The following is a 50,903-nucleotide window of genomic DNA, read 5'->3' on the forward strand; positions in this document are numbered from 1 at the left end:
GAGAGCGGCACCGGTCAGGGTCAACCCGGGGGCTGGTGCTGTCAGAGCGTGGCGAGCAGCCCGGCGGTCTGTTCCAAGGCGCCTGGCACGAGGGAGTAGTAGGCCCAGGTGCCGCGTTTCTCGCGGCGCAGCAGGCCTGCATCGACCAGGATTTTCAGGTGGTGGGACACGGTGGGCTGGCCCAGGTCAAGCGGGCCGGTCAGATCGCAGACGCAGGATTCCCCTGCGGCTTCGGCTCTGACCATCGAGAGCAGCCGCAGCCGGTTTGGATCTGCCAGCGCCTTGAACACCAGGGCCTTCTGCAGGGCATCCTCGGCGGTCAAGGCAGGCAGGGAACCCGGGACGCAGCAGGCCTCGTCCGTCTCCGGAGCCAGCACGGGCAAAGAGTTCATCTCTCCATTATGCCCTCATATTGACAGGCATCAATGTAAGGCTCTTACTTGCTGGCCGGCTCGGAGCTGTGCGGCAGGATGACATCGTCCGCGCTGCGCCCCGCCAGCGGGAAGAGGACCAGCAGGAGGCCCACACCCAAGGCTGCGCCGACCAGCTGCGCGCCGATAAATCCCGGAACCGAGCCGGGTGCGATGCCCGCGAAGGTGTCACTGAAGATCCGGCCCACAGTGACGGCCGGGTTCGCGAACGAGGTGGACGAAGTGAACCAGTACGCGGCTCCGATGTACGCGCCAACGGCCGGTGCGGCCAGCACGCCACGGGAGGTGGCGGCGAGGGCGAAGATCAGCAGAATGAGCCCTGCCGTTGCCACCACCTCGGCCAGCAGGTGGCCGGGCGTTGCGCGTTCCTTGGCGGAGATGGAGGTGCCCACGTCAAACATTGCGTTCGCGAGCACGCTGCCGCCCACGGCGCCCGCCGTCTGGGCAGCGACATAGACGCCAAGCTCGGGGAGGGTCAGCCCGGAGTTGCTACGACGGCCCAGGAACCAGTCGGCGAGGGAGACGGCCGGGTTGAAGTGTGCGCCGCTCACTGGCCCAAGCATCAGAATCAGTACGGTCAACCCCAGGACGGTGGCCGTGCTGTTCTGGAGCAGCTGCAGGCCGGTGTCCCCGGGGGAGAGCTGCTGGGCAGCGATCCCTGATCCGACCACGATGGTCACGAGGAGGGCTGTGCCGAGCAGCTCGGCGACGGCGCGGCGCCACAGTGGCGGCTGGGTTGAAGTCATGCCACAAGCTTGACGGAAAGAATTATCTCAGTCAAAATTGACTCAATGACTACTGAGGCAAATGACACGCTCCGTACGCGGGCCGCCAGGCATGCGGCGCTCGCCGATCCCACCCGGCTGCGCATCGTCGACCTATTGACCCTTGGGGATTTCTCTCCCACCGAGCTGCAGGCCGAGCTGGGAATGTCCTCGAATCTGCTGTCCCACCACCTCCGGGCACTGGAAGAAGCCGGGCTGGCAACCCGGCACCGTTCCGAGGCGGACAGGCGCCGCAGTTATCTTCGGTTGGCCGCCGGCGCCCTGGAGGGCCTGGTGCCGGGCGTGGAGCACCACGCGGCAAGGGTCCTGTTCGTCTGCACCCGCAACAGTGCCAGGTCGCAGCTCGCAGCCGCCCTCTGGCGTCAGGTCAGTAGCATTCCGACGGCGTCCGCCGGTACGCACCCTGCCGACCGCATTGCCCGCGGAGCCATTGAAACCGCCCGCCGCCACGGCCTGGATCTGCCCGACCGTCCGCCGAGCAGGCTGGATCTGCCCGACCTCGATGAGGGCTTCGTGGTGACCGTTTGTGACAACGCCCATGAAGAACTGGCCGGCCGCGGAGATGTCCACTGGTCGGTGCCGGACCCGTTGCGCCTGGGTACCGATGAAGCCTTTGATCAAGTCTTCGAGGACCTCGCGCTCCGCATAGGCGGCCTCGTGCCGCGGGTGTTGGCCCACTGATCGGATCGGGGTCAACGTGTTCGCTGCAAAGATTGACATTCATCAATATAAAGCCCAATACTTCCTGTATCGATAACTATCAATGTTCTCTGCCGGGAACTGAGAGAAGAGACCCGTGAGCCCCGAAACCACCAAGAAGCCCTCCGTACTGTTTGTTTGCGTCCACAACGCAGGGCGTTCGCAGATGGCTGCAGCATTCCTCACTACATTGGCAAACGGTGAAATCGAAGTCCGCTCCGCCGGTTCCCAGCCGGCCGAAAAGGTCAACCCGGCTGCCGTTGAGGCCATGGCTGAGCTCGGCATCGATATGTCCGCCGAGATCCCCAAGGTCCTCACCACCGAGGCCGTGAAGGAATCCGACGTCGTCATTACCATGGGCTGCGGCGATGAATGCCCCTACTTCCCGGGCAAGCGCTACGAGGACTGGGTGCTCGAAGACCCCGCCGGCCAGGGCGTGGCTGCCGTCCGCCCCATCCGGGACGAGATCAAGGGCCGCATCGAGGGCCTGATCGCATCCCTGACCCCCGCCGCCAAGTAGGAGCACAACCATGACCGAACAGCTCATCATCATCGGGTCCGGCCCCGCCGGCTACACGGCGGCCATCTATGCCGCCAGGGCCGGCCTGAAGCCGCTGGTGCTGGCGGGTTCCGTCACTGCCGGCGGCGCGCTGATGAACACCACCGAGGTGGAGAACTTCCCGGGTTTCCCCGGCGGGATCCAGGGCCCGGAACTGATGGACGGACTCCAGCAGCAGGCCGAAAAGTTCGGCGCGCAGGTAAAGTTCGACGACGTCACTGAAGTAACGCTGAAGGGGCACCTCAAGCGGGTGGTCACTGGCGCCGGCGAAACGTACGAGGCCCCGGCCGTCATCCTCGCCACCGGCTCGGCCTACAAGGAACTGGGACTTCCCGAAGAGAAGAAATTCAGCGGCCATGGAGTCTCCTGGTGCGCCACCTGCGATGGTTTCTTCTTCCGCGAGCAGGACATCATCGTGGTGGGCGGCGGCGACTCCGCCATGGAGGAAGCCACGTTCCTGACCCGCTTCGCCAAGTCCGTGACCGTCGTCGTCCGCAAGGGCGAACTCCGGGCCTCGCGCATCATGGCCCAGCGCGCCAAGGACAACCCCAAGATCAGCTTCGCCTGGAACTCAACTGTCACCGCCATCCACGGCGACAGCAAAGTGACCGGGGTGACTCTGAGTGACACACGGACCGGCGAGACCCGCGAACAGGCCGCCACGGGCATCTTCGTGGCGATCGGGCACGTCCCGCGCACCGAACTCCTGCACGGGCAGGTGGACCTGGACGACGAGGGCTACATCAAGGTTGATTCGCCCACCACGGTCACCAACCTCACCGGTGTGTTCGCCTGCGGCGATGCTGTGGACCACCGCTACCGCCAGGCAATCACCGCCGCCGGCACCGGCTGCGCCGCCGCGCTGGACGCAGAGCGGTACCTGGCCGCCCTGGACGACGCCGACAGCATCGCCACGGCCTTGGTGGAGGAACCTACCCACGCCTAGACCTCGGGACAGGGGAGGAGGTGAGCTGTATGGACACCGGCTGCTGCGGTGACTCCGGTTGCTGCGACGACTCTGGCTGCTGCGACGACGGGCAGGACTGCTGCTGACAACGTTCCACCTGCCGGCCCCGCGAGGGACCGGCAGGCACTTCCCGCCACAATAGCCACAACTGTGAACGAACAGAGGACATCATGGATTCAGCGAAGAACCTGCCGGTTGCCGTGATCGGTGCCGGACCCGTTGGTTTGGCCGCCGCCGCCCACCTGCTTGAGCGCGGCCTGGAACCGCTGGTCTTTGAGTCCGGTCCAACCGCTGCGTCCGCAGTGGCACAGTGGCGCCACATCCGCCTGTTCTCCCCATGGCGCTTCAACGTGGACGCTGCTGCCGTCCGCCTGCTCGAATCCACGGGCTGGAAGATGCCCCGGCCCACTGCCCTCCCCTACGGCGGCGAGCTTGTCGAGCGCTATCTCGCGCCACTGGCGGCAGTCCCGGCCATCAGTTCCCGCCTTGAGACGGGGGCCCGCGTCACTGCAGTGACCCGCTTGGGACTGGACAAAACCCACACCAGGAACCGCGATTCCACACCGTTTGTGGTCCGCGTCCGGCACGCCGGCGGCGAGACCCGCGACCACACTGTCGGGGCGGTCATCGACGCGTCCGGAACGTGGTCCCGCCGCAATCCTCTGGGCACCTCGGGCCTGCCCGCAATGGGGGAGGACGACGCCACGGCCCGGATTTCCCCGCCGCTCCCTGACGTTCTGGGCCGGGACCGTGCCTCCTTTGCCAACCGCCGGATCCTGGTGGTCGGCGCAGGGCATTCCGCTGCAAACACGCTCATCAGCCTGGCCGATCTCGCCAAGGACGAGCCGGACACCACAATCCTGTGGGCCGTCCGAGGCGACTCCGCCGAGAAGGTCTATGGCGGCGGCGAGGACGACGGGCTGCCGGCACGGGGCCAACTCGGCGCCCGGCTCCGCCGTTTGGTGGGGGCCGGCACAATCGAACTGCACACCGGCTTCGGCATCGCCGCCTTCAAGACATTGGACACGCACGTCAGCGTGGAAGCCGTCGACGGGCGCACCCTGGACGCCGACGTCGTGGTTCCCTGCACGGGGTTCCGCCCGGACCTGGACATCCTCCGCGAACTCCGGCTGAACCTCGACCCCGCGGTTGAGGCGCCCGTCGAACTGGGCCCGCTGATCGACCCCGAATTCCACTCCTGCGGGACCGTCCCGCCGCACGGGGCCAGGCTGCTCGCCCACCCGGAAAAGGACTTCTACATTGTGGGCATGAAGTCCTACGGACGGGCTCCCACCTTCCTGCTGGCCACCGGCTACGAACAGGTCCGCTCCGTCACCGCGGCCCTGGCCGGGGACACCGAAGCGGCCAGCACTGTCCAACTGGAACTTCCCGAGACGGGGGTCTGCTCAACCGACGGCGGCGCCAGCTGCGACGTCCCTGCCGCCAGCGCTACTACTGCTGCCGCCCCCGCGGCCGCCACTATCACCGCTGCCGGCGTCGCGGCGTCGGGAGCCAGCGGCTCCGAAGCCGGCTCGTGCTGCTCTGTCCCGCAAACGGTAAGTATCGGCTTCCCCACCGGCCTGTCCCACGGCCGCTCCGGCCTGTCCTGAACGTTCCCTGAACCTGTCCTTGGCCCGATCCGGACCAACCGCGCCCATGAGTTGGAGAAAGTCCCATGACTGAACACCACGACCTCAGCAGAGGCCTGCAGGACAACACCGAACTGCTGCACAGGATCAGCGGGCGGCTCGCGGAAAGGTACGCTGGCACGTTTGCGGCCGAAACCGTCGAACGCTATGTCTTCGAGTCCTATACCGCCTTGGCGCGGACCGCGAAGATCACCACGTACCTGCCCTCCACCACCGAACACTTCGCCAACGACCGGCTCAGGGCCCTGGCCAAGTCCAAGGACGCCGCCACTGCCGATATCCCCGAAGTCCTCTTCGTGTGTGTGCAGAACGCGGGCCGGTCCCAAATGGCCGCCGCCCTGCTGACCGTCGAGGCCAAGGGCAGGATCCATGTCCGCTCGGCGGGTTCCATGCCCGCCGCCGAGCTGGACCCGGCAGTGGTGGCTGTGATGGCGGAGCTGGGCCTTGACCTCTCCCGGGAGTATCCGAAGCCGCTCACCGACGACGTTGTGCGCGCCTCGGACGTGGTGATCACCATGGGCTGCGGCGACTCCTGCCCTATCTACCCGGGAAAGCGCTATGAGGACTGGGAATTGCCGGACCCGGCCGATCAGACCATCGAGACCGTGCGCGAAATCCGGGACCGGATCCATACGCGTGTCAAAACCCTTGCCGCCTCACTCACGAAGGAAACAACGTCCCCATGACCCAGGAAACCTCCGCAGCGAAGAAACCGTCCGTACTGTTTGTCTGCAGCAAGAACGGCGGCAAATCACAGCTCGCAGCCGGGCTGATGAACCAGTTGGCCGGCGGAGCCGTCACCGTCCACTCCGCCGGAACGAAACCCGCCCAATCCCTGAACTCCCAGGCTGTAGAGTCCCTGACCGAACTGGGCATTGACATCACCGGCGAACACCCCAAAGCAATCACCGATGAGGTCCTGGCAGAAGTGGACGCCGTCATCGTGCTCGGAACCGAAGCGAAGCTCAGCCCCATCGAGGGCACCCGCTTCGAGGTCTGGGAAACTGATGAGCCGTCCGAACGAGGCATCGAAGGCATGGAACGCATGCGCCTGGTCCGCGACGACATCAATGCAAGGGTCCGGAAGCTGTATACGGAGCTCACGGGGAGTTAGGCACTGCTGCTCCGGCACGGCCGTTCCAGTACAGCTACCTCACGTCAGCCACCCGTGCCAGCTACTCCGCGTCGCTTTGCCGCAGGCCGTTGGCGTCCAAGGTCACCGAAGCGGTGATGAACCGCCCGCACTGTTCCCCGAACGGGTAGGCGCCGCGGGGCCGGAACTCGAGGCTACGCTGCGGAAGGGCTGATCCATCCGGGGCAGTCCCGGTAGCCGTCAACGCGATCGGTTCCTCGGTGAGGTTGTCGAGCATCAGGTGACCGATCCTTGTCCCGTTCGGCGAAGCCGTGGCCGAACAGACGCCGTCCGGTGTGCAGCCCTGGTCTATTGAATCGCTGCCGGGAAACAGCTCGACGCCGGACTCCTTGCAGACTCCGCCCTGGCACGCCTTAAGGTTCAGTGTTCCCACCTGGGCCGCGTACTCCCGCGCCACCGTCACGGATATGGCCGGGGCCTGCGCGATGGCTGGGCATGGGGCCGGGACGGGGTAGTGATAACAGCCGGTGAGTACCGTCGTCGTCATCAATGCCAGAAGCACCCCTGACTTGCGCATACTTCAGCGTAGATCCGGCGGAATCAGCACTGAACTGCTACCAGGGAAGTGACGTAAACATTGTTATGCCCGGGCATGCGAAGAAAGGCGTCAGGCGGGCAGCCGGTAGCCACCCTGGTGCAGCTGGGCCAGCCCGTCGTTCAGAAGTCCGCCCAGTGCGCGTTCGAGCTGTTCCGGTGCGGAATTGAGCCGGTGAAGTGCGGCCAAAGGAACGCCGATGCCTTCCGGGGCGAATCCGAGGTCAGCGGGCTCCTGCTGGAACATCTCCGCAGGGACGGGAGTCTCGGCGAGCCGGAGCACGGCCAACACTGCGCCGCGGACCTGGCGGTCGGTGCCGTGCCAGGCCTGTCCTTTGGGGATATACGACGGCGGCGGCTCGCCTGCTGCGAGCCACGCGCAGGAGTCCCGGACCGGGCAGGCGGCGCACTTCGGGGCCCGGGCCGTGCAGACCAGCGCTCCAAGTTCCATCACCGCAGCGTTCCAGCGGACGGACTTGCCGGCGTCGTCCGGCAGCAGTTCCGAAGCGAGCCGCATTTCCGCGGCGGTCAGGGAGGGGGAGGGGAGCGCGACGCCGGAAACCAGGCGTGCGTGCACGCGCCGGATGTTCGTGTCCACAACGGTCTCCCGGCGTCCGAAAGCGAAGGCCGCGACGGCTGCCGCCGTGTAGCTTCCCACCCCGGGCAGGGCCAGCAGTTCGAGGTAGTTGCCGGGTACCTTGCCGCCGTGATCGCTGACAATGGCAGCGGCGGCGGCATGGAGGCGCAATGCCCGGCGGGGATAGCCAAGCCGGCCCCAGGCACGGACGGCTTCACCGGCTGGCTCACCCGCGAGGCCGGCAGGGGTGGGCCAGCGCTCGATCCACTCGCGCCAGACCGGCAGCACCCGCACCACCGGGGTCTGCTGCAGCATGATCTCGCTGACCAGGATGCCCCACGGCGAGCACTGCGGTTCCCGCCAGGGAAGATTACGCGCGGTCTGGGCAAACCAGCCGGTGATGCTGCCGTGTAAGGACGTGAGGTGGGCGCCGCTGTCCGTTGGCGGGGCTGGGGTGAGGGTTGAAGCATCGATTCCAACACTGTAATGGATGCGACAAACTGTGACCTTAGCGTTGGCTGGGCGCGCGGCGTGGTGGGACGGCAGAATCCGGCCTGTTCTCTAGCCTAGAAGAATGGGCAGGCAAGGCAATTCATCACCACGCAAGGCGGCATCCGCGTCCCGGACCGGTTCCGGCGGCAGCGGTAAGACCAGCGCGGCTGTCTACCGCCGCCGTCGGCTGTTTGTCGGCGTTGCCGTTCTCCTTGCGGTGGCCCTGGGTTTTGGCGGCTTCGCGGTTGCGGGCGCGTTCAACGGCGAGCCGGCCTCCTCCGCTGACGGCGCTACCGGCAGCGCCAGCGGGCAGGCGCCCGGTCCCAGCGCGTCGCCGTCGGAATTACCGGCGGGAACACCGTCCCCCACCCCCACCCCCACGCCCGCGTGCAACCAGAACCTCGTGACGGTCTCCGCTTCCACGGACAAGGCTGCCTACGGCCCTGACGAGAACCCGCTGCTCAGCCTGAAGGTGACCAACGGCGGCACCATGCCGTGTGAAGTGAACATCGGAACGTCGCAGATGGAGTACCTGATCACCAGCGGGGCAGACAGGATCTTCTCCTCCCGCGACTGCCAGGCCAAGAGCGAAGACCTGGTGAAGACCATCGCCCCGGGGGCCAGCGAGACGGCGAACCTGCCATGGCCACGCAACCGGACCCTTGAAGGCTGCAGCCCCATCGAGGCCAAGCCCGGCGCCGGCGGCGCCTACTACATTTTCACCGCCAAGCTCGGCTCCAAGGCCAGCCCCAAGGCCGTCTTCCAGCTCAACTGACCTGAGCTGGAGTGCATCTCCAACAGTGATGGTCATGCACTGCAGCCCTGCAGCCCTGGTCCGGGTCTTGGCGCTCAGGGAACCGCGGATCCGGCTTTGATGATGTTGGCGATCTCCGCGAATCCGAGCCGTTGTGCGTTCTCCAGGGCCGTGCGGCCTTGGGGGTCGCGAATGTTGGGGTCTGCGCCTGCCGCCAGGAGCTGCCGGACCACATCCTGCTGCCTGGGTCCGCCGTTGTTGAGGAGGATGGCTTCCTGTATGGCCGTCCAGCCGAGGTTGTTGACGTGGTTGACCGGCACCCCGGCTGCAATGAGGATCCGTACCGTTTCGGTGTGGCCGTGTTCGCAGGCGGGAATCAGTGCGGTCCCGCCGTACCGGTTGGTGCTGGACACGTCCGCACCGTTTGCGAGTGTCAGCTGCAGGACGTCGTTGAATCCTTCTGCGCCGGCATACAGGAACGCTGAATCCTGGATGTCATCCTTGGCGTTCACGTTGCCGCCGGCCCTGATCAGTTCGGATACCTGGCCGGCGTCGTTGGCTTTAGCTGCCTGGATGAGGCGCCGGTCCAGTGCGGCCTGCGCCTCCGGGGAGAGGGCGGGCGGACCAGGCGGTGCTGTAACCGACGGGACGGGCGCCGGGGTTGTGGGTGAGGCTGTTCTTCCTGGGGTCACAGCGGCCGTTGGTGAGCCCGGGGCGGGAGGCTCATCAGCTCCCGGGCTGCAGGCCGCCAGTCCCAGCAGCGCTGCGCTGATCAAGAAAAGGTTCCGGTACCCAACCATGGTGACAGCCTACTTCGCAGTGCCGGTTCGGAGGCCTCACTGACCTTCAGCGGGAAGCCCCGGATCCTAGAGGAACCGGTCCAGCAGGCTGGCTTCGGCCATCCGGCTCAGGCCCTCCCGGACGGTGCGGGCGCGCTGATCGCCGATCCCGTCCACGGTCATCAGATCGTCAATCGTGGCGGCCATCAGGAACTGCAGCCCGCCGAAATGGTCTACCAGGCGGTCGGCAACAGCCTTGGGGACCGCCTTGAGGCCGGAGAGCAGCCGGTAACCGCGGGGCTGCACCACGGCGTCGAGGTTTGCCTCGCCGCCCGCAAAGCCGACGATCCCGGAGATCTTGCCCAGATCGATCAGCTCGGTGGGGCCGAGGTTCACCAGGGCACTGACCGCTTTGTCGATGTCCTCTGCCGAGGCGTCCGGCCCAGCGTAGTCGCGGATGATGACATCGCTGCCGGGGCCGCGGCCCACGGTCAGCTCATCCAGCTGTAGGGACAGCAGCCGGCCGTCCTCGCCAAGTTCGAGCACATACTGCGAAATTTCCTCGGAGATGCGGCGGACCATCTCCTGGCGCTGCAGGGTCACGGCCACGTCCCGGACGGTCACCATGGCCTCGATCTCCAGGGCGGACAGCGAGCTGGTTACCTGGTCAAGCCGCGAGCGGTACCGTTCGAGGGTGGCCAAGGCCTGGTTTGCGCGGGCCAGGACCTTTTCCGAGCCCTCCAGGACATGCCGCAGACCGTTCACGTAGAGCGCGATGATCTGCATCGACTGGCTGACGGAGATCACGGGCACGCCGGTCTGGATGGCCACCCGCTCGGCGGTACGGTGCCGGGTGCCGGATTCCTGGGTTTCGATGCTGGAATCGGGGACCAGCTGGACCGCGGCGCGGAGGATGTTCCCGGCGTCCTTGTCGCAGATAATGGCACCGTCCATTTTGGCCAGCTCGCGAAGGCGTGTGGGCGAGAAGTCGATGCCGATATCGAACCCGCCCGAACAGATGGATTCAATGGTCCGGTCGATGCCCAGGACGATCAGTGCACCGGTACGCCCCCGGAGGATGCGTTCCAGTCCATCCCGCAACGGAGTGCCTGGAGCCACTCTTCCCAGAGTCGCCTTGAGCGATTCTTCGGGGCTCCGAGCCATACGTGTTCCCTTCAAAGGTGCAGGCCGCAGCCTGCAGGTACGCCGGATTCAGCCTCCGCCGGCAGGATCGAAAGTACACACTTTCCCGCAAGCTCAATACTAGAGGTAAGAATCGGCGATATCCGCACGGTTAAGCCCTAAAGTGGCCCATGCGGGGTGCCCCTGAAATGCGCATTTCAGGTTCGACGGCGGATGGCCGGGCGGGGTACTTTGGCGGGAATGCAACGGAACCGGACAGGTAACGTGGACACGGATGGATGAGCATAACCCGGGCGCGGCTGTGTGTGCCGTGTGCCACGTGGATACCGCACAGGTCGGCGGGCGCCGCAGCGGCCTATCTTGCAGCCCCTGAATGGCTGGCGGTCGCCGTCGCCTACGAGCGCTATCCGCAATCGGAACCTCATGTGAAGTGCCCCATGAGGGGTCCCTTCGGTGTGGGGCCGTTTGCTGCGATAAACTTGGAACTTGGCTGTCAGAGAGCCACGCTTCCCCGTCAACGCCCGCCGAGCGCCTGGGGTAACCCCAACGCAGCGAAAGTAGCACCGTGTCCCAAGATGTCCAAAGCCCCGCCCGAGTCCACGAGATTCACAAACAGGCGGCCCGGCGTCGGACCTTCGCTGTTATCTCCCACCCTGACGCCGGCAAATCCACGCTGACCGAGGCGCTGGCGCTGCACGCGAAGGTGATCGGCACGGCCGGTGCCTCCAGCGGCAAGGCCAACCGCAAGGAAACCGTCTCGGACTGGATGCAGATGGAAAAGGACCGCGGCATTTCCATCAGCTCCGCAGCCCTCCAGTTCTCCTACCGCGATACCGTCATCAACCTGCTGGACACCCCCGGCCACGCCGACTTCTCCGAGGACACCTACCGCGTCCTGGCCGCCGTCGACTGTGCAGTGATGCTCGTGGACGCCGCCAAGGGCCTGGAAACCCAGACCATGAAGCTGTTCGAGGTCTGCAAGCAGCGCAACCTGCCCATCATCACCGTGATCAACAAGTGGGACCGGCCGGGCCTTGACGCGCTGGCACTGATGGACGAGCTCACCGAACGCACCGGCCTGCAGCCCATGCCGCTGACCTGGGCCGTGGGCATCTCCGGTGATTTCCGCGGTGTCTGGGACCTCCGCAACGACAGGTTCGCCAGTTTCAAGCGCAACAACTCCGGCGCCAACATCGCACTGACCGAGTACTTCACCCCGGAGGAAGCCGCGGTAAGCCAGGGCAGCAACTGGTCCGACGCCGTCGACGAAGCCGGCCTGGTGATCGAATCCAACTCCGAGTTCGACATCGAGGCCTTCCACGCAGGCACCGCCACCCCCATCCTCTTCAGCTCCGCGGCCCTGAACTTCGGCGTGAAGGAACTGCTGGACGCCCTGGTGGATTTCGCCCCGCAGGCCGCTCCGCGCCCCGACGTTGATGGCAGCCCGCGCCCGGTCGAATCGCCCTTTTCGGGTTTCGTCTTCAAGGTCCAGGCCGGCATGAACAAGGCCCACCGCGATCACGTTGCGTTCATCCGCGTCTGTTCCGGCGTGTTCGAACGCGGCATGGTGGTCACCCAGACCCGGACCGGAAAATCGTTCGCCACCAAGTACGCCCAGCAGGTCTTCGGCCGCGAACGCGAGGTCATCGACGAGGCGTACCCCGGCGATGTTGTGGGCCTGGTCAACGCGTCCTCGCTGCGCGTCGGAGACAGCCTCTTCATCGAGGACACGGTGGAGTTCCCGGCCATCCCGCTGTTCGCCCCGGAGCACTTCCAGGTGGCACGCTCCAAGGACCCCAGCCGTTTCAAGCAGTTCCGCCGCGGCATCGAGCAGCTCGAACATGAGGGCGTCATCCAGGTGCTCCGCTCCGACGTCCGCGGGGACCAGGCGCCGGTACTCGCCGCCGTCGGCCCCATGCAGTTCGAAGTGGTGGAGGACCGCATGGCGCACGATTTCAGCGCCCCCATGCGGCTCGAACGCCTGCCGTACTCGATCGCCAGGATTTCGACGGCGGAGGCCATGCCTGCGCTGGCCAACGTCCCGGGCGCAGAGGTGCTTCTGCGCTCCGACGGCGAATACCTCGCCCTGTTCAACGACGTCTGGGCCCTGCGCCGGATCGAGAAGAACCACCCTGATCTGACCCTGGTGCCGATCGGCACGCACAACCCCGCGAAGTAGGGCACTATGACTGCAGTTCACCCCGGTCCGGTTCAACCACGCGCCCTGATCACCGGCGTCGGAACCGTCAATCCGCTCGGCTCCAATGCCGCGGAAACCTGGTCCAGGCTGGTGGCGGGGGAGTCCGGCATCGCCGCACTGGCACATGAATGGGCGGAGCGGCTCCCCGTGCGGATCGCCGGGCAGGTCACAGCCGATCTCGCCGAGCACCTCACCACCCGCGAACTGAAGCGGATGGACCGGTGCGGCCAGTTGGCGCTGGTGGCCGCCCGCGAAGCCTGGCAGCAGGCAGGTGCGCCGGACGTCGATCCTGAACGGTTTGCCGTGGTGATCGGCTCAGCCTACGGCGGACTCGGCTCCACCCTGGAACAGGACCGCACCCTGGCAGAATCGGGCCCGCGCAAGGTCTCACCGCACACTCTTACGCGCCTGATGGTCAACGGCCCCGCCGCTTGGGTGTCCATCGACCTCGGTGCCCGCGGCGGAGCCCGGACCCCCGTCAGCGCCTGTGCGTCCGGCGCCGAAGCGATTGTTCAGGGTGCCGAAATGATCAGGTCCGGAGCTGCCGACGTCGTCATCGCCGGCGGTGTGGACGCGTCAGTCAATGACCTGGTCATCACCGGTTTCTCCCAGATCCGTGCCCTCTCCACCCGCAACGCGGAACCGGAGCTTGCATCGCGCCCGTTCGACGGCGGCCGCGACGGTTTTGTCCTCGCTGAGGGCGCCGGCATCGTGGTGCTGGAGAGCGAAGAACACGCCCGCGCGCGCGGCGCCGCGGTGCTCGGCGCAGTGGCCGGCGGCTCGGTGACCTCCGACGCCAATGACATTGTGGCTGCCGATCCCGCCATGCAGCGCAGGGTGATGCAGAAGGCCCTGGCGTCGGCCGGGCTGGAAGCCACGGACATTGGTTTCGTCCACGCCCACGCCACCTCCACTCCTGTGGGTGACCGGCTCGAGGCGCAGGCCATCAGCGCTATCTTGGGTCCCGACGTGCCGGTGACCTCCACCAAGGGCCACACCGGCCACCTCCTGGGCGGCGCCGGCGCACTTGCCGCCGTGGTGGTGGTCCAGGCGCTGCAGACCGGGCAGCTCCCCGGAACCCTGAATGTTGAGTCGCTGGACCCGGAACTGAACCTGAACGTGGTCACGGAAACGGTCCGCGCCCTGGCGCCCGGCTCGGCGCCGGCCGGCCTGGTAAACGCGTTCGGCTTCGGCGGCCACAGCGTCGCCCTGGTGATCACCAAGGCTTAATTGCCGCCCGGAGTACGCTGGGACCGGACTCAACAACAAGGAGGCTGCCGTGACCCAGGAAGCACTCGGGGCCCCGTTCAACACCCACGAACTCCGGCAGGCATTCGGCTCGTTTGCCACCGGTGTCACGGTGGTGACGTGCAATGCCGATGACGGGGTGCCGCATGGCGCCACGGTGAATGCCTTCACCGCCGTATCCCTGGATCCGCCACTCGCGCAGGTGACATTGACCCGCACCTCGCGGGCCGCCCGTTATCTGGAGGGCGCGCCGTTTGCCGTCAACATCCTGTCCCTCGACCAGATGGACGTGGCCCTCCACTTCGCCGGCAGTGTCATGGACGAGGAACCGGAATGGACCCTGGACGGCGACGTGCCCATCCTGACAAGGAATGCGGCCACTATTGAATGCCGGCCGTGGAACATCTACGACGGCGGCGACCACATCATCGTGGTGGGCGAGGTGATCTCCCTCGAGGTCACCGGGCGCGAGCCGCTGCTCTACTTTGGTGGCCGCTTCCATGAAATCGGACCGCTCGTGGACGGCACGGCAGGGGACCGGGCGGCTGAGGTGGCTGAAGCGCCCGACGACGGCTGGTTTGCCGGTGCCAGGTCCTTCAAGCCACTGAGCCACGAAGCCTAGGCTTACCTGAAACCAGCCCTATCCGATCAGCAGGCTCAAAGCCTCCGTCAGGTGTTCCACTTCCCGGACCGAGAACCCGGCTGGAACGGGGCCCGGGCCGTTATGGCTGGCAGGAACCACCGCGTGGGTGAAGCCCAGCCGGTGCGCCTCCTGGATCCGCTGGTTGATGCCGGGCACCGGGCGCACTTCGCCGGCCAGGCCCACTTCCCCGAAAGCGATCAGCCTGATGGGCAGCGGTTTGCGGGCCTTGGCGGAGGCGACGGCAAGGGCAACTGCGAGGTCCGTAGCGGGTTCGCTGAGCTTGACCCCGCCCACTGTGGCCACGTAGGAATCGTCCTTGTGGAGCAGGCAGCCGGCCCGCTGCTGGAGTACCGCCAGGAGCATGGACACCCGTGAGCTGTCCAGGCCGCTGGTGGCGCGGCGGGGCTGTGAGTTGGCGCTTTCGGCCAGCAGTGACTGCACCTCGGCCAACAGCGGCCGCCGCCCTTCCATGGTCACGGTGATGCAGGTGCCGGAGACGGGCTCCTTGGTGCGGCTGACAAAAAGCCCGCTGGGGTCCGTAAGCCCTTCGATGCCGTTCTCGTTCAGGTCGAAACAGCCGACGTCGTCCGTGGGGCCGTAGCGGTTCTTGACGGCCCGCAGCATCCGAAGGCGGGAATGGCGTTCGCCCTCGAACTGGCAGACCACGTCCACCAGGTGTTCGAGCAGCCGCGGGCCGGCGATGGAGCCGTCCTTGGTCACGTGACCCACCAGGAGCGTGGTCATGTTGCGCCGTTTGGCCGCCGCGATGATGGAAGCGGCCACCTCCCGGACCTGGGAAACGCCGCCTGCGCTGCCATCCACGTCCGCGCTGCTGAGCGTCTGGACCGAGTCGACAATCAGCAGCCTCGGTTCGATCTTTTCCACCTGGCCCAGTGCCTGGCCGAGGTCCGTTTCCGCCGACAGGTAGAGGGAATCGGCGACGGCGTCGATCCGTTCGGCGCGCAGCTTCACCTGCGCTGCGGACTCTTCACCAGTGACATACAGGACGTCCTGCGCGGTGCGGGCGAACTTCGCGGCGACGTCCAGCAGCAGCGTTGACTTCCCCACGCCGGGTTCGCCGGCCAGCAGGATGACGGCGCCCGGAACCAGTCCACCGCCCAGCACCCGGTCCAGTTCGTCAACCCCGGTGGGCAGGAAAGCCGCCGTGGTGGCGTCCACCTCGGCAATGCGGCGGGCAGGCTCGAGAACCGTGGTGGCCGCCGTCGTCCGCGCCACCGCGGTGCCGGTTTCCTCAACGGTGCCCCAGGCTTGGCACTCGCCGCAGCGCCCCACCCACTTCACTGCCGTCCAGCCGCATTCGGCGCATTTATACGCGGGCGCCTTGGACGCGCGGGTTGTCTTTGTAGCCATGGGTTCCACCCTACTGGCGGGCACTGACATTGCCCGCAGCCGCACACAACCAGCCGCCCACCCCGGGCCTGATAGGCCGGAGCTACCGTGTGAGAGAGCGCTCTCTTGACAGTGATGCGCGCCACGCTTAGGGTTGGGGGACTTGCAAGAGAGCGCTCTCTCAGACCGAGCTATTTCCCCCACAAAGGAGTGACCGTGAAACTCTCACGACGAAATACCGCTGCCGCCATAGCGGGAGCAGCAGCCCTGGCCATGCTGGCCACCGGCTGCGGAAGCAGTCCAGACCAGGCAGCCAGCGCGGACAATCCCGTTGAACTGACGGTTACCACCTTCGGAACCTTCGGCTACAACGATCTCTACGGCGAGTACGAGCAGGCAAACCCCGGCGTCAAGATCAAAGCCACGAACATCGACCGTGGCTCGAACGCCCGCACCGACGCCTTCACCAAGCTGGCAGCCGGCTCAGGCCTCAGCGATGTAGTGGCCATCGAGGAAGGTTGGCTGGGCTCCATCATGGAAGTCTCCGACCAGTTCGTGGACCTTAACGAGCACGGCGCCGCGGACATCAAAGCCAACTGGGTTGACTGGAAATACCAGCAAGGCACCGACCCCGCCGGCCGCGTGATCGGCTACGGCACGGACATCGGTCCGCAGGGGCTTTGCTACAACGGGAAACTCTTCGAGGCAGCGGGCCTTCCCAGCGACCGTGAATCCGTGGCAAAGCTGTTCGGTGGGCAGGACGCCACCTGGGAGAAATACTTCGAACTCGGCAAGCAGTACAAGGCCGCCACCGGGAAGGCCTGGTATGACCAGTCCGGTTTCGTGTGGAATTCCATGGTGAACCAGATGGACGAGGGCTATTACACCAAGGGCGGCGAGCTCAACGTCGACGGCAACGCTGAAATGAAGGACAAGTTCGAGATGCTCGCTGCCGGAACTGCAGCCGGGCTGTCCGCCAACCAGACCCAGTGGGACTGGGGAAACGGCAAGGCATTCGTTGACGGCTCCTTTGCCACGTTTGTCTGCCCGGGCTGGATGCTGGGCACCATCAAGGGCCAGTTGGAGTCCGCCGGCGGCGGTGCCGGCAGCGGGTGGGACTTTGCGGATGTCTTCCCCGGCGGTGCGTCCAACTGGGGCGGGGCGTTCCTTTCCGTACCCAAGACCTCAGAGCACCCGGCAGAGGCTGCGAAGCTTGCAGCCTGGCTCACCGCTCCCGAGCAGCAGGTCAAGCAGTCCGCGGCAGCCAACAACTTCCCCAGCACCCTCAAGGCCCAGGAGAAGCTGGTCCAGGACGCCACGCCCAACGTGCTCTTCAACAACGCCCCCACCGGCGCCATCCTGGCCAACCGGGCCAAGGGTGTGGTTGCCCAGTTCAAGGGGCCGGATGATTCGGTCATCCAAGAGAACGTGTTCGGCCCGGCCCTGAAGACCCTCGACGCCGGGACCGCCAATGCGGACAAGGCCTGGTCTGAAGCCCTGCGCCTCCTCAACGACCTGGTGGTCAACAACTAGCAAGACCCGCTGTGGGGCCTCCCGTGAAGGGAGGCCCCCCGATGGAGTGCGAGAGCCTCATGACAACTACGCTGAACCGGTCCGCAAAGCCTGCGGCCAAACACCAACCCACCTTCAAGCAGCGCCTGGCCATCTTCGATGTCAAGGCATCCCCCTACTTCTACGTCGCGCCGTTCTTCATCCTTTTTGCCCTCGTGGGCCTTTTCCCCCTGGTCTACACATTCTTCGTGAGCCTCTTCGACTGGCACCTGCTCAAGGGCCAAGGACAGTTCGTGGGGCTGGAGAACTTCGCGGAGGTCCTGCAGGACCGTTTCTTCTGGAATTCCCTCTTCAACACCATGAGCATCTTCCTGCTCTCGGCCATCCCGCAGCTCGCCGTCGCGCTCTTCCTGGCGGCGGTGCTGGACCAGAACCTCCGGGCCAAGACCTTCTGGCGCATGAGTATCCTGCTGCCGTACATCGTGACCCTGGTTGCGGTGGCCATGATCTTCACCAACATGTTCGGCGAGCAGTACGGCCTGATCAACAACATCCTGGGCAACTTCGGCCTGGACCCGGTGATGTGGAAGAACGAGACACTGCCGAGCCACATTGCCATCGCCACCATGGTGAACTGGCGCTGGACCGGCTACAACGCCCTGATCCTGCTGGCGGCCATGCAGGCGGTGCCGCGCGACCTCTACGAATCCGCGGCCCTCGACGGCGCTGGAGCAGTCCGGCGGTTCTTCAGCATCACGCTGCCCAGCATCAGGCCCACCATGGTGTTCGTAGTCATCACGGCCACCATCGGCGGCCTCCAGATCTTCACCGAACCCAGGCTGTTCGATCCCGCCACAGCCGGCGGATCGCAACGACAGTTCCAGACCACCGTTCTTTACCTCTGGGAAATGGCCTTCCAACGCCAGAACTTCGGCAAGGCATCAACCATCGCGTGGCTGCTCTTCCTGATCATTGTGCTGTTCGGCCTCATCAACTACCTGATCTCCCGCAGAATCGCGACGGCGGACGCAGCCAAGCCCCGCACCCGTGCTGAAAGGACAAAGAGATGAGCATCATCGACCGCGCAGAACCAGTGCCGGACCGGGCACCTGCCATGGGATCACCCACAGGCACGGCGCGGCCAACAAGTCCGGCACCCTTCCGCAAGCGGTTCTTCGGCACGGGTCTGCGCCCTGGATTCCTCAGTTACGGGCTGCTGCTCGCCTTCCTGCTCTCCTCCGCCTACCCGCTGTGGTGGTCCGTGGTGATCGGCAGCAGGTCCAACGAGGCCCTGGGCGAAACATGGCCGCCGTTGCTGCCGGGCGGAAACTTCTGGACGAACGTGGGCGAGGTCTTCGATACCGTTCCGTTCTGGCTCGCCCTCGGAAACAGTGTCCTGATCTCCGGAATCATCACGGTCTCGGTAGTGGGCTTCTCCACGCTCGCCGGCTACGCCTTTGCCAAGCTGAGGTTCCGCGGCCGGAACGGCCTCATGCTGATGGTGGTTGCAACCATGGCCATCCCCACCCAGCTGGGCATCATCCCGCTGTTCATGGTCATGCGGACCCTCGGCTGGACAGGTGAGATCGGCGCCGTCGTGGTTCCAACGCTGGTGACCGCCTTCGGTGTCTTCTTCATGCGGCAATACCTCGTTGACGTCATTCCGGACGAACTTATCGAGTCCGCCCGCATGGACGGCGCCAACATGATCTCCACGTTCTGGCACGTAGCCATCCCTGCAGCCCGCCCGGCGATGGCCATTCTGGGGCTGTTCACGTTCATGACGGCCTGGACGGACTTCCTCTGGCCGCTCCTGGTGCTCGACGCCGGCAACCCCACCCTGCAGACGGCGCTCAGCCAGCTGCAGTCCGCCCGTTACGTGGACTATTCGGTGGTCCTGGCAGGCGCAGTGCTGGCCACCCTCCCGCTGCTGGTGCTTTTCGCGCTGGCAGGAAAACAACTCATCTCAGGAATCATGCAAGGAGCAGTGAAGGGTTAATGCCACATTCGACATACACGCGGCAGTGGCCGAAAGGCTTCCTCTGGGGATCCGCGACGGCGGCGGCCCAGATTGAGGGGGCCAGTCACCAGGGCGGCAAGGAGGATTCCGTGTGGGACCACTTTGCCCGGGTTCCCGGTGCCATCGCCAAGGGCGAGAACCTGGAGCACGCTGTGGACCACTACCACCGGATGCCCCAGGACGTTGCGCTGATGAAGGAACTGGGACTGGACTCCTACCGCTTCTCCACCAGCTGGGCACGTGTCCGCCCGGGGGACCGTGCGTCCAATGCGGAGGGCCTGGACTTCTACTCACGCCTGGTGGATGAACTCCTGGAAGCCGGGATCATGCCCTGGCTGACGCTTTACCACTGGGACCTGCCGCAGGCACTGGAGGAGAAGGGCGGCTGGGCGAACAGGGACACCGCCTACCGGTTCGAGGAATACGCGCATGACGTCTACACGGCGCTGGGGGACAGGGTCCGGCAATGGACCACCTTCAACGAGCCGTTCTGCTCCTCGTTGCTCGGCTATGGATCGGGCGTCCACGCCCCAGGCCGGCAGGAGCCCCGGGCGGCAATCGCTGCCGTCCACCACCAGCACCTCGCCCACGGCCTGGCGGTAAACGCCCTGCGGGAACGCGGTGCCCAGCACCTGGGAATCACGCTGAACCTCAGCAACTCCATCCCCCGCGACCCTCAGGACCCTACCGACCTGGATGCCGCGCGGCGCTTCGACTCCCTGCAAAACCGGATCTTCCTCGATCCCATCCTGCGCGGCAGCTACCCGGAGGACACGCTGCATGACCTCGCACCCTTTGGATTGCCGGAACTAATCCTCCCCGGCGACCTGGAGGCAATCAGTGCGCCGCTGGATTTCCTGGGCGTCAACCACTACCACGATGACCTCATCAGCGGACACGCGGATGACGCCGGGAGTGATGGGCACTCCGGGGGAGCGGAACGTGTTGCGGCCTCGCCGTGGATCGGGTCCGAGGACATTGCCTTTCCCAGCCGCGGCCTCCCGCGGACGGCGATGAACTGGGAGGTAAACCCTGATGGGCTACGGAAACTGCTGGTCCGGCTCGGCGCGGAGTACCCCACCCTCCCGCCGCTCTACATCACCGAAAACGGCGCCGCCTATGAGGACACAGCCAGTCCGGACGGCGCGGTCCATGACAGCGAACGCACCAGCTTTATCCTTGACCACGTGGCTGCGGTGGGAGAAGCCATCGACCAGGGCGCTGACGTGCGGGGCTACTTCGTGTGGTCCCTGCTGGACAACTTCGAGTGGTCCTGGGGATACGGGAAGCGTTTCGGGATTGTGCGCGTGGACTACACCACGTTCGAACGCACCATCAAGGACAGCGGCCACGCCTACGCCGGGCTGATCGCAGCGGCAAAACGAGCTGCGTCGCGGCTTCCGGCCTTCCTGCCTGCCTAAACTGAAGTACCGGGCGCAAGCCCGCTCAACATCACGGAGCGAAGAAAAAGTGAAGCAAGACACCAGTGGCAGCCGGCCGGCGCCCACCCTTGAAATGGTGGCCGCCCTGGCCGGCGTGTCGAGAGCCACCGTCTCACGCGTGGTGAACGATGTGCCCAGCGTGGACGAGGACATCGCCGCGAAGGTCCGCCAGGCCATCCTCGCCGTGAACTACACACCAAACCGCGCAGCCCGCTCCCTTGCCAGCCGCAGGCCCAATTCGGTGACCCTGATCGTTCCTGAATCCACCTCCAAGGTCTTTGCTGATCCGTTCTTCGCCTCCGTGGTCCAAGGGGTGGCGCTCTACCTGGCGGACACCGATTACACGCTGAACATGGTGATTGCCTCAGAGGCCAAGCCCGAGAAAACCAGGGCGTTCCTGCTCGGCGGCAACGTTGCGGGCGCACTGGTGGTGTCCCACCACGCAGGTGACAGATCGTGGGCACACGTCAGCGACCACATCCCCATGGTGTTCGCCGGCAGGCCCTTGGCCGAGGGCGGAAGCTACTACGTGGACGTGGACAACGAGGCTGCCGCGGAAGGCGCAACCCGGGTACTGGTGCAACGCGGACGCACCCACATTGCCACAATCGCCGGTCCCCAGGACATGCCGCCGGGGGTGGACAGGCTCGCCGGCTGGAGGAAGGCCCTCGACGCTGCCGGGCTGGATGATTCACTGGTGGAATATGGCGATTTCACCCTCTCATCCGGGGCCAGGGCAATGCGAAGGCTGCTGGAACGCGGCAAGCCGCTGGACGGGCTTTTTGTGGCCAACGACCAGATGGCTGCAGGAGCTTACACAGTCCTTCAGGAGCGTGGGCTGAAAATTCCCGGCGAGGTAGCGGTGGTGGGATTCGACGACGACTCCTTTGCCACCTCAGTGAATCCGCAGTTGACAACCGTCCACCACCCCGTCATTGAGCTGGGCAAGAAGATGGCAGAGGTCCTGGTGGATCTGATCGAGGGGAAGCCTGCCGAGCAGGTTACGCGGATCCCCACCTCGCTCGTCATCCGTGACTCGGCCTGACGTGACCGTGACGGACGAACGTCCCCTCAACTGGGGAGTGGTGGCCACCGGCCGGATCGCACAGCGCGTAACCCGTGACCTGGCCCGCTTGGAAGGCGCCGTCCTGCAGGCGGTAAGCTCACGCAGCGCCTCCGCCGCGAAGGACTTCGCCGGGCAGCATGGCTTCGCTGCCAGCTATCACGATCAGCCCGACGTGAAAGGCTACGAGCAGCTTTTTGACGATCCTTTGGTGAACGTGGTCTATATCGCCACGCCGCACGCCCAGCACTTCGAGGTTGCAAAGGCAGCCCTTGAGGCAGGGAAACACGTGCTGTGCGAGAAACCCCTCACCATCAACGCCCGGGAAGCCCGGGAACTCACGTCCCTGGCGGGGCGGCGGCAGCTGTTCCTGATGGAGGCCGTGTGGACCCGTTTCCTGCCCGCAACCCGGCGGGCACTGGACGTGATCAGGAGCGGTGGAATCGGAGAGGTCCGCTGGTTGCAGGCCGATCTTGGCTTCGCAGCGACGTACGATCCGAAAGACCGACTCTGGGACCCGGCGGCCGGCGGGGGAGCGCTCCTGGACCTCACGGTCTACCCGCTGACCTGGGCAGTCAGCACCTTGGGATTTCCGGCCCAAATCACCGCTGCCGGCCAGTTGAATCACGACGGCGTGGACGTCCAGAACACCGTGACCCTGCACTACCCAAACGGTGCTGCCGCGCAGCTCGTTTCATCCCTGCAGTCCAACAGCCCCGGTACCGTCACCGTCAGCGGCACGGAGGGCTGGCTCCGCACCGGTTCTCCGCTGTACAACCCGCGGAGCCTGCACTACAGCGGGCCTGGCGGCTTGGTGCGGACAGAGGAGTTCCCCGAGGAGACCGAGGGTTTCATCCACGAACTGAGGGAAACAGCCCGGTGCATCCGGGCCGGTCTGCTGGAAAGCCCGCTGATGCCGTGGGATGAAAGCGTGCGGATAATGCAGCTCCTGGACGAGCTCCGGCAACAGCTGGGCCTGCGCTACGCGAACGATCCCTAAAGCCCGGGCAGCACGTCCCGGGCCTCCTGCGCGTCCATGCCGGCGGCCTCCAGGAGGTCCACCATCAGGGGCCGGAACAGCATCACTACGGTCTCACCCTCCAGCCGCTCCACGTCCAGCAGCTTCGGATGGAGCCGCAGGGCAATCTCACTGAAGTCCTGACGGGCGGCGCGCATGTGGGCGCGGCGGACGCCGTCGTGCGTTTCGGCCAGACCGAGCGAGAGTTCATCAATGGCGGCAGCGGTTTCGCGGAGGACATCGGCGATGTTCTCCGTGGCCTCATCGGAGAGAGCCGCATGGTTGATGGCGCTGGTGAGCCGCCGGGCAAAGACCCTGCTGTTGCGGAGGGCAAGGTCGATGAAGTCGAGCGATTGCTTGAGCCGATCCAGTTCATCCCGGTGCCTGCGGTAAGCCGGCGAGAGCGTTGCCACTTCACCGGAAGCACGCAGGGAATGGCGCATCGCGTCCACCAGCGGCTGGCAATTCCGGCCCCGGACCAGCGCGTGCCAGGCCTTGGTGGAGTCACTTTCGACCAAAGCTGACGCGCATTCGCGCAGCACTTCTGCGAGCTCGTGGAGGAGTTTCCGGACGTCGCTGCGCGGTTCACGGCGCGGATCCTTGGGCACGAGGATGGTCACCAGCAGCGCGAACAGCCCACCGATGATTGCATCGATGCTGCGTGTGAACGGCCCGCCGGCCGGCGCCGGCAGCAGCACCACCAGCAGTGATTGCAGCCCCAACTGGGTGGTGAAGATGTTGCCGCTGTCCAGGAAGCGCGCCAGCAGGATGGAGACAAGGAGTACGACGGCGGCAACCCAGATTTCGCCGCCCAGCCAGTGGAGGAGCAGGTCACCCACAGCGATGCCGATGGTGCAGCCCAGCCCCACTTCCACCACGCGGCGCAAGCGCGGTTCCCGCGAGAAGCCCAAGGCAATCAGCGAGGAGGTTGCGGCGAAGAGCGGGCCCGAATGCCCCAGCACGTACTCGGCGAACGCGTACGCCCCTACGGCACAGGCCGTCATCTGAATGGCGGGGAACAGCGAGTTGCGGCTGCGGATCAGGCCGGTCCGGATGCGGCCGCGCAGGAAGCGCCTGCTTGCTGAGAATCCCGCTGCGATGGCCATGGGTTCCAGTCTATTTGCCGTGGCCCTCGAAATTTGCGGCCCTTGAGGATAGGCCTTATCCCACTACGTCCGAAAGTGTGACGTGCGCAATGGCAACGCTGCACATGTTGGCCAATATCCAACCTCCGTTCACCTTCCGTTCACTTTCGGCAGCCAATTCCTTTACCTGCTGCCCCTAAATTCGATGAAGGTACAAAACGTACGCATCGCGCTGCAGGGCGTCTCCAGTCCTGCCCGCTCCTGAATAACCCTGGAAGGGGTACATCTAGTGAAGGCACTCCGCTTCGGCCGCCACGCGGCTATCGCTGTTATCGCAGCCGGCGCTCTCGCGCTTACCGCCTGCGGTTCAGACCAGGTCACTGGCACAGCGCCTGCTGGCAGCCAGTCCGCCGGCCCCAAGGTCACCGGCACGCTCACCGGCATCGGTGCCTCCTCCACCGGCGCAGCCATGGACGCTTGGAAGGCCGGCTTCGCAGCCGCCAACTCCGGCGCCACCGTGCAGTACTCCCCGGACGGCTCGGGCGCAGGCCGCAAGGCCATCATCGACGGCTCGGCCCAGTTCGCCGGTTCCGACGCTTACCTCAAGGATGAAGAGCTCGCCAGCTCCAAGACCCAGTGCGGCCCCGAAGGCGCCATCAACATCCCGGTTTACATCTCCCCGATCGCTGTCGCGTTCAACCTCCCCGGTATCACCGAGCTGAAGCTCGACGCCGTCACCGTTGCCAAGATCTTCCGCGGCGAGATTGCCACCTGGAACGATCCCTCCATCGCTGCCCTGAACCCGGGCGTCACCCTCCCGGACACCAAGGTCACCCCGGTGAACCGCTCTGACGACTCCGGCACCACCACCAACTTCACCGAATATCTGGCCGCTGCCGCTGCCGAGGTCTGGACCGACAAGGCTTCCGGTGTCTGGCCCGCAACCCTGCAGGGCGAGAACGCCAAGGGAACCTCCGGTGTGGTCAAGACCGTCACCGACACCCCGGGTGCTGTGACCTACGCCGATGACTCCGCCGTTGGCGGCAAGCTCGGTACCGCTTCGATCAAGGTCGGCGAGGAGTTCGTCAAGATCTCTGCCGAGGCTGCAGCCAAGGCTGTCGAAGCCGGCAAGCCCGTCGAAGGCCGCTCCGCCACCGACGTCGCCATCAAACTGGACCGTAAGACCACCGCAGCGGGCGCCTACCCGATCGTCCTGGTCTCCTACCACGTTGTCTGCACCGCCTACGACAAGCAGGAAACCGTTGATCTGGTCAAGGCCTTCGAAAGCTATGTAGTCTCAGATGCAGGCCAGCAGGCAGCTGCTGACTCCGCGAAGTCCGCCCCGCTTTCCCCGGCCCTCGCCGAGAAGGCCGTCAAGGCGATTGAATCCATCAAGGTCAAGTCCTAGTACCTGTCCCTGAACCGAGTTCCCCGCCACGCCGCAAGGCGGGGCGGGGAACTTGGCATTGCAAGCTAGCTTTCTGGCACCACCACAACCGAAGGGTCTTCAATGACCGCCACCTCCCTGAGTTCTTCCCAGGGCGCAGGCCGCGCCGGGGACAAGATCTTTTCCGGCGCCGCCCTGGCCGCCGGATGCCTCATCCTCGCCGTCCTGTTCGGCGTGGCATTGTTCCTCGTTGTACAGGCCATTCCGGCATTGACGGCACCGGCCGCTGAAATCCAGGGCGGTGAAGGCTTCTTCGCCTACATCTGGCCGATCGTCATCGGTACCCTCATCGCCGCAGTCATCGCACTGGTGATCGCCACCCCTGTGGCTATTGGCGTGGCGCTGTTCATCTCGCACTTCGCTCCGCGCGGACTCGCTTCGGCCCTCGGTTATGTGGTTGACCTCCTGGCCGCCATCCCCTCCGTTATCTACGGTGCATGGGGTGCTGCGTTCCTCGCCAAGGAAATCTCCCCGGCCTACAACTGGCTCGCCCAGAACATGGGCTGGCTGCCCATCTTCCAGGGTCCGGCCTCCGCTACCGGCAAAACCATTCTGACCGCGGGCATTGTGCTCTCGGTGATGGTCCTGCCCATCATCACTTCCCTGAGCCGTGAAATCTTCCTGCAGACCCCCAAACTCCATGAAGAGGCCGCGCTGGCACTTGGCGCAACGCGCTGGGAAATGATCAAAATGGCCGTCCTCCCGTTCGCCCGTCCGGGCATCATCAGCGCCGTCATGCTTGGCCTGGGACGCGCTCTTGGCGAGACCATGGCCGTCGCTCTGGTGCTCTCCTCCGGAGCGCTCACCGCCAGCCTGATCACCTCCGGCAACCAGACCATCGCCGCCGAAATCGCCCTGAACTTCCCCGAAGCCAGCGGACTGAAGGTGAGCACCCTGATTGCGGCGGGCCTGGTCCTGTTCCTCATCACGCTTGCCGTGAACATGGTGGCCCGCTGGATCATCAGCCGGCACAAAGAATTCTCGGGAGCAAACTAAATGTCCTCCACTCTTACTCCGGTACGCAGCAAGCGCTCAGCCCTGACCAAGGGGCAGCTGCCCCCGTTCGCGCCCTACATTGTCCTGGCTCTGGCGCTCATCATCGGAGCCGCAATCCTGGCCCTGATCGGCTTCAATGCCTTTGGCTGGGGCATTGTCTCCGCCATCCTGTTCGCAGCGGGACTGGTGACCTGGAGCGCCGTCGTCGAAGGTTCCCGCAAGGCCAAGGACAAGCTGGCCACCTGCCTGGTTGTGGGCTCGTTCCTGATCGCGCTGCTTCCGCTGATTTCCGTGATCTGGACAGTGCTGGTCAACGGTGTCCCCGGACTCGTCGCCCCCGGCTTCCTCACGAGTTCCATGAACGGCGTCACGGGCGTCTACGACACCCGGGCGGTGGAAGAGGGCGCACCCGTAATCGGCGGCATCTACCACGCCCTCCTGGGCACCGTTCAGATCACCTTGGTGGCCACCTTGATCTCGGTCCCCGTGGGCCTGCTGACGGCCATTTACCTGGTTGAATACGGCAACGACGGCCGCCTGGCCCGCGCCATCACCTTTTTTGTCGACGTGATGACAGGCATCCCCTCCATCGTGGCCGGCCTCTTCGCCGCAGCCTTCTTCTTTGCTGTGGTGGGGCCGGGCACCAAGACCGGTGCCGTGGCCGCCGTCGCCCTCGCAGTCCTGATGATCCCGGTGGTGGTCCGCTCCAGCGAGGAAATGCTGAAGATCGTCCCCAATGAACTGCGTGAAGCGGCCTACGCGCTTGGCGTTCGCAAGTGGCGCACCATCCTCAAGGTGGTCATCCCGACGGCGATCTCCGGCATTGCGTCGGGCATCACCTTGGCGATCGCCCGTGTTATTGGCGAGACTGCTCCTATCCTGGTCACCGCCGGGTTTGCCACCAGTATCAACAGCAACGTCTTCGGTGGCTGGATGGCCTCTCTGCCGACGTTCATCTACACCCAGATCCTGAACCCCACCTCGCCGGCGAATCCGGATCCGTCATCGCAGCGTGCGTGGGGCGCCGCCCTGGTCCTGATCATCCTGGTGATGGTCCTGAACCTCGGTGCCCGCCTGATCGCCAAAGCATTCGCTCCGAAGACCGGCCGCTGACACTTCCCTCCGGAAGCCGGCCCTGCCAAGCTATTTCTATCCAAAGTAAGTGAAGGAACACCATGTCTAAGCGCATCGACGTCAAAGACCTGAACGTGTACTACGGCGATTTCCTGGCCGTGGAGGACGTCAGCATCTATATCGAGGCCAAGTCCGTGACGGCTTTCATCGGTCCTTCAGGCTGTGGAAAGTCCACTTTCCTGCGCACCCTGAACCGCATGCATGAGGTCCTGCCCGGCGCCCGCGTGGAAGGCGAGGTCCTGCTGGACGGCGACAACCTCTACGGCCCCGGCGTTGACCCGGTAACGGTCCGCGCCCAGATCGGCATGGTGTTCCAGCGGCCTAACCCGTTCCCCACCATGTCCATCCGGGACAACGTGCTGGCCGGCGTGAAGCTGAACAACAAGAAGATCTCCAAGGGCGAGGCTGACGTCCTGGTGGAGCGGTCCCTGCAGGGCGCGAACCTGTGGAACGAAGTCAAGGACCGGCTGGAAAAGCCCGGCTCCGGCCTGTCAGGCGGCCAGCAGCAGCGGCTCTGCATCGCCCGGGCCATTGCCGTTGAACCGCAGGTGATCCTCATGGATGAGCCGTGTTCGGCACTGGACCCGATCTCCACCCTGGCCATCGAGGACCTCATCAATGAGCTCAAGGACCAGTACACGGTAGTCATCGTGACCCACAACATGCAGCAGGCAGCCCGTGTTTCGGAGAAGACGGCCTTCTTCAACATCGCCGGCACCGGCAAGCCGGGCAAGCTGATCGAATACGGCAACACCCAGAACATCTTCAGCAACCCCACGGTGAAGGCCACGGAAGACTACGTCTCCGGCCGCTTCGGATAGTCCCCGCCGCGGCCCTAACCTCGCGGGCTCGGCCAGGGAACCCGGGCGGCGTGGGCCCATCACCACCGCGACACTGCGTCGACTGCTCCGTCAGCACCCCTTTGGAAGCTCAGAAGGGCGCTGACGGAGCAGTCGATGCGCGTTTAAGCTGCGGCTGGCTATCCAGCCAAGGGTGACAAGGCCAGGGCCACCACAAACGCGCCGGCGGCGGCTGCAACAGGAGTGAGGATCCAGAGCCCGAAGATCTGCATCACGAGCTTCCTGTTGGTGACGGCGAAGTGCTGGTTTTCGCCGGCGCCCAAAACGGACGACGTCACTGTATGGGTGGTAGAAAGCGGCAAATGGAGCGCAATCGCTCCGAGAAACAGCATCAGAGCGCTGTAAATCTGGGCCACGGAACCCCGCAGCGGGTCAACGCGGGTGATCTTGTACCCAATGGTGTGCGAAATGCGCCAACCGCCAAAAAGCGTACCGACTGTCAACATCACCGCAGAGAACAGGGCTACCCACAGGGGGATGCTGTCGCCGTCGGAATAGCCGCCCGCGAACAGGGCAAGGAGCAGCACAGCACCAATACGCTGTCCGTCCTGCAGGCCGTGGCCGAAAGCCACGGCACCGGCAGCGATGGCCTGGCTGCGGCGGAACCGCTGGTTCACCACGTTGGGCTGTGTGTAGCGGGCGGCCCACGTGGCGGGAAATACCAGCAGGTAGGCGCCAACGTAGGCGATCACGGGCGACAACAGGAGGGGAAGGCCCACCTGGAGCATCAGGGACCGGTCTACGCCGCCCACGCCCGCCCCGCCCACGGCCAGGCTGGCAAGCCCGGCCCCGGCCAGTCCGCCCACCAAGGCGTGGGTGGAGGACGCAGGGATGCCGCGCCACCACATCAGCAGGCCCCACGCTGAGGCACTGGCCAGACCCGCAAGCAGGATGCTGAGGCCGCTGTCGCCTTCGGGCAGGTGGATCCAGGTGTGGCTGACGGCCACCACCACGGTGGCGCTGAGCAAAGCACCGAGGAAGTTGAAGAGGGCTGCCAGCAGCACGGCCACGGACGGGGTGAGTGCCCGCGTCCGGACGGCAAGCGCCACCGACGTCGAGACGTCGCGGAAGCCGTTAAGGAAGGCAAACGTAGCGGTCAACAGGACCACGACGCCGAAAATCACGGCTGTCACGTCATGATTCCTTGACGATGATGCTGCCTACCTGGGTGGCGACGCGCCGCATGTCCTTGGTGACTTCGACGAGTTGGTTGGCGACGTCGCGGTTACGCGAATACTGCGCCCACTTCATGTCCCGGATCATGTCGGCCACCCAGATCCTGTGCGTCCGTTCCGCCCGTTTGGCCAGCCTGAGGATCTCGATCCAGTAGTCCTCGAGATCGTCGAGGTTGTTGAGCCTTCGCATGGCATCCACGGTCAGTTCGGCCTGCCGGCTAATGATTTCAAGCTGGTCCGCCGCGCGCTTGGGCAGCCGCTCCAGCTTGTAGAGGTACACGAGCTCGGCCGCGGAATCGAGGTTTTCGAGGGCCTCGTTGAGGTACCTGGACAGGGTGTACATGTCTTCGCGGGGGAGGGGATTGACGAAGCTCGTGCGCATGTGGGTCAGCAGGGCGAAGTGCAGTTCGTCGGATTTAGCCTCGTGGTTGTGCATGTCGTCGACGAGTTTGGCGTGCTCGGTCGCGGGGACGCCGAGGATCTCCGCCATGGTGGCGCTTGCCAGCACGATCTGCTGAGCCATGCTTGAGAGCAGTGTCAGCCCGGCGGGCTCTTGGGGGAAAAGGCGCAGCTTCACGTTGGGTACCGGTCTCCGGGCGATGTACTGGGGTGTCGGGGGCCGCCCACTTGTGAATCGACGCAGGCCAGCAGCTGTTGATGATTCTACCGGGCCGGACCCGTGGGTCCCTGTGTGAGCCTGAAAACACGCAGAAAAATGGTGCCGAACCGGATACGCCTCTCGGCGGTAGGCCGCTCTAGGCGGCTAATTGTTGAAGCCCGGGGGTTTCGCGGCTCGACACCAGTTTCAGTGTTCTACGTTGGTTGGCTCAAGTCAACATTGACAGATGAGCGGTAGTGGGTCAGTCGAGTTCCCCGAGCCGCCAGGCATTTGCCGCATGTTCCAGGTCCTCGGCCGTCTTGACCAGCTGGTGTGAGTTCCGCGTGAGCTTGCTCGCGTGCGCCTCATTGCCGTGTTCGGCGCCGTCGGCAAGGGTCGCCTGGCCGAGGGCCACCACACGGCAGAACGCGGCGGAACGCTCCAGCGCGACGTCGAACTCGCCGTCGAACGCGCCGGAGAGAATGGCGTCCGCCATGGCCCGCATTTCTTCGGCTCCCGGTGGTTCAGCGGCTCCGGCAACCACATTCGAGACCTGCGCGGTGTCCTTTCCCGCCCGGAAGTAGACGGAAATCCTTTCCGGATCCTGGACCGTTGCTGCGCGGATGGCGTAGAGCCGCCACAGTGCGCCCGGCAGGGACCGGGCGGGACTCTCTGCCCACATCTCGGCGATGGCTTCCAGGCCCTGCTCATCGGCCAGTTTGACCAGCCGTTCGGTGATCACGGGATCGTCACTGTCGCGGCCGTGGCGTACCAGGGCCTGGGCAGCAAGGTGCGCGGCTTCGGAGACCCGGGCCGGATCCGCCCCGCCGGCGAAGGGCTCAAAGTCAATGGGCGCGAACGGTTTCGGCTTGTGATGCCGGTTGGCGCCGCCGTAGTGAAAGGCTCCTGCTTGTTCGCTCATGCCCCCACGCTACTCCTGTGCCGCGCGGGAAATCGAGAGTCCCTGCAGTGGGGCGCCGGCCGGCGGCTGCGGCGGCGCTGTTCGGGGGTGTAAACGTGCGACGCCGGGCGCCGGGCCGCGTGCCAAAGCGGCCGCGTCCGTGCGGTAGAGTATTTAACGTTCAGAAATGGACTGGGCTGATGGGGCGTTTGACCGTTGGCTGGGGCCTTTAGCTCAGTTGGTAGAGCATCGGACTTTTAATCCGTGGGTCGTGGGTTCGAGCCCCACAGGGCCCACCCGCGGAGAAGACCAGAAGCAACTTTGCTTCTGGTCTTCTCTTTTTGATGCCACATTGGGTTCATTCCGGCGATGTGATTTGGATTATAAGCATGCTGTCTAATATCTTTGTTCCAGCAGCTTTTCATGTTCCCAAAATGTGGAGCTGAGAAGAAGGACCCCGTGTAACTTGACTCGTGCCGCGGGGTCTTTCGCTGAGAAGACCAGTGGCGTAGCGCCCTGGTCTTCTTTGGTTTAACGCGCCGAGGCCCCCGATGTGCGCGGCACTCCGAGGCGGTCAGTGCTGGAAATGTGTGCTGGGTGCTCCGCCGGGAAGGTTCTCCAGGATGCCCTCTGCGACTTTGCGCAGCTTGATGTTCCGGTGGCTGGAGGCCTTGGCGATGATGGCGATCGCATCGTTGTAGGAGCATCTGTTCTGCGCCATGATCACCCCGCAGGCGATGTCGATGGAAGTCCGGCTTTCAAGGGCGGACTTCAGGTCCGAGGCCCGGGTTCTGGCCGTGTCCAGTTCCAGAACCAGCCTGAGTCCGCGTGCTGCGGCGTCAGCGAAGGCCCTTGCCTCGGCAATCACCGGAAGCGGGAAGGCCTGGGCGTCCGTGGCGAAGTAGACGAGCGCCGCTTCGGCGCCTTCATCAAGGCGAAGCCGCAAAGCCAGGACGCTGTTGAATCCCGCGTCCTGCAGCTGCGGCCTGTAGCGTCGCCACCGGAAATCGGTGGCCGCGTGGTTCATGGCCACTGTGCCGCTTCCGGCAATTGCTTCAGCCAGGGGGCCTTCATGCACCTCCTGCTCCAGCCGGGCCAGGCGCGCGGCCTTGATGCCGGTGCCGGCAGTTGCGGTGCCACGTTTTATCCGGTTCAGGAAGAGGCCGCAGTCCACGGGGGTTCCAGTGGTCCTGCCCAATACGGCGGCGGCCATCTGAACCAGGATCTCCATGGATTCCGCCAGCGTTTCGGTCCCTGTGACAAGGTCGGGGACGTAGCCGTCGGAGAGTGGAATGTCCGGCCTGATATTGCTGAGGGATTCCTGACTGGGTGCCGGCACTGCGCGTTGGGCAGGGTACTGGGGTGTGCGCTGGGCCGTGTGGGCGGGCCCAGGGCGGCGGGCGGCCGCCGTGTGGCCGGTTTGCGCCTGGGAAGCTGAAAACTTCATTTCAGGACCACCGCGGATCCGCATGCATGATCTGCGGGAACCTTGATTGTGGCGGTCAGAGGGCCGGCGACGGCTGGGGGAGAGGCCTTGGTCTCGAAGACCTCCTCGTCGCCGGCCCCGCTCACTTCCTGGACCTCCAGGCCCAGGAAAATCTGCCGGTCCGGTAAAGCACGGCTGGTAAGTCCTGTATTCATTCCTTCTCACAACCCCCTAGTGAGAGATCAAACCCAGTGAGATTTGCGAGTCTTAGCTCTTAGTAGAACGTAGTTCCGCGGCCAGTCCGGGTGAACGCGTAATCGGTACTCGTTTATCAGATTAGGTAGTACTTGGTTTTGGGCGCCGAGTACTCGTCTTCCGCGCGGTTGCCCCCACCCGAGCGGTTCCGAGGATGGTTCCCTTGACGCGAGGCGGTAGATGACTAACATAGATTTCTATAACGTTGTAAATGATCGAATGAACAAGGACCAGGATGACCGCCCAGGACAATGCCACAGCCAAAATCACCATCGACCCTGCCTTCACGGTCGGCCCCGTCAGGCGCAGGACCTTCGGAGCCTTCGTGGAACACCTGGGCCGCTGTGTCTACACCGGGATCTTCGAGCCGGAGCACCCCAAGGCTGATGAGGACGGGTTCCGTACGGACGTCCTGGCTCTGACCCGCGAGCTCGGTGTCTCCACGGTCCGGTACCCGGGCGGCAACTTCGTCTCCGGCTACCGCTGGGAGGACGGTGTGGGCCCCGTGGACCAGCGCCCGGCGCGGCTCGATCTGGCCTGGCACTCCACCGACCCCAACCTGGTGGGCGTGGACGAGTTCACCAAATGGTCTGAAAAGGCCGGCGTGGAGACCATGATGGCCGTCAACCTGGGCACCCGTGGCACCCAGGAAGCCCTGGACCTGCTCGAGTACTGCAATATCGACGGCGGCACGGCCTTCTCGGACCAGCGGAAAGCCAACGGTGCCGAAAACGGTTACGGCATCAAGATGTGGTGCCTGGGCAACGAGATGGACGGGCCGTGGCAGATTGGCCACAAGAACGCCCTCGAATACGGCCGGCTCGCCGCGGACACCGCCCGGGGGATGCGAATGATCGATCCGAACCTTGAGCTGGTGGCCTGCGGCAGCTCGGCCCCCACCATGGACACCTTCGGCGAATGGGAACGGGTTGTCCTGACGGAGACCTACGATCTTGTGGACCTGATCTCCGCGCACCAGTACTTTGAGGACTTCGGCGACCTCCAGGAACACCTCTCGGCAGGACACCGGATGGAATCCTTCATCCGGGACATCGTGGCCCACATCGATCACGTGAAGTCAGTGAGGAAGTCCACCAAGCAGGTCAACATTTCCTTCGACGAATGGAACGTCTGGCACATGAGCCGCGGCGAGTCCAAAGCACCCACCGGCACGGACTGGCCGGTTGCCCCCGTCCTCCTGGAGGACCGCTACACCGTGGCGGACGCCGTCGTCGTCGGGGATCTCCTGATCACCCTGCTGCGCAACACCGACCGCGTGCACTCAGCGAGCCTGGCGCAGCTGGTCAACGTAATTGCGCCCATCATGACCGAGCCGGGCGGCCGCGCCTGGAAGCAGACCACCTTCCACCCCTTCGCCCTGACCTCCCGCCACGCCGCCGGAACGGTGCTGCAGCTCGCCGTCGAATCCCCGCTGGTCAGCGGCGGCAAGACGCCGGACTTCCCGGCACTGTCCGCCGTCGCAACCCTCGATGCCGAGGCCGGTGAGGCAGTGGTGTTCGCCGTCAACCGCTCCGCAACGGATGCCCTGGAGCTCGACGCTTCGATCTTGGGCCTGGGCAACGTCCGGGTCATTGAGGCGGTCACTTTCGCGAATAAGGACCCGTACTGGCAGGCAACCGCCGACGATTCGACGTCGGTCCTCCCCGCCGCAAACGTCAGTGTGAAGGCCGACGGCGGCCGCCTCACCGGCGATCTCCCGGCGGTGTCCTGGTCCATGATCCGGTTGGCGCTGGAGGCATAGGGGACAGAGGGCCGTCATGCCTGTGACGCGGGCAGCCGGTTGATGGAAAGATAAGGGCCATGGAACTGCATATCACCGGGGACCCGGCTGCCGACACACTGCTGAGCAACGATGCGTTTGCGCTGCTGACAGGCATGTTGCTGGACCAGCAGGTGACCATGGAATCGGCGTTTGCCGGGCCTGAAAAAATCCGGGCCCGCCTCGGTTCGATCGAGCCGGCTACCGTTGCAGCCCACGATCCGCAGGCCTTCATCGAGGTGTTCAAGGAACGGCCGGCCGTGCACCGGTTCCCGGGCTCCATGGCCGGCCGGGTGCAGGCGCTTGCCGAGACGGTCCAGCGGGACTGGGAGGGCGATGCCACCCTCATCTGGACCAGGGGTGAGCCGGACGGCAAAGAGGTGCTGCGCCGCCTGCAGGCACTGCCCGGGTTCGGGGAGCAGAAGGCAAAGATTTTCCTCGCTCTTCTGGGCAAACAGTGCGGGCTCAAGGCTCCGGGCTGGCGTGAAGCCGCCGGGCACTACGGCAAGGCTGACTCTTTCCTGTCCGTGGCCGATATCGTGGATCCGGAGTCCCTCGTCAAGGTGCGTGCCAGCAAGCAGGCGGCCAACGCCGCTGCCAAAGCGGCCAAGGCCTGACGGCGGGCCCGGAAGGAAGTAGCCGCAATGGCAGTGACCATGAACGACGTCGCGCGGGCAGCAGGCGTATCGCTGAAGACGGTTTCCAATGTCCTCAACGACTATGAGTTCATCCGCCCTGCCACGAAGCAGAAGGTCCAGGACGCCATCGCCGAGCTGGGCTACGAAGCGAACCTGACCGCGCGCAGCCTGCGTTCCGGCAAGACCCGGATGCTGGGGCTGGTCCTGTCGGACCTCTCGGCTCCCTACTACGCAGAGCTCGCTTCACGGCTGATGACCGCGGCGTCGTCGCGGGGTTACCGCGTCCTCGTGGAGCAGTCCGGTGCCGCGGCCGCCAACGAACTTGGTGCGCTTCAGGGCCCGCTCCGGCAACTGACAGACGGGCTGCTCTTTACGCCTTTGGCCCTGGACGCCGACGCCGTTGCCTCCCACCGGGGCAGCAAGCCTGTGGTGATGCTCGGGGAGCACATTGTGGATTCCAGGTTCGATCTGGTCACCATGAAAAACGAGGAAGCGGCGCAAGCCGTCACAGCCCACCTCCTGGCGGGAGGGCGCCGTCGTATTGCCGTGGTGGGTGCCCAGGCCGGGGAATCAGCCGGCACCGCTGGCCTCCGGCTCAATGGCTACCGCAAAGCACTGGACGAAGCCGGCATACCGTTCGATCCTGCCCTGGTGGCACCTTGCGAATGGCGGCGCGACGGCGGGGCTGCCGCCGTCTCAAGCCTGCTGGAAGGCGGCGTCGTGTTCGACGCCGTGTTCGGCCTGAACGACGCCCTTGCTTTGGGCGCCATGCACGAACTGCTCATCCGCGGGGTGGAAGTGCCCCGGGCCGTGGCGGTTGCGGGCTTCGATGACATCGACGAGGCAAAGTTCGCCGCGCCGTCGCTCACGACAGTCTCACCAGGCATGGACGAGATCGCCGAAAAGTCCATTGGTCTGCTCATCGACAGGATCGAGGGGCGGGAGCCGGCCGGGGACGGCGTCCACGTTGAAGCAGGATTTGTCCTGAGGGTCCGCGACTCCGCACCCTGAGGAACGCTGAAGAACGGCGGGCCGAATCTGCAGGAGCCATTCACATCCTGACGAGGCGGGTCGCCTGGGCACGGTCCTAGGATGGGTGAGATAAACGTGCACCAGCACCACCGTCGGTAGGAGATTTCCATGTCTGCACCAGCCCTCAGTGTCGAGGCCGCCATCAGAATGTACACGGGGGAAGATGCCTGCGCCGCCGAGCTGTTGTGCGACGGGCACAACCCTGACGCCGTAGCGTTTACGCTCATCGAAGCGGACCTCTCCAGCGCGGACATCACGTACGGCCAGCTGCGTGAGTGTTCCGAGCGCGGCGCTGCCGCCCTTGCCGGACTTGGCGTTGGCCCGGGCGACGCCGTGGCCACGCTGATGGGTAAATCGGCTGACCTGGTGGTGATGCTCCTGGCGATCTGGCGGCGCGGGGCCGTCCACGTTCCCCTGTTCACGGCTTTTGCCTGGCCAGCCATCGAACTGCGCCTGAACGCCTCCGGCGCCAAGGTGGTCATCACCGATGAGGACCAGCGCGGCAAGGTCCAGGAAACGGCAGCTGTGGTGGTGGTCGCCGGGAACCATGCTGCCGGGGATGACTTTGCCCTGCACCAGCTGCTGGCCAGCCACGAGCCGGGAATCCGGGCCGAAGCTGTGGGGGGAGACGGCACGCTGGTACTGATCTTCACCTCCGGGACCACCGGGGCGCCCAAGGGCGTGCCCGTACCGCTGCGGGCCCTGGCCGCATTCCGCCAGTACATCGAATATGGCCTGGATGTCCGCGAGGATGACGTGTTCTGGAACGCCGCCGACCCCGGCTGGGCTTACGGGCTGTACTACGGGATCCTAGGGCCGCTTGCGGCCGGCCGCCGCAGCCTGCTGCTGCATGCCGGGTTCTCCCCGGAACTCAGCTTTGCCGTCCTGGAACACTTCATGGTGACCAACTTCGCCGCCGCACCCACTGTGTACCGCACCCTCCGTTCCAGGCCCGCAGCGGCAAAAAACATCAGCCTCCGCCGGGCGTCCTCCGCGGGGGAGCCGCTCACGCCCGAGGTGATCTCCTGGGCCGAGGACACGTTCGGCGTCCCTGTCCGGGACCATTACGGGCAGACCGAGCACGGAATGATGATCATCAACGCCTGGCATGACGGCCTGCGCAGGGAGATCCGTCCCGGCTCGATGGGCCACCCCCTGCCGGGCTGGACCTGCGCCGTGCTCAAGGACTCCGCGAACGAACCCGCCTCCCCGGGGGAAATGGGACGCGTGGCGGTGGACACGGCCAACAGCCCCATGATGTGGTTCTCCGGTTACCGGGACGCACCGGAGAAGACTGCTGAGCGCTTCAGCGAGGACGGCCGCTGGTACATCACCGGGGATGCGGGAATGGTGGATGAGGACGGCTTCTACTACTTCTCCGCCCGGGACGATGACGTGATCATCATGGCCGGCTACCGGATCGGACCGTTCGACGTCGAAAGCGTCCTGTCCCAGCACCCCGCCGTGCTCGAATCAGCCGTCATCGGAGCGCCGGACGAACTCCGCGGTGAAGTCCTGGAAGCTTACGTGGTCCTCACCGCGGACGCCTCAGGTAGCGACGCCCTGGTCACCGAACTGCAGACCCTCGTCAAAACCCAATACGCTGCCCACGCCTTCCCCCGGCGCATCCACTTCGTGGACGAACTTCCCAAAACGCCGTCCGGCAAGGTCCAGCGCTTCATCCTGCGGCAGCAAACCCGGCCCTGAAACTCCCGCGAAACGTGGACGGCCTATTCTGATGACAGATCGGCGAAGCTTCTGGAGGGCCACCTCCTGAGACGGCACGGGTGAGGGCACGTACCCCTGGCCCGAGGAGGTACACATGACTGCACTGAGCTACTTTGGCGTGCTCTACCGGGACCGGGAGACCCTCCCGCTGCGGACCCGGCTGCTGTCCACTTTCGGTGCCGTTGCCGCGCTGCATGCGGCCGCCGTCCTGCTTCTGCTCAGCGGCACCGCGCCCGGCAGCCAGCCGCTCGCCCTCGGCCTGGTGCTGACCGCCTACCTCGCCGGAATCAAGCACAGTTACGACTGGGACCACCTGGCCGCCATCGACAACTCCACCCGCAAGTTCGTGGCCCAAAGGCAGGATCCCGTCAGCGTGGGCTTCGCGTTCAGTCTGGGGCACAGTTCCGTGGTGATCCTGGCGGGCTTCTTGGTCATTGCCGGCGCCGGGGTGATGGGGGAGCTGGTGAGGGAAGGGTCAGCAGGAAGCCTGGTGCTTGGCCTGATCGGCAGCGGTGTGTCCGGGCTCTTCCTCCTGGCGATGGGGCTGTTCAATGGCTCTGCCTTTGTCCGCGCCGCCCGCGTCCTCCGGAGGTCACGCTCCGGCGGCGAGCCCATTGCTCCCAAGGACCTTGAAGCGCAGGGGTTCGTCGCCAGGCTCCTTGCCAGGCCGCTGTCACGGGTCAGCCGGCCGCGCCACATTTACGTCATCGGCTTCCTGTTCGGATTGGGCTTCGACACCGCCACCACCATCGGCCTGCTGATGATGACGACGGCGGCCTCGCTGGCTGGCGTCTCGCTCCTCGCCCTGATCGCGCTTCCGCTCGCCTTCACGGCTGCCATGACGCTCTGCGATTCGCTCAACGGCGTGGCCATGATGCGGCTGTACCGTTCCGCTCTGGACGAGCCCCGCCGTAAGTTGGGTTTCAATGCCGCGGTCACGGGGATCTCGGCGCTCTCGGCTCTGTTCATTGCGGTGATCACCCTCGGTGGCCTCCTCAATGCCGCCTTTGGTTTGGGCGATCCGCTCACCAGCTGGCTGGGATCCGTTGACCTCGGTGAAGCCGGGTTGCTGCTCGTCGCACTGCTCTTGGCGGTGTGGGCTGCGGCATCGCTGCCCGGACGGGGCGGGAGAAAGGCAGGACATTCCTGAGCCTGAAGGGGTGTGCTTGGGGTCCCGGGTTCCTACACTGGGTGGATGATCAAAGTCGACGGCTCCATCGAAACAAAACTGTCCCCGGAAAAGGCCTTCGCCTTTCTGTCGGAGTTTGAAAACACCAGTGAGTGGGACCCCAGCACCCCCGTCATGGACAAGCTCACTCCCGGCCCCGTTGCGGTGGGGCACCGGTACCACGCGGAGTCCGAGTTCCGTGGCAAACGCCAGTCGCTGGAGTACGAAGTGATCGAACTGACCGAACGCCACATCAAACTACGCGGCGAGAACAAGTCCGTCACGGCCTTCGATTCCATTGATGTGGGCCCCTCCCGGCAGGGATCGCTGGTCACCTACACCGCCGAATTTGAAATCAAGGGCCCGGCAAAGATCCTCCAGCCCCTTCTGAAGCCGGCTTTTATGTCACTGCGGGATCCGGCCCTGAATGGAATCCGGGACACCTTGAACTCCCTCGCGGCCCGCTGAGCCCAGCCAGAATTCCCGGAGGGAACCGCGCGGATCGGCTTCCACCCCCGGCTTGCCGTCAAGGATCATGGTGTGCCGTTGCGGAACTGAGTAGCGTGGCCATTCCGGCAGTCCCGGAGCCTCGGGAGTCCCGGCGCGGGCGAAGGCTGCCCAGGCCCGGCTCATCATTCCGCTCAGATCCGCCGGTGCTGTGCCACCGGTCAGGAAGCGTGCTTCGCGGTTGCCTGTCTGCCGGAACACAAACGGGATCTCGAGGGCATGGCAGGCGCCCAATTTTCCACCGAGCGCCGGACTCGCCCAGGTGAACAGGTAACTGAAGGTGGAGCCGGCCGATCCCTGCCGGGCGTCCAGCAGCCGGTTGCTGGGCTGGCGGTACTGCAGATCGGCCAGGCAGGCCTCCAGCTGCTCCCGCCCGTCAGGATCCTTGCCCAGGCTGTCAGCCAGGGCGTCCGCGAAGCCCGGGCGGGCACGGGCAGGATCCGGAAAGTCTCCGCCCAAAACCAGCTCCACCCGGTCTTCAAAACGCGGCGGGTCACTCGGGTAGCCCGGGCGCATTTCGACTGCAAACGAGCCCTCATTGAGATTGGTGCCCACCAGCAGGTCCACCGCGGAACTCCGGCCGTTCCGGACCGCGGCCAGCGGCGGTTCGGGCAGCGCCGGCGTCTCAACCGTGGGCTGGAACGGCAAGGGAACGCCGAAGCTGTGCGGCGCGGCGGTGTCGATGAGCGCTTTCTGTGCCGCCAGCAGCCGCGGGGCCGGCAGGGTGAGCAGTTCGGCCGCACGCGACTCGTCCAGCCCGCACAGCCGGAGGAAATCCCGGGTCACTTCCGCGGATCCGGCGGGGGTCCTGAACCGTTCGGCCGTTCCGCTCTGCATGATGGCGCGGCGGAACAGCCCTTCCGACGCCGGCATGCCCAGCAGGGTTCCAATGGCAGCCGCCCCGGCGGACTCGCCGAAAACAGTGACGTTGGCAGGGTCACCGCCGAACGCGGCGATGTTCCGCGCAACCCAGCCCAACGCCGCCAACTGGTCGAGGAGCCCGGCGTTGGAGGAGTCTTCGTAGCCCGGACCCAGCAGTTGGGGCAAGTGTAAGAACCCGAAGGCGCCCAGCCGGTAGTTGATGGCCACTATTACAACGTCTGTCGCCGCAGCCAGTGGCCCGCCGTCGTGCATGCTGCCGTTGTTTGAGCCGGTGACGTAGGCACCGCCGTGAATCCACACCATCACCGGGCGCCTGGCATTGTCCGGGGCCGGGGTCCAGATATTGAGGTGAAGGCAGGAAGCCTCGTCCCACAGGGTGGCAAAACCGGCCGACGGCGGCGTGAAGTCGTCCGGATTCTGCGGCGCCATGGCGCCCGGTGCGGTGCAGTCGCGGACACCTTCCCAGGGAAGCACCGGAACCGGCGGCAGGAAACGGCGCTCGCCGGCGGGTGATTCCGCGTACGGAACCCCCCTGAAGCTGTGCACGGGGAGCCCGTTGAGGACCTGACGGGTGCCGCGGACGCTGCCCAGCGGTGTGGAAACGAGGCTCATAAAAGATCAGCTTAGATGAGTGCCATGTGCGCGGGGTCCGGGGTGTTCGTGCGGACCGTGCCGGTCCCGATCGGCTCCCGATGGAGTGTCTACGTCCCAAATCCGTCCCGCTCGAATATGCTCTCTGGCGTGGAATCTGCGGAAATGGAAATCAGCGGCCTGGCGGCTGAAATACCTGTGCTGGCCGGTCAATCCACCATTGAAGACCTGCTTCCGGGCCTCCCCGGCATACGGGCAGCATGGGCATCACCGATTACCGATGACTCTGTCCCCGAACGGGCCGAAGGCAACCAGGCCACCCTCTTTTGATGGATTTGCTGACGCCTTGCCGCTGAGACCCTGACTTACCCCCTGCCTATGGGCAGGGGGACTTATGCGGCCATCCGGCCTTTGGACTTACGTGCCGGGCGCTGCTCTGCCGGAGTCCGCGCTGCGGGCGTCTTCTTCACCGCGGGCGTCCGCACGGCCGCCGTTTTCGCAGCCACCGACTTCCCAGCCGTTGTCCGCGCAGCCGTTGTCCGCGCAGCCGGCACCCGCACAGCGCGGCGCGATCCCGCCAGGACCTCGCCGCCGTCGGGCACTGTGCTGTCCGCATGAAGGTGGATACCGTGCTCCACCAGGACACCGGAGCCGATCCGCGAGTGGCTCCCGATGTGTGCCCGGCTGCCAATCACTGTGCCGCGGCCGATCCGTACGCCATCGCCGATCACCGTCCTATCGCCGATCTTCGCCTCCCGGTCGATCCAGCTGCCGTGTCCTACGCGGCAGCCGGAACCGATGGAAGCACCATGCTCCACATAGGTCATCTGGCCGATGCGGGCACTCTCGGCAACCTCGGCCCCCGGTGCCACGAACCCGCCGCCATTGGCATGGCGGACGTACCGGGTGACCTTTCCGGTGTCGTCCTCAACTGATACAAACTTCGCGTTCATTCCATTCCTTGATCGAAGCGCAACGGTTTTGCTCGCATCTGGGTTAACGCCCTGCAACCCAACCGGATTCCCGCAAGGCAGCATCCGGTTACCCAGACGAACCCGTAACAGTTATTCGTAGCCGGGACCTGGCCGGATGGTCCGTCATTCAAGGTGAGGATGGGCAAGCCCTTTTCGCGGGCTTCCGCTGCCCTGCAATAATCGGAACCAGCGGTTTGCCGGGGCCTGTAACCCCGGATTCAACACCAGCATGACGCAAGCACACAGGCAGCACTGTAAGTTCAGGCCCATCCCACCAGACGAGGCGGACATCCATGAAGGCTCCAGACCAGTTCACCCAACTCGCCGGCACGCCAGGATCATCTGGACCGGCCGACGCGGCAGGTCATGAGCCGGTGGACCAGCATTTGCTGCAGCGTCTTGCGGACGCGCACGGCGTAGGCACCACCTTCCAGGGTTGGGATGGTCTGCCGCACAGCGTCGCCCCGGATACCCTGATCAAGGTCCTGGCGTCGCTGGGCGTCCAAGCCGGGACCAACGCGCTTATTGAAGCGGCGCTGGCCGAGGCGGAACTGGCGCCCTGGCGGCGGATGCTGCCGCCCGCCGTCGTCGTCCAACAGGGCGAAACCGCGCAGGTTCCCGTCCACGTCCCGGACGGTGCCACAGCACAGCTGAACATCGTCCTCGAGGACGGTGCGGGAGTGGTGGAAGCTGCCCAACTGGACATCTGGGTCCAGCCGCAGGACGTTGACGGCGTCCCCACCGGCCGTGCCACGTTCGCCCTCCCGGACAATTTGCCGATGGGTTGGCATACCCTCCACGCAGAGTCCGACGGCGTCACTGCCGAGGGTGCGCTGGTGGTGGTTCCCCAGCGGCTCACCACTGCCGGGCCGCTGCTGGAGCGGCGCGGCTGGGGGCTCGCCACCCAGCTCTATTCAGTGCGGTCAAAGCGTTCCTGGGGTATCGGCGACTTCGCGGACCTCGCGGACCTGGCCACGTTGAGCGGCGAGCGCGGCGCCGATTATGTGCTGGTCAATCCGTTGCACGCCGCAGAGCCGGTGCCGCCGGTCCAGCCCTCCCCCTACTCCCCATCCACGCGGCGCTTCTTCAATCCGATCTACATCCGGGTGGAGGCCGTCCCGGAACTGGCCTACCTCAAACCCCGGAAGCGTGCCGCCGTGGACCGGCTGCAGGAGCAGGTCCATAGCCTGAATAGGGACGGGGACCGCCTGGACCGGAACGCCGTCTACGCTGCCAAACTTCAGGCACTGGAGCTGCTGTACCACGCGCGGCGCTCGCCGGCGCGGCAGGCAGCGTTCGATGAGTTCTGCAGGATTTCCGGGTCCGGCCTGGACGACTTTGCCCTCTGGTCCGCCATCCGCGAGGACGTTGCGCCGGAAAGCCCGCTCTGGACTGACCCGGATTGCGCGCTCGGCTCACCCGAGGCTGAGTCCCTGCGGGCAAAGCTCGGGGACCGGATCGGCTTCCACCGCTGGCTGCAGTGGATCTGCGACGAACAGCTGGAGAGCGCGCAGCTGGCGGCCCGCCGGGCCGGAATGCGCCTGGGGGTTGTGCACGATCTGGCCGTGGGCGTGGACCTCAGCAGCGCCGACGCTTGGACGCTGCGCGGCGTCCTTGCCCCCGGAGTGAGTGTGGGCGCACCGCCGGACATGTACAACCAGCTCGGCCAGGACTGGAACCAGCCGCCGTGGCATCCGGGCCGGCTGGCCGAGGCGGGCTACGCACCGTTCCGCAACATGCTCTCCACCGTCCTCCGGCACGCCGGCGGCATCCGCGTGGACCACGTCCTGGGCCTCTTCCGCTTGTGGTGGGTCCCAGCCGGTAACTCCCCGCGCGAAGGTGCCTATGTGCGGTACGACCACGAGGCGCTGATCGGGATCCTGGCGCTTGAGGCGCAGCGGGCCGGCGCAGTGGTGATCGGCGAGGACCTCGGTACGTTCGAGCCTTGGGTGCGGGACTATCTTGCCGCCCGCGGCATCCTGGGGACCTCTATTCTCTGGTTCGAGAACGACGGCGACTCTCCACTTCCGCCCGAACGGTACCGGACCCAGGCCCTCGCCAGCGTGAACACCCACGATCTGCCGCCCACCGCGGGCTACCTTGCGGGTGACCACGTGGGCCTGCGCAGCCGCTTGGGCCTGCTGGAACGGTCCGAGGCTGAGGAACGGGTTGAGCATGTGGCCACGCTGGAAAAGATGATGGGGCTGCTCCGCGAACGCGGGCTGCTGCCGGAGGGCGTGGACCAGGGAGCAGATCCCGGATCCGGTCCGTCGGTGACCGAAGAACACACCATCGAGGCGCTGCACCGCCTGCTGGCCCAGTCGCCGTCGGTCTTGTTGGGGGTGGCGTTGGTGGATGCCGTGGGAGAGCGGCGCGTGCAGAACCAGCCGGGAACCACCGAGGCGCTGTATCCGAACTGGCAGGTCCCGCTGGGCGATCCGGACGGCCGGGCTGTCCTCATCGACGACCTCCCCGTCAACGCCCGGTTCAACTCGCTGCTGGCAGCGGTGGAGGACGCGCTGCGGTCCTAGTTGGTGGTCCTGACTGGTGGTCGACTGCGGGCCCTAACTGCGGTCAGAAGGGACTGGCGGGTCCGAATGTGTGGGACGACAATGTGAAAGGGCAGCGCCGGTGATGCCTGGCGGCGCGGTCGGAGAAGCACTGGCAAGCCCAGAAGCACTGGCACGCCCAGAAGCACTGGCACGCGTTCAGTGGAGGAAAACCTCATGGCCGACCGACCTGTACTCGTAGTAGGCGGCACCGGCATGCTGGGCAGCCAGGTTGTCACTGAGCTGCTCAAGCGCGGTAAGCACGTCCGGGCGCTGGTGCGTCCCGGCTCGGATGCCTCACGGCTGGCGGCCGCCGGTGTGGATATCGCCCGGGGCGACATGCTGGACCCTTGGTCCCTGCTGCGGGCCATGGAGGGCATTGATGCCGTGGTTACCTCGGCGGCGGGCTACACCAGGCACCGCAAAGGCGACACCCCCAAAACCGACACCGTGGGCAACGCCAACCTGGCTGAAGCAGCGAGCCGCTCAGGCATCCGCAGGTTCGTCTTCACCAGCATCCTCACCTGTGACCGGACGCCTCAGGTGCCCCATTTCTGGCACAAGAAACTGGCTGAAGACAAGCTGCAGGAACTCGGTGTTCCGTTTGTGGCGCTGCGGCCAGGGGCGTTCCTTGACCAGGTCACGCGGTTCGGCGGCGACCCCATCAGCAAGGGGCGGCTGACCTGGCTGGGATCCCCGCAGATCCCGTTGACCTTTGTGCTGACCTCCGATGTCGCCGCCTACCTGGCAGAGGCCGTCGACCTTCCGGGGCTGGAAGGGCAGCGTATCGACATCGGCTGGGACCGGGCGTTGGGGATGCAGGACATTGCGGACATCGTGGGCCGCCTCGCCGGACGGCCCATCCGCGTGCGGTCCATTCCCCTGGGCGTCCTGCGGGCAGTGGGGACGGTCCTCGGGCCGGTCAACGCGACGGCCAAGGATAGTGCCGCCATGTTGGAGTGGTTCCAGTCGGGCCGCTATGTTGCGGACACAGCCCTGCAGCGGCAGTTCTTCGGCGAGCCTCCCACGGCCGAGATCGCCATCAGACGGTTCGTCGTGGGCCTGGGGCACACCTCGCACCCAGGCCCGCGACGCCGTTAGTTTCCTCGGATTAACCCGCCGTGAGCAGGTGGGTGAAGTGGTCGTACCGGAAGGTGACCGGGCCGCCGTCGTGCATGTAGGTGATATCGCCGCCGTTGGCCACACCGTCGGCGCCGTAGTTCTCGTCCCAGCCACGGTTCAGCGCCGCCTTGAACTTGTAGGTGCCTGCCGGCAGCTTCTCGACGGCCAGCTTCCACACCATGGTTGCCGGGTCCAGCGTTAGCTGGGCTTGGCTGCAGGCGGGAGCCCAGTCCTCCGGGCACCCGAGTTCGGTGTTGAGGCTCCCTGCGATGGCAACCGCCCCGGGCTGCTGTGAGGCGTAGACGGCGCTGAGGATGTGTGTGCTGTTGTCGTAGCGGAACGTCACGGCTCCGCCCGGGTGGTCCAGCACAATGTCCGCGCCTTGGAAGACTCCGCCGGCGCCAAAGTTCGCATCCGGGTCGCCGTTCAGCGCAGCCTTGTACCTGTACTGTCCCGCGGGCAGGTCAACGGTGAGCCGCCAGATTTTGTCCGCCGGATCCAGGATCATCAGGGCCTGCGGGCAGTCTAGATCCCCTTCGTCGCAGCCCATCGCCAGGTTCAGGTCCCCGGCAACCGCCACGGAATCGGGCTGCGGAGCCTCGCCCACAAACACGGTCCGCGTCTCGCTTGCCACAGTGAACCCGGGGCCGGTCATGGTGGCGCGGTACTGGACCTTAGTGCCGTCAGCAAGTCCCAAGGCCGCCAGTTCATCCATCACCGAGTACACCGGCGAGGAATCATCCGAGCCCACGGCTGTCCACGCCCCACCGGCCACACTGCGCTCGAAGGACACAACATGGCTTGCCTTCTCGGGGTCCGCGGTGGCGCTGAGCTCCACGGGACTCTTCACGCCGCTGCCTTCGGCAGGCTTCTGCAGGGTCAGGATCGGTGCGGGAACTGCTGCTGCGCGGGACTGGCTGGTGGCTGTGTGGCCCCCATTGTCCAGCACGGTTGCCCGGTATTCGAGGGCCGTTCCGGCATCCAGCGCTGCCACGTCATGGAACACCTGGTACGGCGCAGTGTCATCCGTGCCGATCGGTTCCCAGCCACCGCCTGCCGTTTTCGCCTCGAAGGTAACCTCATAGAACGACGTACCGCCGACGTCGGCCGTTACGTTGATCCGCCCGTTGTCCGCGGGTGCCGCGGCAGGTTCCCGGAGCGCGACGGCGGGGGCCGCCTTGGAGTGCGGGATGCGCCCCGATGCCTGGTAGACCACGGCGGACAGCGGCGGGACCGTCACTGTCAGCTTGCCCGCCGCGGAGGTCTTCACCTCGGCGGCGCCATCACCGTAGATCTTCGTGTAGCTGCGCTTGCCGGTGTAGGTGGGAACCTCTGCGGTCTGCGGCTGCTCACTGTTGTTCAGGGCAACAACGTATTCGCGCTGGTCCTCGGCATCGGTCCGGGAGAAGGCGTAGATCCCGGGTCCTTCGGAGGCGAACCGGTGCTGGTGGGCGCCGTCGCGCAGGGCCGGGTGCTCCTTGGTCAGGGCAGCGAGCTGGCTGATCTTGGCGTACAGCGGGTGCGCTGCGTCGAAGTTGTCCGTTGCGTGCGTGGCGTCGGTACCGAGGAGATCGTCATCGAGGTATTCCGGCACCTGGCTGGCGAAGAGCGTCTGCCGGGCGTCCTGGTCCCCGCCTGGACCGGTGAAGCCCTGCTCGTCGCCGTAGTAGATCACCGGATTGCCACGCGAGAAGTACATGAGCTCGTGGGCCAGCTGATCACGGGCCACCTGTTCGGTGTCGGTTGCTCCGGGGTTGTCCGCGGCGATGAAGCTGCCGATCCGGCCCATGTCATGGTTGCCCAGGAATGTGGGCAGCTGGTAGACGTTGGAATCGGCGTCTGTGTACCAGTCGTCAGTAGCGAAGAACGTCTCCAAGGAGCGGGTGTCCTGGCCCTTGGAGGCAAAGTTGCGGGCGGCATCCTGGAACGGGAAGTCCAAGACGGCCTGCATTTCGTTCCGGGTGGTGAACTGCGATGTGAAGCTCTTGGTGGTGTCGAATACCTCGCCGAACATAAAGAACTCATCCTTGCCCTGTTCATGGGCATAGTTGAGGACGTCCGGTCCGAACTCCTGCCAGAACTCGTTGTTCACGTGCTTCATGGTGTCGATCCGGAAGCCGTCCACGCCGAAGTCGCCGATCCAGGTCTCGTAGATGTCCTCCATGCCCTCCACCACGGTGGGGTGCTCAGTGAAGAGATCGTCAAGGCCAAAGAAGTCCCCGTAGTAGGAGTCCTCGCCCACAAAAGTGGTGTCGCCGCGGTTGTGGTACAGCTCCTTGTCGTTCAGCCAACCTGGAACCTTCAGGTTTTCCTCGCCTGGTTGCAGCACGGGTTCGTAGGGGAAGGACGTCGTGGGGTCGAGCTCCGGGAAGCTGTCCAAGCCTGCGAAGTCACGGTCGTCGAACTCCACCCCGGCCGCCGTCTTGTAGGGATCAGAGTCCTTTGACTTGTAGGGCTGGCGGGCCCCTCCTCCGTCGCTTTTTTCGTAGCCGATCACGTCCGCCGTGTGGTTGGTGATGATGTCGAAGTACACCTTCATTCCCCGGGCGTGGGCCTCGTCAATGAGGGCCTGCAGTTCGGCGTTGGCACCGAGGTGGGGATCGATCTGCGTGAAGTCGGTGACCCAATAGCCGTGGTAGCCGGCGGACTTGTCCTCCGTTTGCACTGCTTTGTTCTTGAAGCTGGGGGTCAGCCAGATGGACGTGGTGCCCAGGCCTTGGATGTAGTCGATTTTGTCCAGCAAACCTGCCAGGTCGCCGCCGTTGTAGAAGCCCTTCTTGGTGGGATCGAAGCCGGACACCATCGGGTCTGCCGGCAGCCCGCCGAGATCGTTAGAGGTATCCCCGTTGCTGAATCGGTCCGCCATGACGAAGTAGAAGTTCTCGTCTGTCACCGGGGCGCGGAGCGAGTGGCTGGCAGCCGACGACGGCGTTCCCGGCTTGTCGGGGCCGGGCTTTGCCGGGTCGGGGACAGCATGCGCAGGGAGCACAGCGGTTGTGGCGGCAAAGGCCGCCGCGAGGATGCCAGCGCCGGCGCGAAGAAGAGGGGTGCGTTTGGAAGTTGTCTTGCGGGTGGCTGGTTGAAGGCTTGGGGTGGAGCCCTTGAGAGTGCGGTTTTTCACGTCAGGAGAGACCTTCCTGGTAGCTGCGTTGCTGAACAGGCTGCGTTTGTTTCGAAAGGCCGCGCAGATGGCTTCCAGGCCACCTGGCGGGTTGAGACTCGGTGCACCGGGCGATCAATGACCGCCGTACTGTGAACCACGTCAGACTGTAAGCGCTTGCATTGAATAAATCCAGTCTTTTGGCTTCTGCTGTGAAGGGCTAGTCTGCAGCTGCCAAGGGTCCGCGCAGCCCGGGCGGAGACGGCAGGGGTGTACCAAAGTGCGCCGACTCAGCGAGGGCGTTCGCATGCCAGCCAGTGAAGCGCGGTTAGCTTCTTTTGATGACATTTAAGACCGGCTTCGGTCCGCCGGGTGTGTCTTTGCGGAGGAGGAAGCTCAGCTGCTCCTCTCGGCAGCGTCAAGCGCTGCCGAACTCGCTTCGTCGGCCGAGCTACGTGTCGCCGGCTTCCCGCTGGAGCAAGTCCTGGGCCGGGCAAGCTTTTGCGGGCTCCGGATTGAGTTTGGTGCGGGCGTTTTTGTTCCCCGCAGCCGCACCGAACTTCTGGTGAAGGAGGCCGTCGCACTGTAGGGGGCTGACCAGTCGCAGACCCGCCATGGAGATACGCCCGCCGTCGTGGTGGATCTTTGCTGTAGGTCCGGCGCCGTCGGTGTTGCTATCGCCGCCCGCGTTTCAGGAATCGAATTACAGGTTGTTGGTAGTGCCGGTCTGCCGGCGCAGCGTTGAGCCGGCCTTGGGTTATTCGCGTTGTGGTGGTGGGGGTGGTTTGAAGTAGTGGTTTTGTTGGGGTTTTTGGGTGGGGTCGATGTGGCGTGGGGGTGTGAACCAGGGGGTGCCGTGGCCGGTGGTGATGGTCCATTGTTCTTTGTGGATGAGGTGGTGGTGGTGTGAGCAGAGGAGTGCGCCGTTGTTGGTGTTGGTGGGGCCGTTTTGTGACCAGTAGGTGATGTGGTGGGCTTCGCACCAGGGTGCTGGGATGGTGCAGTTGGGGAAGGTGCAGCCTTGGTCGCGGGCGGTGAGGGCGAGGCGTTGGGCGGGGGTGAAGAGGCGGGTTTTGCGGCCGAGGTCCAGGATTTCGCTGTTGGTGCCGAGGAGGACGGGGATGATGTCGGCGTCGCAGGCGAGTTTGCGCAGGGTGGCGGCGGCGACGGGGCCGGTGAAGGTGTAGGTGCCTGTGCCCCTCACGTTGTCTGTGCCTGTGCCTGTGCCTGTGCCGGTGCCCGTGCCTGTGCCCGTGCTTGGATCGGTGGTGGTGGGGGTCTCTGTCGTGGTGCCGCCCATGGGGTGGGGGAGGAGGTCCTGGTAGTGGATGGTGGCGAGGATTTGGGGGCGGTTTCCGCCGGTGATGGGCAGGGCATCGCTGCAGAGGGCTGCTTTGACGGCGCCGATGAGGCCGTCGAGTTGTTTTTGGGAGCGGGTGCGCCGGTCCAGTTCCACGTCGGGGTCCGGGTCTGCCCAGCCGTCCTGGCCGCTGCCGCCGGCTTCGCTGCCTGTGCCGCCGTCGGTGCAGCCGCTGTTGTCCGTGTCAATGCTGTCTGTGCCAATACTGCTGCCGGTGCCGGTTTTGCTGGTGGCCGGTGTGGTGGTGCGGGGGTTGGTGGCGGTGTTCATGACGGTGAGGAGGTGTTCGTATTGGTCGGTGGTGGCGAAGATTTCGAGGTGGTGGAGGCCGTGGCGGGGTTTGCGGATGAAGGCGCCCTGGGTGTGGCGGAGGGCTTCTTCGCTGGGTTCGGTGCCGTCGGCGTCGAGGGTGTCGGACCAGCGGCGGGCCACGCGGGCGAGGAAGTCCGGGTCTGCGGTGGCGGCGGTGCGGGTGAGGTCGGTTTCGATCCGGGTGAGGGTTTCGGGGGTGGTGCGGTGTTGGAGCCGGTCCAGGGTGAGGCTGATGATGGTCCCGGCCCGGGAGGACAGCGCGGGG

47 protein-coding genes and 1 tRNA gene (1 of these 48 running past the window's edge) are annotated in these 50,903 nt (G+C 65.4%); 31 read left to right on the top strand and 17 right to left on the bottom strand.

The window, feature by feature from the left end:
- Positions 1–2 carry a 2-nt sliver of a YnfA family protein gene (locus tag ACP7AX_RS14100; RefSeq protein WP_426227145.1) on the top strand. The gene continues 334 nt to the left of window position 1, outside the view, so only 2 of the gene's 336 nt are visible here; its start codon lies beyond the left edge, outside the window; the stop codon is cut by the window's left edge — 2 of its three bases fall inside, at positions 1–2.
- A 39-nt stretch (positions 3–41) separates the two neighbouring features.
- Here the strand turns inward: ACP7AX_RS14100 and ACP7AX_RS14105 are convergent, their stop codons facing one another.
- Together ACP7AX_RS14105 and ACP7AX_RS14110 are read right to left on the bottom strand one after the other, a co-directional pair.
- Positions 42–392: an ArsR/SmtB family transcription factor gene (locus tag ACP7AX_RS14105; protein ID WP_426227147.1), complete on the bottom strand. Its 351-nt coding sequence runs from the start codon at positions 390–392 to the stop codon at positions 42–44.
- Between the two features lie 44 nt (positions 393–436).
- On the bottom strand, positions 437–1,177 hold the full coding sequence (locus ACP7AX_RS14110; RefSeq protein ID WP_426227149.1) for an aquaporin: 741 nt from the start codon (positions 1,175–1,177) through the stop codon (positions 437–439).
- A gap of 45 nt (positions 1,178–1,222) precedes the next feature.
- Here ACP7AX_RS14110 and ACP7AX_RS14115 point away from each other — a divergent pair, with 45 nt between their 5' ends.
- The 6 genes from ACP7AX_RS14115 to ACP7AX_RS14140 all read left to right on the top strand — a co-directional run bounded on the left by ACP7AX_RS14115 (position 1,223) and on the right by ACP7AX_RS14140 (position 6,204).
- On the top strand, positions 1,223–1,897 hold the full coding sequence (locus tag ACP7AX_RS14115) for a metalloregulator ArsR/SmtB family transcription factor (protein ID WP_426227151.1): 675 nt from the start codon (positions 1,223–1,225) through the stop codon (positions 1,895–1,897).
- Positions 1,898–2,012: 115 nt separating this feature from the next.
- The gene (locus ACP7AX_RS14120) at positions 2,013–2,435 is read left to right on the top strand and encodes an arsenate reductase ArsC (protein ID WP_131684781.1); all 423 of its coding nucleotides are present in this window, start codon (positions 2,013–2,015) and stop codon (positions 2,433–2,435) included.
- Positions 2,436–2,445: 10 nt separating this feature from the next.
- Positions 2,446–3,420 (top strand): thioredoxin-disulfide reductase, encoded by a 975-nt coding sequence (gene trxB / locus ACP7AX_RS14125; protein ID WP_426227154.1) that lies wholly within the window; start codon positions 2,446–2,448, stop codon positions 3,418–3,420.
- 191 nt (positions 3,421–3,611) lie between these two features.
- Positions 3,612–5,051: an FAD-dependent oxidoreductase gene (locus ACP7AX_RS14130; protein ID WP_426227156.1), complete on the top strand. Its 1,440-nt coding sequence runs from the start codon at positions 3,612–3,614 to the stop codon at positions 5,049–5,051.
- Between the two features lie 65 nt (positions 5,052–5,116).
- Complete coding sequence (locus ACP7AX_RS14135) at positions 5,117–5,776, top strand: arsenate reductase ArsC (RefSeq protein ID WP_426227158.1); 660 nt, start codon at positions 5,117–5,119, stop codon at positions 5,774–5,776.
- Positions 5,773–6,204, top strand: coding sequence for a low molecular weight phosphatase family protein (locus ACP7AX_RS14140; protein WP_426227160.1), 432 nt, complete (start codon positions 5,773–5,775; stop codon positions 6,202–6,204). The genes ACP7AX_RS14135 and ACP7AX_RS14140 overlap by 4 nt, the downstream gene beginning before the upstream one ends.
- A gap of 61 nt (positions 6,205–6,265) precedes the next feature.
- Here the strand turns inward: ACP7AX_RS14140 and ACP7AX_RS14145 are convergent, their stop codons facing one another.
- Both ACP7AX_RS14145 and ACP7AX_RS14150 read right to left on the bottom strand, forming a co-directional pair.
- A complete protein-coding gene (locus ACP7AX_RS14145) occupies positions 6,266–6,760 on the bottom strand; it encodes a hypothetical protein (RefSeq protein WP_426227162.1) in 495 nt (164 codons plus the stop codon).
- A gap of 90 nt (positions 6,761–6,850) precedes the next feature.
- Positions 6,851–7,669, bottom strand: coding sequence for an A/G-specific adenine glycosylase (locus tag ACP7AX_RS14150; RefSeq protein ID WP_426227164.1), 819 nt, complete (start codon positions 7,667–7,669; stop codon positions 6,851–6,853).
- Positions 7,670–7,928: 259 nt separating this feature from the next.
- Between ACP7AX_RS14150 and ACP7AX_RS14155 the strand changes: the two genes are divergently transcribed.
- Entirely contained in the window at positions 7,929–8,621 is a 693-nt protein-coding gene (locus ACP7AX_RS14155) for a hypothetical protein (RefSeq protein ID WP_426227166.1), read from the top strand.
- Positions 8,622–8,695: 74 nt separating this feature from the next.
- Here ACP7AX_RS14155 and ACP7AX_RS14160 read toward each other — a convergent pair whose 3' ends face one another.
- Positions 8,696–9,400: an ankyrin repeat domain-containing protein gene (locus tag ACP7AX_RS14160; RefSeq protein WP_426227168.1), complete on the bottom strand. Its 705-nt coding sequence runs from the start codon at positions 9,398–9,400 to the stop codon at positions 8,696–8,698.
- Positions 9,401–9,466: 66 nt separating this feature from the next.
- Positions 9,467–10,543, bottom strand: a complete 1,077-nt coding sequence (gene disA, locus ACP7AX_RS14165; protein WP_131684772.1) for a DNA integrity scanning diadenylate cyclase DisA — start codon at positions 10,541–10,543, stop codon at positions 9,467–9,469.
- Positions 10,544–11,087: 544 nt separating this feature from the next.
- Between disA and ACP7AX_RS14170 the strand changes: the two genes are divergently transcribed.
- Genes ACP7AX_RS14170 through ACP7AX_RS14180 form a run of 3 tightly spaced genes read left to right on the top strand, consistent with a single transcriptional unit; the run spans position 11,088 to position 14,592 of the window.
- A complete protein-coding gene (locus ACP7AX_RS14170; protein ID WP_131684771.1) occupies positions 11,088–12,701 on the top strand; it encodes a peptide chain release factor 3 in 1,614 nt (537 codons plus the stop codon).
- 6 nt (positions 12,702–12,707) lie between these two features.
- The gene (locus ACP7AX_RS14175) at positions 12,708–13,952 is read left to right on the top strand and encodes a beta-ketoacyl-ACP synthase II (RefSeq protein ID WP_131684770.1); all 1,245 of its coding nucleotides are present in this window, start codon (positions 12,708–12,710) and stop codon (positions 13,950–13,952) included.
- Between the two features lie 49 nt (positions 13,953–14,001).
- Positions 14,002–14,592, top strand: coding sequence for a flavin reductase family protein (locus tag ACP7AX_RS14180; RefSeq protein ID WP_426227171.1), 591 nt, complete (start codon positions 14,002–14,004; stop codon positions 14,590–14,592).
- A gap of 18 nt (positions 14,593–14,610) precedes the next feature.
- On the opposite strand, the gene radA is transcribed toward ACP7AX_RS14180, so the two are convergent.
- Positions 14,611–15,984: a DNA repair protein RadA gene (gene radA / locus ACP7AX_RS14185; RefSeq protein WP_131684768.1), complete on the bottom strand. Its 1,374-nt coding sequence runs from the start codon at positions 15,982–15,984 to the stop codon at positions 14,611–14,613.
- A gap of 252 nt (positions 15,985–16,236) precedes the next feature.
- On the opposite strand from radA, the gene ACP7AX_RS14190 reads away from it, so the two are divergent.
- From ACP7AX_RS14190 to ACP7AX_RS14215, 6 genes are read left to right on the top strand one after another with little or no spacing between them, the layout of a single operon-like run.
- Complete coding sequence (locus ACP7AX_RS14190) at positions 16,237–17,496, top strand: ABC transporter substrate-binding protein (protein WP_426227316.1); 1,260 nt, start codon at positions 16,237–16,239, stop codon at positions 17,494–17,496.
- 59 nt (positions 17,497–17,555) lie between these two features.
- Positions 17,556–18,545 carry a carbohydrate ABC transporter permease gene (locus ACP7AX_RS14195; RefSeq protein WP_426227174.1) on the top strand — a complete coding sequence of 330 codons (990 nt, stop codon included), beginning with the start codon at positions 17,556–17,558 and terminating at the stop codon, positions 18,543–18,545.
- 44 nt (positions 18,546–18,589) lie between these two features.
- Positions 18,590–19,474, top strand: coding sequence for an ABC transporter permease subunit (locus ACP7AX_RS14200; RefSeq protein ID WP_131684853.1), 885 nt, complete (start codon positions 18,590–18,592; stop codon positions 19,472–19,474).
- Positions 19,474–20,916, top strand: coding sequence for a GH1 family beta-glucosidase (locus tag ACP7AX_RS14205; protein WP_426227176.1), 1,443 nt, complete (start codon positions 19,474–19,476; stop codon positions 20,914–20,916). Before ACP7AX_RS14200 ends, ACP7AX_RS14205 begins: the two co-directional genes overlap by 1 nt.
- Positions 20,917–20,965: 49 nt before the next feature.
- Positions 20,966–21,982, top strand: coding sequence for a LacI family DNA-binding transcriptional regulator (locus ACP7AX_RS14210; RefSeq protein WP_426227178.1), 1,017 nt, complete (start codon positions 20,966–20,968; stop codon positions 21,980–21,982).
- A 7-nt stretch (positions 21,983–21,989) separates the two neighbouring features.
- The gene (locus ACP7AX_RS14215) at positions 21,990–23,000 is read left to right on the top strand and encodes a Gfo/Idh/MocA family protein (protein WP_426227180.1); all 1,011 of its coding nucleotides are present in this window, start codon (positions 21,990–21,992) and stop codon (positions 22,998–23,000) included.
- Here the strand turns inward: ACP7AX_RS14215 and ACP7AX_RS14220 are convergent.
- Positions 22,997–24,124 (bottom strand): FUSC family protein, encoded by a 1,128-nt coding sequence (locus tag ACP7AX_RS14220; RefSeq protein WP_131684762.1) that lies wholly within the window; start codon positions 24,122–24,124, stop codon positions 22,997–22,999. The genes ACP7AX_RS14215 and ACP7AX_RS14220 overlap by 4 nt on opposite strands.
- 268 nt (positions 24,125–24,392) lie before the next feature.
- On the opposite strand from ACP7AX_RS14220, the gene pstS reads away from it, so the two are divergent.
- The 4 genes from pstS (at position 24,393) to pstB (ending at position 28,501) form a co-directional block, all read left to right on the top strand.
- Positions 24,393–25,511, top strand: coding sequence for a phosphate ABC transporter substrate-binding protein PstS (pstS, locus tag ACP7AX_RS14225; RefSeq protein WP_131684761.1), 1,119 nt, complete (start codon positions 24,393–24,395; stop codon positions 25,509–25,511).
- A gap of 102 nt (positions 25,512–25,613) precedes the next feature.
- On the top strand, positions 25,614–26,546 hold the full coding sequence (gene pstC / locus ACP7AX_RS14230) for a phosphate ABC transporter permease subunit PstC (protein ID WP_131684760.1): 933 nt from the start codon (positions 25,614–25,616) through the stop codon (positions 26,544–26,546).
- Complete coding sequence (gene pstA, locus ACP7AX_RS14235) at positions 26,547–27,659, top strand: phosphate ABC transporter permease PstA (RefSeq protein ID WP_426227183.1); 1,113 nt, start codon at positions 26,547–26,549, stop codon at positions 27,657–27,659.
- Between the two features lie 62 nt (positions 27,660–27,721).
- Entirely contained in the window at positions 27,722–28,501 is a 780-nt protein-coding gene (gene pstB / locus ACP7AX_RS14240) for a phosphate ABC transporter ATP-binding protein PstB (RefSeq protein WP_426227185.1), read from the top strand.
- A 158-nt stretch (positions 28,502–28,659) separates the two neighbouring features.
- Here the strand turns inward: pstB and ACP7AX_RS14245 are convergent, their stop codons facing one another.
- The 3 genes from ACP7AX_RS14245 to ACP7AX_RS14255 all read right to left on the bottom strand — a co-directional run bounded on the left by ACP7AX_RS14245 (position 28,660) and on the right by ACP7AX_RS14255 (position 31,235).
- Entirely contained in the window at positions 28,660–29,673 is a 1,014-nt protein-coding gene (locus tag ACP7AX_RS14245) for an anion permease (protein WP_426227187.1), read from the bottom strand.
- 1 nt (position 29,674) lies between these two features.
- Positions 29,675–30,292: a DUF47 domain-containing protein gene (locus ACP7AX_RS14250; RefSeq protein WP_426227189.1), complete on the bottom strand. Its 618-nt coding sequence runs from the start codon at positions 30,290–30,292 to the stop codon at positions 29,675–29,677.
- A gap of 283 nt (positions 30,293–30,575) precedes the next feature.
- Complete coding sequence (locus ACP7AX_RS14255) at positions 30,576–31,235, bottom strand: hypothetical protein (RefSeq protein ID WP_131684755.1); 660 nt, start codon at positions 31,233–31,235, stop codon at positions 30,576–30,578.
- A 202-nt stretch (positions 31,236–31,437) separates the two neighbouring features.
- Here ACP7AX_RS14255 and ACP7AX_RS14260 point away from each other — a divergent pair.
- Positions 31,438–31,510 (top strand) — tRNA-Lys (locus ACP7AX_RS14260).
- Between the two features lie 278 nt (positions 31,511–31,788).
- On the opposite strand, the gene ACP7AX_RS14265 is transcribed toward ACP7AX_RS14260, so the two are convergent.
- Positions 31,789–32,661 carry an ANTAR domain-containing protein gene (locus ACP7AX_RS14265; RefSeq protein WP_426227192.1) on the bottom strand — a complete coding sequence of 291 codons (873 nt, stop codon included), beginning with the start codon at positions 32,659–32,661 and terminating at the stop codon, positions 31,789–31,791.
- The gene (locus ACP7AX_RS14270) at positions 32,658–32,855 is read right to left on the bottom strand and encodes a hypothetical protein (RefSeq protein WP_426227194.1); all 198 of its coding nucleotides are present in this window, start codon (positions 32,853–32,855) and stop codon (positions 32,658–32,660) included. The genes ACP7AX_RS14265 and ACP7AX_RS14270 overlap by 4 nt, the downstream gene beginning before the upstream one ends.
- A 275-nt stretch (positions 32,856–33,130) precedes the next feature.
- Between ACP7AX_RS14270 and ACP7AX_RS14275 the strand changes: the two genes are divergently transcribed.
- The 6 genes from ACP7AX_RS14275 to ACP7AX_RS14300 all read left to right on the top strand — a co-directional run bounded on the left by ACP7AX_RS14275 (position 33,131) and on the right by ACP7AX_RS14300 (position 39,709).
- Entirely contained in the window at positions 33,131–34,657 is a 1,527-nt protein-coding gene (locus ACP7AX_RS14275; protein WP_426227196.1) for an alpha-N-arabinofuranosidase, read from the top strand.
- Positions 34,658–34,716: 59 nt separating this feature from the next.
- Entirely contained in the window at positions 34,717–35,292 is a 576-nt protein-coding gene (locus ACP7AX_RS14280) for an HhH-GPD-type base excision DNA repair protein (protein ID WP_426227198.1), read from the top strand.
- 27 nt (positions 35,293–35,319) lie between these two features.
- A complete protein-coding gene (locus ACP7AX_RS14285) occupies positions 35,320–36,324 on the top strand; it encodes a substrate-binding domain-containing protein (RefSeq protein ID WP_131684752.1) in 1,005 nt (334 codons plus the stop codon).
- A gap of 129 nt (positions 36,325–36,453) precedes the next feature.
- On the top strand, positions 36,454–38,052 hold the full coding sequence (locus ACP7AX_RS14290; RefSeq protein WP_426227200.1) for an AMP-binding protein: 1,599 nt from the start codon (positions 36,454–36,456) through the stop codon (positions 38,050–38,052).
- A 115-nt stretch (positions 38,053–38,167) separates the two neighbouring features.
- Complete coding sequence (locus tag ACP7AX_RS14295; protein ID WP_426227202.1) at positions 38,168–39,223, top strand: HoxN/HupN/NixA family nickel/cobalt transporter; 1,056 nt, start codon at positions 38,168–38,170, stop codon at positions 39,221–39,223.
- A 45-nt stretch (positions 39,224–39,268) separates the two neighbouring features.
- Entirely contained in the window at positions 39,269–39,709 is a 441-nt protein-coding gene (locus ACP7AX_RS14300; RefSeq protein WP_426227204.1) for an SRPBCC family protein, read from the top strand.
- Here the strand turns inward: ACP7AX_RS14300 and ACP7AX_RS14305 are convergent.
- A complete protein-coding gene (locus ACP7AX_RS14305) occupies positions 39,647–41,242 on the bottom strand; it encodes a carboxylesterase/lipase family protein (RefSeq protein WP_426227206.1) in 1,596 nt (531 codons plus the stop codon). The two genes, ACP7AX_RS14300 and ACP7AX_RS14305, sit on opposite strands and share 63 nt — an antisense overlap.
- Positions 41,243–41,371: 129 nt before the next feature.
- Between ACP7AX_RS14305 and ACP7AX_RS14310 the strand changes: the two genes are divergently transcribed.
- Positions 41,372–41,551: a hypothetical protein gene (locus ACP7AX_RS14310; RefSeq protein WP_426227208.1), complete on the top strand. Its 180-nt coding sequence runs from the start codon at positions 41,372–41,374 to the stop codon at positions 41,549–41,551.
- 62 nt (positions 41,552–41,613) lie between these two features.
- On the opposite strand, the gene ACP7AX_RS14315 is transcribed toward ACP7AX_RS14310, so the two are convergent.
- Positions 41,614–42,174, bottom strand: a complete 561-nt coding sequence (locus tag ACP7AX_RS14315) for a DapH/DapD/GlmU-related protein (RefSeq protein ID WP_131684746.1) — start codon at positions 42,172–42,174, stop codon at positions 41,614–41,616.
- 314 nt (positions 42,175–42,488) lie between these two features.
- Between ACP7AX_RS14315 and malQ the strand changes: the two genes are divergently transcribed.
- Positions 42,489–44,726 (top strand): 4-alpha-glucanotransferase, encoded by a 2,238-nt coding sequence (gene malQ, locus ACP7AX_RS14320; protein WP_131684745.1) that lies wholly within the window; start codon positions 42,489–42,491, stop codon positions 44,724–44,726.
- A 195-nt stretch (positions 44,727–44,921) separates the two neighbouring features.
- The gene (locus ACP7AX_RS14325) at positions 44,922–45,845 is read left to right on the top strand and encodes an SDR family oxidoreductase (protein WP_426227211.1); all 924 of its coding nucleotides are present in this window, start codon (positions 44,922–44,924) and stop codon (positions 45,843–45,845) included.
- Between the two features lie 10 nt (positions 45,846–45,855).
- Here ACP7AX_RS14325 and ACP7AX_RS14330 read toward each other — a convergent pair whose 3' ends face one another.
- Positions 45,856–48,888: an alpha-amylase family glycosyl hydrolase gene (locus ACP7AX_RS14330; RefSeq protein ID WP_426227318.1), complete on the bottom strand. Its 3,033-nt coding sequence runs from the start codon at positions 48,886–48,888 to the stop codon at positions 45,856–45,858.
- An 835-nt stretch (positions 48,889–49,723) separates the two neighbouring features.
- The coding region (locus ACP7AX_RS14335) for a DUF222 domain-containing protein (protein WP_426227213.1) at positions 49,724–50,903 on the bottom strand (1,180 nt) is incomplete at its 5' end.

The sequence above is a fragment of the Pseudarthrobacter sp. DSP2-3-2b1 genome (assembly GCF_049895945.1).
Classification (GTDB): Bacteria; Actinomycetota; Actinomycetes; order Actinomycetales; family Micrococcaceae; genus Arthrobacter.

Coding starts and splice junctions, on each gene's coding strand:
- ACP7AX_RS14305 (WP_426227206.1), bottom strand. CDS start 41,242: ATGAGCCTCGTTTCCACACCGCTGGGCAGCGTCCGCGGCACCCGTCAG.
- trxB (WP_426227154.1), top strand. CDS start 2,446: ATGACCGAACAGCTCATCATCATCGGGTCCGGCCCCGCCGGCTACACG.
- ACP7AX_RS14200 (WP_131684853.1), top strand. CDS start 18,590: ATGGGATCACCCACAGGCACGGCGCGGCCAACAAGTCCGGCACCCTTC.
- disA (WP_131684772.1), bottom strand. CDS start 10,543: ATGGCTCGGAGCCCCGAAGAATCGCTCAAGGCGACTCTGGGAAGAGTG.
- ACP7AX_RS14105 (WP_426227147.1), bottom strand. CDS start 392: ATGAACTCTTTGCCCGTGCTGGCTCCGGAGACGGACGAGGCCTGCTGC.
- ACP7AX_RS14325 (WP_426227211.1), top strand. CDS start 44,922: ATGGCCGACCGACCTGTACTCGTAGTAGGCGGCACCGGCATGCTGGGC.
- ACP7AX_RS14295 (WP_426227202.1), top strand. CDS start 38,168: ATGACTGCACTGAGCTACTTTGGCGTGCTCTACCGGGACCGGGAGACC.
- ACP7AX_RS14150 (WP_426227164.1), bottom strand. CDS start 7,669: ATGCTGCAGCAGACCCCGGTGGTGCGGGTGCTGCCGGTCTGGCGCGAG.
- ACP7AX_RS14255 (WP_131684755.1), bottom strand. CDS start 31,235: ATGAGCGAACAAGCAGGAGCCTTTCACTACGGCGGCGCCAACCGGCAT.
- ACP7AX_RS14190 (WP_426227316.1), top strand. CDS start 16,237: ATGCTGGCCACCGGCTGCGGAAGCAGTCCAGACCAGGCAGCCAGCGCG.
- ACP7AX_RS14175 (WP_131684770.1), top strand. CDS start 12,708: ATGACTGCAGTTCACCCCGGTCCGGTTCAACCACGCGCCCTGATCACC.
- ACP7AX_RS14285 (WP_131684752.1), top strand. CDS start 35,320: ATGGCAGTGACCATGAACGACGTCGCGCGGGCAGCAGGCGTATCGCTG.
- ACP7AX_RS14155 (WP_426227166.1), top strand. CDS start 7,929: ATGGGCAGGCAAGGCAATTCATCACCACGCAAGGCGGCATCCGCGTCC.
- ACP7AX_RS14220 (WP_131684762.1), bottom strand. CDS start 24,124: ATGGCCATCGCAGCGGGATTCTCAGCAAGCAGGCGCTTCCTGCGCGGC.
- malQ (WP_131684745.1), top strand. CDS start 42,489: ATGAAGGCTCCAGACCAGTTCACCCAACTCGCCGGCACGCCAGGATCA.
- ACP7AX_RS14145 (WP_426227162.1), bottom strand. CDS start 6,760: ATGCGCAAGTCAGGGGTGCTTCTGGCATTGATGACGACGACGGTACTC.
- ACP7AX_RS14115 (WP_426227151.1), top strand. CDS start 1,223: ATGACTACTGAGGCAAATGACACGCTCCGTACGCGGGCCGCCAGGCAT.
- pstA (WP_426227183.1), top strand. CDS start 26,547: ATGTCCTCCACTCTTACTCCGGTACGCAGCAAGCGCTCAGCCCTGACC.
- ACP7AX_RS14140 (WP_426227160.1), top strand. CDS start 5,773: ATGACCCAGGAAACCTCCGCAGCGAAGAAACCGTCCGTACTGTTTGTC.
- pstB (WP_426227185.1), top strand. CDS start 27,722: ATGTCTAAGCGCATCGACGTCAAAGACCTGAACGTGTACTACGGCGAT.
- ACP7AX_RS14265 (WP_426227192.1), bottom strand. CDS start 32,661: ATGAAGTTTTCAGCTTCCCAGGCGCAAACCGGCCACACGGCGGCCGCC.
- ACP7AX_RS14160 (WP_426227168.1), bottom strand. CDS start 9,400: ATGGTTGGGTACCGGAACCTTTTCTTGATCAGCGCAGCGCTGCTGGGA.
- ACP7AX_RS14270 (WP_426227194.1), bottom strand. CDS start 32,855: ATGAATACAGGACTTACCAGCCGTGCTTTACCGGACCGGCAGATTTTC.
- ACP7AX_RS14300 (WP_426227204.1), top strand. CDS start 39,269: ATGATCAAAGTCGACGGCTCCATCGAAACAAAACTGTCCCCGGAAAAG.
- ACP7AX_RS14280 (WP_426227198.1), top strand. CDS start 34,717: ATGGAACTGCATATCACCGGGGACCCGGCTGCCGACACACTGCTGAGC.
- ACP7AX_RS14195 (WP_426227174.1), top strand. CDS start 17,556: ATGACAACTACGCTGAACCGGTCCGCAAAGCCTGCGGCCAAACACCAA.
- ACP7AX_RS14275 (WP_426227196.1), top strand. CDS start 33,131: ATGACCGCCCAGGACAATGCCACAGCCAAAATCACCATCGACCCTGCC.
- ACP7AX_RS14130 (WP_426227156.1), top strand. CDS start 3,612: ATGGATTCAGCGAAGAACCTGCCGGTTGCCGTGATCGGTGCCGGACCC.
- radA (WP_131684768.1), bottom strand. CDS start 15,984: ATGGCTACAAAGACAACCCGCGCGTCCAAGGCGCCCGCGTATAAATGC.
- pstC (WP_131684760.1), top strand. CDS start 25,614: ATGACCGCCACCTCCCTGAGTTCTTCCCAGGGCGCAGGCCGCGCCGGG.
- ACP7AX_RS14315 (WP_131684746.1), bottom strand. CDS start 42,174: ATGAACGCGAAGTTTGTATCAGTTGAGGACGACACCGGAAAGGTCACC.
- ACP7AX_RS14135 (WP_426227158.1), top strand. CDS start 5,117: ATGACTGAACACCACGACCTCAGCAGAGGCCTGCAGGACAACACCGAA.
- ACP7AX_RS14110 (WP_426227149.1), bottom strand. CDS start 1,177: ATGACTTCAACCCAGCCGCCACTGTGGCGCCGCGCCGTCGCCGAGCTG.
- ACP7AX_RS14290 (WP_426227200.1), top strand. CDS start 36,454: ATGTCTGCACCAGCCCTCAGTGTCGAGGCCGCCATCAGAATGTACACG.
- ACP7AX_RS14205 (WP_426227176.1), top strand. CDS start 19,474: ATGCCACATTCGACATACACGCGGCAGTGGCCGAAAGGCTTCCTCTGG.